General features: G+C 68.3%; 68 protein-coding genes, 2 tRNA genes and 1 other RNA gene (2 of these 71 cut by a window edge). 33 read left to right on the plus strand and 38 right to left on the minus strand.

What is annotated here, in order from left to right:
• The 6 genes in view from MAA8898_RS12785 to MAA8898_RS12805 are tightly spaced (at most 3 nt apart) and all read left to right on the plus strand, a layout consistent with a single transcriptional unit that may run on beyond the window.
• A protein-coding gene (locus MAA8898_RS12785; protein WP_094021411.1) for an NADH:ubiquinone reductase (Na(+)-transporting) subunit D crosses the window boundary here: on the plus strand, positions 1-284 show its 3' portion. The gene continues 391 nt to the left of window position 1, outside the view; the window shows 284 of its 675 coding nt (coding positions 392-675); its start codon lies off the left edge, out of view; the stop codon is at positions 282-284.
• Complete coding sequence (nqrE, locus tag MAA8898_RS12790) at positions 268-888, plus strand: NADH:ubiquinone reductase (Na(+)-transporting) subunit E (protein ID WP_281252872.1); 621 nt, start codon at positions 268-270, stop codon at positions 886-888. Before MAA8898_RS12785 ends, nqrE begins: the two co-directional genes overlap by 17 nt.
• A complete protein-coding gene (nqrF, locus tag MAA8898_RS12795) occupies positions 885-2,105 on the plus strand; it encodes an NADH:ubiquinone reductase (Na(+)-transporting) subunit F (protein ID WP_094021412.1) in 1,221 nt (406 codons plus the stop codon). Before nqrE ends, nqrF begins: the two co-directional genes overlap by 4 nt.
• A gap of 3 nt (positions 2,106-2,108) precedes the next feature.
• Positions 2,109-3,092, plus strand: coding sequence for an FAD:protein FMN transferase (locus tag MAA8898_RS12800; RefSeq protein ID WP_094021413.1), 984 nt, complete (start codon positions 2,109-2,111; stop codon positions 3,090-3,092).
• A 2-nt stretch (positions 3,093-3,094) separates the two neighbouring features.
• Complete coding sequence (locus tag MAA8898_RS26265) at positions 3,095-3,271, plus strand: hypothetical protein (protein ID WP_176445150.1); 177 nt, start codon at positions 3,095-3,097, stop codon at positions 3,269-3,271.
• Positions 3,258-3,653: a CBS domain-containing protein gene (locus MAA8898_RS12805; protein ID WP_094021414.1), complete on the plus strand. Its 396-nt coding sequence runs from the start codon at positions 3,258-3,260 to the stop codon at positions 3,651-3,653. The genes MAA8898_RS26265 and MAA8898_RS12805 overlap by 14 nt, the downstream gene beginning before the upstream one ends.
• A 9-nt stretch (positions 3,654-3,662) precedes the next feature.
• On the opposite strand, the gene MAA8898_RS12810 is transcribed toward MAA8898_RS12805, so the two are convergent.
• Positions 3,663-4,142 carry a GNAT family N-acetyltransferase gene (locus MAA8898_RS12810; protein WP_094021415.1) on the minus strand — a complete coding sequence of 160 codons (480 nt, stop codon included), beginning with the start codon at positions 4,140-4,142 and terminating at the stop codon, positions 3,663-3,665.
• An 89-nt stretch (positions 4,143-4,231) separates the two neighbouring features.
• Here MAA8898_RS12810 and MAA8898_RS12815 point away from each other — a divergent pair, with 89 nt between their 5' ends.
• Positions 4,232-4,438 (plus strand): DUF6324 family protein, encoded by a 207-nt coding sequence (locus tag MAA8898_RS12815; RefSeq protein WP_094021416.1) that lies wholly within the window; start codon positions 4,232-4,234, stop codon positions 4,436-4,438.
• Here MAA8898_RS12815 and MAA8898_RS12820 read toward each other — a convergent pair.
• Positions 4,435-4,902 (minus strand): MmcB family DNA repair protein, encoded by a 468-nt coding sequence (locus MAA8898_RS12820; protein WP_094021417.1) that lies wholly within the window; start codon positions 4,900-4,902, stop codon positions 4,435-4,437. The two genes, MAA8898_RS12815 and MAA8898_RS12820, sit on opposite strands and share 4 nt — an antisense overlap.
• Before the next feature lie 174 nt (positions 4,903-5,076).
• Here MAA8898_RS12820 and ssrS point away from each other — a divergent pair.
• Positions 5,077-5,232: non-coding RNA, 6S RNA (gene ssrS, locus MAA8898_RS27400), on the plus strand.
• A 55-nt stretch (positions 5,233-5,287) separates the two neighbouring features.
• On the opposite strand, the gene MAA8898_RS12825 is transcribed toward ssrS, so the two are convergent.
• The 7 genes from MAA8898_RS12825 to rlmB form a co-directional block, all read right to left on the minus strand.
• A complete protein-coding gene (locus tag MAA8898_RS12825) occupies positions 5,288-5,620 on the minus strand; it encodes a hypothetical protein (RefSeq protein ID WP_094021418.1) in 333 nt (110 codons plus the stop codon).
• 76 nt (positions 5,621-5,696) lie between these two features.
• Entirely contained in the window at positions 5,697-6,032 is a 336-nt protein-coding gene (locus MAA8898_RS12830; protein WP_094021419.1) for a hypothetical protein, read from the minus strand.
• A 146-nt stretch (positions 6,033-6,178) separates the two neighbouring features.
• Positions 6,179-6,619 carry a transcription antitermination factor NusB gene (gene nusB / locus MAA8898_RS12835; RefSeq protein WP_370738624.1) on the minus strand — a complete coding sequence of 147 codons (441 nt, stop codon included), beginning with the start codon at positions 6,617-6,619 and terminating at the stop codon, positions 6,179-6,181.
• 29 nt (positions 6,620-6,648) lie between these two features.
• The gene (locus MAA8898_RS12840; RefSeq protein ID WP_094021421.1) at positions 6,649-7,200 is read right to left on the minus strand and encodes a 6,7-dimethyl-8-ribityllumazine synthase; all 552 of its coding nucleotides are present in this window, start codon (positions 7,198-7,200) and stop codon (positions 6,649-6,651) included.
• On the minus strand, positions 7,200-8,327 hold the full coding sequence (ribB, locus tag MAA8898_RS12845; RefSeq protein ID WP_094021422.1) for a 3,4-dihydroxy-2-butanone-4-phosphate synthase: 1,128 nt from the start codon (positions 8,325-8,327) through the stop codon (positions 7,200-7,202). The genes MAA8898_RS12840 and ribB overlap by 1 nt, the downstream gene beginning before the upstream one ends.
• A gap of 88 nt (positions 8,328-8,415) precedes the next feature.
• A complete protein-coding gene (locus MAA8898_RS12850; protein WP_094021423.1) occupies positions 8,416-8,709 on the minus strand; it encodes a hypothetical protein in 294 nt (97 codons plus the stop codon).
• A gap of 209 nt (positions 8,710-8,918) precedes the next feature.
• Entirely contained in the window at positions 8,919-9,698 is a 780-nt protein-coding gene (gene rlmB / locus MAA8898_RS12855; protein ID WP_094021520.1) for a 23S rRNA (guanosine(2251)-2'-O)-methyltransferase RlmB, read from the minus strand.
• Between the two features lie 155 nt (positions 9,699-9,853).
• Between rlmB and MAA8898_RS26270 the strand changes: the two genes are divergently transcribed.
• The 4 genes from MAA8898_RS26270 to MAA8898_RS25800 all read left to right on the plus strand — a co-directional run bounded on the left by MAA8898_RS26270 (position 9,854) and on the right by MAA8898_RS25800 (position 10,988).
• Positions 9,854-9,937, plus strand: a tRNA-Tyr gene (locus MAA8898_RS26270).
• A 279-nt stretch (positions 9,938-10,216) separates the two neighbouring features.
• The gene (locus MAA8898_RS12860) at positions 10,217-10,546 is read left to right on the plus strand and encodes a hypothetical protein (RefSeq protein WP_141194844.1); all 330 of its coding nucleotides are present in this window, start codon (positions 10,217-10,219) and stop codon (positions 10,544-10,546) included.
• 44 nt (positions 10,547-10,590) lie between these two features.
• Positions 10,591-10,773: a hypothetical protein gene (locus MAA8898_RS12865; protein ID WP_094021425.1), complete on the plus strand. Its 183-nt coding sequence runs from the start codon at positions 10,591-10,593 to the stop codon at positions 10,771-10,773.
• Between the two features lie 11 nt (positions 10,774-10,784).
• Positions 10,785-10,988 (plus strand): hypothetical protein, encoded by a 204-nt coding sequence (locus MAA8898_RS25800; protein ID WP_141194845.1) that lies wholly within the window; start codon positions 10,785-10,787, stop codon positions 10,986-10,988.
• A gap of 89 nt (positions 10,989-11,077) precedes the next feature.
• On the opposite strand, the gene MAA8898_RS12870 is transcribed toward MAA8898_RS25800, so the two are convergent.
• From MAA8898_RS12870 to MAA8898_RS12880, 3 genes are read right to left on the minus strand one after another with little or no spacing between them, the layout of a single operon-like run.
• Positions 11,078-11,869, minus strand: a complete 792-nt coding sequence (locus tag MAA8898_RS12870; RefSeq protein WP_094021426.1) for a metal ABC transporter permease — start codon at positions 11,867-11,869, stop codon at positions 11,078-11,080.
• Positions 11,859-12,644 (minus strand): ATP-binding cassette domain-containing protein, encoded by a 786-nt coding sequence (locus MAA8898_RS12875; RefSeq protein WP_094021521.1) that lies wholly within the window; start codon positions 12,642-12,644, stop codon positions 11,859-11,861. The genes MAA8898_RS12870 and MAA8898_RS12875 overlap by 11 nt, the downstream gene beginning before the upstream one ends.
• The gene (locus MAA8898_RS12880) at positions 12,641-13,120 is read right to left on the minus strand and encodes a Fur family transcriptional regulator (RefSeq protein ID WP_094021427.1); all 480 of its coding nucleotides are present in this window, start codon (positions 13,118-13,120) and stop codon (positions 12,641-12,643) included. The genes MAA8898_RS12875 and MAA8898_RS12880 overlap by 4 nt, the downstream gene beginning before the upstream one ends.
• A gap of 121 nt (positions 13,121-13,241) precedes the next feature.
• Between MAA8898_RS12880 and MAA8898_RS12885 the strand changes: the two genes are divergently transcribed.
• Positions 13,242-14,171 carry a zinc ABC transporter substrate-binding protein gene (locus MAA8898_RS12885; protein ID WP_094021428.1) on the plus strand — a complete coding sequence of 310 codons (930 nt, stop codon included), beginning with the start codon at positions 13,242-13,244 and terminating at the stop codon, positions 14,169-14,171.
• Positions 14,172-14,175: 4 nt separating this feature from the next.
• On the opposite strand, the gene MAA8898_RS12890 is transcribed toward MAA8898_RS12885, so the two are convergent.
• The 14 genes from MAA8898_RS12890 to MAA8898_RS12955 all read right to left on the minus strand — a co-directional run bounded on the left by MAA8898_RS12890 (position 14,176) and on the right by MAA8898_RS12955 (position 23,210).
• Positions 14,176-14,952: a LamB/YcsF family protein gene (locus tag MAA8898_RS12890; RefSeq protein WP_094021429.1), complete on the minus strand. Its 777-nt coding sequence runs from the start codon at positions 14,950-14,952 to the stop codon at positions 14,176-14,178.
• A gap of 91 nt (positions 14,953-15,043) precedes the next feature.
• Entirely contained in the window at positions 15,044-15,226 is a 183-nt protein-coding gene (locus MAA8898_RS12895) for a DNA gyrase inhibitor YacG (protein ID WP_094021430.1), read from the minus strand.
• Positions 15,223-16,254: a ribonuclease E/G gene (locus MAA8898_RS12900; protein WP_094021431.1), complete on the minus strand. Its 1,032-nt coding sequence runs from the start codon at positions 16,252-16,254 to the stop codon at positions 15,223-15,225. The genes MAA8898_RS12895 and MAA8898_RS12900 overlap by 4 nt, the downstream gene beginning before the upstream one ends.
• The gene (locus tag MAA8898_RS12905) at positions 16,251-16,841 is read right to left on the minus strand and encodes a Maf family protein (protein WP_094021432.1); all 591 of its coding nucleotides are present in this window, start codon (positions 16,839-16,841) and stop codon (positions 16,251-16,253) included. The genes MAA8898_RS12900 and MAA8898_RS12905 overlap by 4 nt, the downstream gene beginning before the upstream one ends.
• A 244-nt stretch (positions 16,842-17,085) precedes the next feature.
• Entirely contained in the window at positions 17,086-17,304 is a 219-nt protein-coding gene (infA, locus tag MAA8898_RS12910) for a translation initiation factor IF-1 (RefSeq protein ID WP_005978431.1), read from the minus strand.
• A gap of 128 nt (positions 17,305-17,432) precedes the next feature.
• Positions 17,433-18,317 carry a carbon-nitrogen hydrolase family protein gene (locus MAA8898_RS12915; RefSeq protein WP_094021433.1) on the minus strand — a complete coding sequence of 295 codons (885 nt, stop codon included), beginning with the start codon at positions 18,315-18,317 and terminating at the stop codon, positions 17,433-17,435.
• 9 nt (positions 18,318-18,326) lie between these two features.
• The gene (locus MAA8898_RS12920; protein WP_094021434.1) at positions 18,327-18,908 is read right to left on the minus strand and encodes a GNAT family N-acetyltransferase; all 582 of its coding nucleotides are present in this window, start codon (positions 18,906-18,908) and stop codon (positions 18,327-18,329) included.
• Complete coding sequence (locus MAA8898_RS12925) at positions 18,908-19,309, minus strand: ketosteroid isomerase-related protein (RefSeq protein WP_094021522.1); 402 nt, start codon at positions 19,307-19,309, stop codon at positions 18,908-18,910. The genes MAA8898_RS12920 and MAA8898_RS12925 overlap by 1 nt, the downstream gene beginning before the upstream one ends.
• A gap of 37 nt (positions 19,310-19,346) precedes the next feature.
• Positions 19,347-19,790 carry an arsenate-mycothiol transferase ArsC gene (locus MAA8898_RS12930; protein WP_094021435.1) on the minus strand — a complete coding sequence of 148 codons (444 nt, stop codon included), beginning with the start codon at positions 19,788-19,790 and terminating at the stop codon, positions 19,347-19,349.
• Position 19,791: 1 nt separating this feature from the next.
• Positions 19,792-20,271: a UPF0262 family protein gene (locus MAA8898_RS12935; RefSeq protein WP_094021436.1), complete on the minus strand. Its 480-nt coding sequence runs from the start codon at positions 20,269-20,271 to the stop codon at positions 19,792-19,794.
• Positions 20,272-20,444: 173 nt separating this feature from the next.
• Positions 20,445-20,798, minus strand: coding sequence for an arsenate reductase (glutaredoxin) (gene arsC, locus MAA8898_RS12940; RefSeq protein WP_094021437.1), 354 nt, complete (start codon positions 20,796-20,798; stop codon positions 20,445-20,447).
• A gap of 9 nt (positions 20,799-20,807) precedes the next feature.
• On the minus strand, positions 20,808-22,109 hold the full coding sequence (gene hisD, locus MAA8898_RS12945; protein ID WP_094021438.1) for a histidinol dehydrogenase: 1,302 nt from the start codon (positions 22,107-22,109) through the stop codon (positions 20,808-20,810).
• A gap of 132 nt (positions 22,110-22,241) precedes the next feature.
• Positions 22,242-22,667, minus strand: a complete 426-nt coding sequence (locus MAA8898_RS12950) for a c-type cytochrome (RefSeq protein ID WP_245853403.1) — start codon at positions 22,665-22,667, stop codon at positions 22,242-22,244.
• 69 nt (positions 22,668-22,736) lie between these two features.
• A complete protein-coding gene (locus tag MAA8898_RS12955; RefSeq protein ID WP_094021439.1) occupies positions 22,737-23,210 on the minus strand; it encodes a c-type cytochrome in 474 nt (157 codons plus the stop codon).
• A 136-nt stretch (positions 23,211-23,346) separates the two neighbouring features.
• On the opposite strand from MAA8898_RS12955, the gene MAA8898_RS12960 reads away from it, so the two are divergent.
• Together MAA8898_RS12960 and MAA8898_RS12965 are read left to right on the plus strand one after the other, a co-directional pair.
• Positions 23,347-23,757: a PaaI family thioesterase gene (locus MAA8898_RS12960; RefSeq protein ID WP_094021440.1), complete on the plus strand. Its 411-nt coding sequence runs from the start codon at positions 23,347-23,349 to the stop codon at positions 23,755-23,757.
• 11 nt (positions 23,758-23,768) lie between these two features.
• Positions 23,769-24,203 (plus strand): DMT family transporter, encoded by a 435-nt coding sequence (locus MAA8898_RS12965; RefSeq protein ID WP_094021441.1) that lies wholly within the window; start codon positions 23,769-23,771, stop codon positions 24,201-24,203.
• A 48-nt stretch (positions 24,204-24,251) separates the two neighbouring features.
• Here the strand turns inward: MAA8898_RS12965 and MAA8898_RS12970 are convergent, their stop codons facing one another.
• The 3 genes from MAA8898_RS12970 to MAA8898_RS12980 form a co-directional block, all read right to left on the minus strand.
• On the minus strand, positions 24,252-25,235 hold the full coding sequence (locus MAA8898_RS12970; protein WP_094021442.1) for an Ldh family oxidoreductase: 984 nt from the start codon (positions 25,233-25,235) through the stop codon (positions 24,252-24,254).
• Positions 25,236-25,317: 82 nt separating this feature from the next.
• Positions 25,318-26,001, minus strand: coding sequence for an ABC transporter ATP-binding protein (locus MAA8898_RS12975; RefSeq protein ID WP_094021443.1), 684 nt, complete (start codon positions 25,999-26,001; stop codon positions 25,318-25,320).
• 114 nt (positions 26,002-26,115) lie between these two features.
• Positions 26,116-27,402 (minus strand): lipoprotein-releasing ABC transporter permease subunit, encoded by a 1,287-nt coding sequence (locus MAA8898_RS12980; RefSeq protein ID WP_094021444.1) that lies wholly within the window; start codon positions 27,400-27,402, stop codon positions 26,116-26,118.
• Between the two features lie 310 nt (positions 27,403-27,712).
• On the opposite strand from MAA8898_RS12980, the gene MAA8898_RS12985 reads away from it, so the two are divergent.
• Positions 27,713-28,831 (plus strand): pyridoxal phosphate-dependent aminotransferase, encoded by a 1,119-nt coding sequence (locus MAA8898_RS12985; RefSeq protein WP_094021445.1) that lies wholly within the window; start codon positions 27,713-27,715, stop codon positions 28,829-28,831.
• A 115-nt stretch (positions 28,832-28,946) separates the two neighbouring features.
• Positions 28,947-29,174, plus strand: coding sequence for a tumor necrosis factor receptor family protein (locus MAA8898_RS12990; RefSeq protein ID WP_094021446.1), 228 nt, complete (start codon positions 28,947-28,949; stop codon positions 29,172-29,174).
• Between the two features lie 9 nt (positions 29,175-29,183).
• Here the strand turns inward: MAA8898_RS12990 and MAA8898_RS12995 are convergent, their stop codons facing one another.
• The 3 genes from MAA8898_RS12995 to MAA8898_RS13005 form a co-directional block, all read right to left on the minus strand.
• Positions 29,184-30,740: a tryptophan halogenase family protein gene (locus MAA8898_RS12995; RefSeq protein ID WP_281252877.1), complete on the minus strand. Its 1,557-nt coding sequence runs from the start codon at positions 30,738-30,740 to the stop codon at positions 29,184-29,186.
• Between the two features lie 139 nt (positions 30,741-30,879).
• The gene (locus MAA8898_RS13000; protein WP_094021447.1) at positions 30,880-31,431 is read right to left on the minus strand and encodes a 2OG-Fe(II) oxygenase; all 552 of its coding nucleotides are present in this window, start codon (positions 31,429-31,431) and stop codon (positions 30,880-30,882) included.
• A gap of 119 nt (positions 31,432-31,550) precedes the next feature.
• Positions 31,551-32,759 (minus strand): LysR family transcriptional regulator, encoded by a 1,209-nt coding sequence (locus MAA8898_RS13005; RefSeq protein WP_245853404.1) that lies wholly within the window; start codon positions 32,757-32,759, stop codon positions 31,551-31,553.
• A 209-nt stretch (positions 32,760-32,968) separates the two neighbouring features.
• Between MAA8898_RS13005 and MAA8898_RS13010 the strand changes: the two genes are divergently transcribed.
• Genes MAA8898_RS13010 through MAA8898_RS13040 form a run of 7 tightly spaced genes read left to right on the plus strand, consistent with a single transcriptional unit; the run spans position 32,969 to position 39,176 of the window.
• On the plus strand, positions 32,969-33,517 hold the full coding sequence (locus tag MAA8898_RS13010) for a head-tail connector protein (RefSeq protein ID WP_094021449.1): 549 nt from the start codon (positions 32,969-32,971) through the stop codon (positions 33,515-33,517).
• Between the two features lie 56 nt (positions 33,518-33,573).
• Positions 33,574-34,218 (plus strand): helix-turn-helix domain-containing protein, encoded by a 645-nt coding sequence (locus MAA8898_RS13015; protein ID WP_176445151.1) that lies wholly within the window; start codon positions 33,574-33,576, stop codon positions 34,216-34,218.
• Positions 34,215-35,942 carry a terminase large subunit domain-containing protein gene (locus MAA8898_RS13020; protein ID WP_141194847.1) on the plus strand — a complete coding sequence of 576 codons (1,728 nt, stop codon included), beginning with the start codon at positions 34,215-34,217 and terminating at the stop codon, positions 35,940-35,942. Before MAA8898_RS13015 ends, MAA8898_RS13020 begins: the two co-directional genes overlap by 4 nt.
• 29 nt (positions 35,943-35,971) lie before the next feature.
• Complete coding sequence (locus MAA8898_RS13025) at positions 35,972-36,277, plus strand: HNH endonuclease (protein ID WP_245853405.1); 306 nt, start codon at positions 35,972-35,974, stop codon at positions 36,275-36,277.
• Complete coding sequence (locus MAA8898_RS13030; RefSeq protein ID WP_094021452.1) at positions 36,278-37,543, plus strand: phage major capsid protein; 1,266 nt, start codon at positions 36,278-36,280, stop codon at positions 37,541-37,543. It begins immediately after the preceding gene.
• Positions 37,543-38,103, plus strand: a complete 561-nt coding sequence (locus MAA8898_RS13035; protein ID WP_094021453.1) for an HK97 family phage prohead protease — start codon at positions 37,543-37,545, stop codon at positions 38,101-38,103. Before MAA8898_RS13030 ends, MAA8898_RS13035 begins: the two co-directional genes overlap by 1 nt.
• A 2-nt stretch (positions 38,104-38,105) precedes the next feature.
• The gene (locus MAA8898_RS13040) at positions 38,106-39,176 is read left to right on the plus strand and encodes a phage portal protein (RefSeq protein ID WP_094021525.1); all 1,071 of its coding nucleotides are present in this window, start codon (positions 38,106-38,108) and stop codon (positions 39,174-39,176) included.
• A gap of 119 nt (positions 39,177-39,295) precedes the next feature.
• On the opposite strand, the gene MAA8898_RS13045 is transcribed toward MAA8898_RS13040, so the two are convergent.
• Positions 39,296-39,496 (minus strand): helix-turn-helix domain-containing protein, encoded by a 201-nt coding sequence (locus MAA8898_RS13045; protein ID WP_094021454.1) that lies wholly within the window; start codon positions 39,494-39,496, stop codon positions 39,296-39,298.
• A gap of 107 nt (positions 39,497-39,603) precedes the next feature.
• On the opposite strand from MAA8898_RS13045, the gene MAA8898_RS13050 reads away from it, so the two are divergent.
• The 5 genes from MAA8898_RS13050 to MAA8898_RS13070 all read left to right on the plus strand — a co-directional run bounded on the left by MAA8898_RS13050 (position 39,604) and on the right by MAA8898_RS13070 (position 42,146).
• Positions 39,604-39,816 (plus strand): hypothetical protein, encoded by a 213-nt coding sequence (locus MAA8898_RS13050; protein ID WP_094021455.1) that lies wholly within the window; start codon positions 39,604-39,606, stop codon positions 39,814-39,816.
• Entirely contained in the window at positions 39,809-40,000 is a 192-nt protein-coding gene (locus MAA8898_RS13055) for a hypothetical protein (protein ID WP_141194848.1), read from the plus strand. Before MAA8898_RS13050 ends, MAA8898_RS13055 begins: the two co-directional genes overlap by 8 nt.
• A 97-nt stretch (positions 40,001-40,097) precedes the next feature.
• Positions 40,098-40,883 carry a hypothetical protein gene (locus MAA8898_RS13060; protein ID WP_141194849.1) on the plus strand — a complete coding sequence of 262 codons (786 nt, stop codon included), beginning with the start codon at positions 40,098-40,100 and terminating at the stop codon, positions 40,881-40,883.
• Positions 40,849-41,034, plus strand: coding sequence for a hypothetical protein (locus MAA8898_RS13065; RefSeq protein ID WP_094021458.1), 186 nt, complete (start codon positions 40,849-40,851; stop codon positions 41,032-41,034). The genes MAA8898_RS13060 and MAA8898_RS13065 overlap by 35 nt, the downstream gene beginning before the upstream one ends.
• Positions 41,031-42,146: a tyrosine-type recombinase/integrase gene (locus tag MAA8898_RS13070; protein WP_094021459.1), complete on the plus strand. Its 1,116-nt coding sequence runs from the start codon at positions 41,031-41,033 to the stop codon at positions 42,144-42,146. The genes MAA8898_RS13065 and MAA8898_RS13070 overlap by 4 nt, the downstream gene beginning before the upstream one ends.
• Before the next feature lie 5 nt (positions 42,147-42,151).
• Here MAA8898_RS13070 and MAA8898_RS13075 read toward each other — a convergent pair.
• Positions 42,152-42,228: transfer RNA gene (locus MAA8898_RS13075), tRNA-Arg, on the minus strand.
• A 152-nt stretch (positions 42,229-42,380) separates the two neighbouring features.
• On the opposite strand from MAA8898_RS13075, the gene MAA8898_RS13080 reads away from it, so the two are divergent.
• On the plus strand, positions 42,381-43,412 hold the full coding sequence (locus tag MAA8898_RS13080) for a LacI family DNA-binding transcriptional regulator (protein WP_094021460.1): 1,032 nt from the start codon (positions 42,381-42,383) through the stop codon (positions 43,410-43,412).
• Between the two features lie 36 nt (positions 43,413-43,448).
• Here the strand turns inward: MAA8898_RS13080 and MAA8898_RS13085 are convergent, their stop codons facing one another.
• The 3 genes from MAA8898_RS13085 to MAA8898_RS13095 form a co-directional block, all read right to left on the minus strand.
• Entirely contained in the window at positions 43,449-44,057 is a 609-nt protein-coding gene (locus MAA8898_RS13085; protein WP_094021461.1) for a (d)CMP kinase, read from the minus strand.
• A gap of 84 nt (positions 44,058-44,141) precedes the next feature.
• Positions 44,142-45,485 carry a 3-phosphoshikimate 1-carboxyvinyltransferase gene (gene aroA, locus MAA8898_RS13090; RefSeq protein WP_245853406.1) on the minus strand — a complete coding sequence of 448 codons (1,344 nt, stop codon included), beginning with the start codon at positions 45,483-45,485 and terminating at the stop codon, positions 44,142-44,144.
• A 77-nt stretch (positions 45,486-45,562) separates the two neighbouring features.
• Positions 45,563-46,762, minus strand: coding sequence for a pyridoxal-phosphate-dependent aminotransferase family protein (locus tag MAA8898_RS13095; RefSeq protein ID WP_094021462.1), 1,200 nt, complete (start codon positions 46,760-46,762; stop codon positions 45,563-45,565).
• Positions 46,763-46,901: 139 nt separating this feature from the next.
• Between MAA8898_RS13095 and MAA8898_RS13100 the strand changes: the two genes are divergently transcribed.
• Together MAA8898_RS13100 and MAA8898_RS13105 are read left to right on the plus strand one after the other, a co-directional pair.
• The gene (locus MAA8898_RS13100; RefSeq protein ID WP_094021463.1) at positions 46,902-47,615 is read left to right on the plus strand and encodes a tyrosine-protein phosphatase; all 714 of its coding nucleotides are present in this window, start codon (positions 46,902-46,904) and stop codon (positions 47,613-47,615) included.
• Between the two features lie 76 nt (positions 47,616-47,691).
• Positions 47,692-49,371 carry an ABC transporter ATP-binding protein gene (locus tag MAA8898_RS13105; RefSeq protein WP_094021527.1) on the plus strand — a complete coding sequence of 560 codons (1,680 nt, stop codon included), beginning with the start codon at positions 47,692-47,694 and terminating at the stop codon, positions 49,369-49,371.
• Positions 49,372-49,447: 76 nt separating this feature from the next.
• Here the strand turns inward: MAA8898_RS13105 and MAA8898_RS13110 are convergent, their stop codons facing one another.
• A complete protein-coding gene (locus tag MAA8898_RS13110) occupies positions 49,448-50,125 on the minus strand; it encodes a TIGR04283 family arsenosugar biosynthesis glycosyltransferase (RefSeq protein ID WP_094021528.1) in 678 nt (225 codons plus the stop codon).
• 59 nt (positions 50,126-50,184) lie between these two features.
• Here MAA8898_RS13110 and ygfZ point away from each other — a divergent pair, with 59 nt between their 5' ends.
• Positions 50,185-50,482: the start of a CAF17-like 4Fe-4S cluster assembly/insertion protein YgfZ gene (ygfZ, locus tag MAA8898_RS13115; protein WP_094021464.1), read on the plus strand. The gene runs 440 nt beyond the window's last position; the window shows 298 of its 738 coding nt (coding positions 1-298); the start codon lies at positions 50,185-50,187; the stop codon falls past the right edge of the window.

The raw sequence follows: 50,482 nt of genomic DNA on the forward strand, positions 1-50,482 counted from the left end.
CCGATGCGCTGGGCAACGGGCTGGGCTATTCGCTGGTGCTGGTCAGCATCGGCGCGGTGCGCGAGCTGTTCGGCAAGGGATCGCTGCTGGGCTGGCAGGTCTTGCCCACCGTGGACCAGGGCGGCTGGTTCACGCCGCTCAGCCTGATGCTGCTGGCGCCCAGCGCCTTTTTCCTGCTGGGCGGCGTCGTCTGGGCGGTGCGCAGCCTTGTCCCCGAACAGGCCGAAGCCCCCGAGGCCACCCCGCCCAAGCCCGAGGAGGTCCCGCGTGAACGCGTTCTCTGACCTCTCGGCGCTCTTCTTCGAGGCGATGTTCGTCGAGAACATGCCGCTGAGCTTTTTCCTCGGGCTCTGCACCTTTCTCGCGCTGTCGCGCCGGCCAGAGACGGCCGTGGGCCTGGGCATCGCGATGATCGGCGTCATGGGGCTGACCGTGCCGCTGAACCAGGTGCTCTACACTCTGCTGCTGGCCCCCGGCGCCTGGGCCTGGGCCGGGATGCCCGAGCTGGACCTGTCCTACCTCGCGCTCTTGGCCTTCATCGGCTTGATCGCCGCCTCGGTGCAGCTGCTGGAGATGCTGCTGGAGCGGTTCTTTCCGCAGGTCCATTCCGCCTTCGGCGTCTTCCTGCCGCTGCTGACGGTGCAATGCGCGATCCTTGGCGGCAGCCTGTTCATGGTCGAACGGCGCTATGACCTGGCCGAAAGCCTGGTCTTTGGGCTCGGCAGCGGGGCGGGTTTCGCGCTGGCCGTCATCCTGCTGGCGTCGATCCGGGCGCGGCTGGCCTATGCCGACCTGCCCGCCGGGCTGCGCGGCCTGGGCATCACCTTTATCCTGGCGGGCATGATGTCGCTGGGCTTTGCCTCCTTCGGGCAGATGGTGGCGCCATGACCGAAATCGCGATCGGATCCGTGGTCGTCATCGCGCTGCTCATGGCGCTGACCCTGCTGCTGCTGGCGGCGCGGCAACGGCTGGTGCCGCAGGGTACGGTGGACGTGACCGTGAACGGCGGCCGCCGGATCGACGCCCAGCGCGGCGAATCGCTGCTGTCGGTGCTGCACGGCGCCGGGATCGGCGTGCCGGCGGGCTGCGGCGGCAGCGGCACCTGCGGGCTGTGCCGCGTCACCGCCACCGGCCCCGGCGCGGGTCAGCCGCAATCCACCGAAAAGAGCATCCTCTCCCCGGCAGAGCGGCGCGACAACGTCCGCCTTGCCTGCCAGGTGATGCTGCGCGGGCCGGTCGAGGTCAGCCTGCCCACCGACCTGCTGTCGGTCGAGACGATGACCGGCACCGTCCTGTCGAATGACATGGTCGCCCCGCTGATCCGCGAGCTGGTGGTGGCGCTGCCGGACGGGCAGGACATGGGCTTTCGCGCCGGCGGCTTCATGCAGATCACCGCGCCCGCCTACACGCTGGACTTTGCCGGGATCGAGGTGCCGGACCGCTTTGCCGACACCTGGCGCGACGCGGGCTGGCGCACGCTGACCGCCCGCTCTGCCCAGCCCGTCACACGCGCCTATTCCATCGCCAGCCGGCCGCAGGACACCGGCCGCGCGGTGTTCAACATCCGCCTCGCCGTGCCCCCCCCGGGGCGCGAGGGCGAGATCCCCCCGGGCCTCGTGTCGTCGTACCTCTTCGGGCTGAAGCCGGGCGATCCCCTCGCCCTGTCCGGCCCCTACGGCGAGTTCCACGTCCAGCCGACGACGCGCGAGATGGTCTTTATCGGCGGCGGCGTCGGCATGGCGCCGCTGCGCGCGATGATCCATGAACAGGTGGGCCTCGGGACGACCCGACGCATGACCTATTTCTACGGCGCGCGCTCGGCCATCGACCTGTTCTACACCGACGAATTCGAGGCCATCGCCGCCGCGCACCCCAATTTCACCTTCATCCCCGCCCTGTCGGACCCCGCGCCGGGCGACCGCTGGACCGGGGCGACGGGCTTTATCCACGAAACCGTGCGCGCGGTGCTGTCGCGCCATCCCGCGCCGGAAGAGTGCGAATACTACCTCTGCGGCCCGCCGATGATGATCTCGGCGGTGATCTCCACGCTGGAACGCCTCGGCGTCGAGCGTCATTCGATCTTCAACGACGATTTCGGGACCTGAGCCATGACACATCCGCTGAAACGACGTGATTTCCTGCTGGCGGGCGGCGCTGCGGCGCTGCTGACCGGGCTGGCGCTGCGGCCCTCCGCGCCCGCTCTGGCGCGCGGCGCTGCCGCGACGGAGGTGCTCACCGGCCCCGCCTTCGGCACCACATGGACGGTGCGCCTGCCCACCGGCAAGGCCGCCCCTGTCCCCCGGATCGAGACGCTGCTGGCCGGGATCGACGCCCAGATGTCGCCCTGGCGCACCGACAGCCGGATCACCGCTCTGAACCGCGCAAAAGCCGGACGGCACCCGCTGTCCCCCGAACTGGCCCTGGTCACCGGCGCAGCCCTGCACCTCGCAGAGATGACCGGCGGCGCCTTCGACCCCACCGTCGGCCCGGCCGTGGCGCGCTGGGGCTTTGGCCCCATCGCCAAGGGCGCGCAAGGCTGGCACGGGCTGAGCGTCGACGGCGAAAGCCTGCACAAGGCCGAGGCCCCCCTGACGCTGGACCTCTGCGGCATCGCCAAGGGCCGCGCGCTGGACCTCATGGCCACCGCGCTGCTGGAGGCGGGCCAGACGGATTTCCTGACCGAACTCGGCGGCGAGCTGATCGCGCGCGGCGCCCATCCCTCGGGCCGTGCCTGGCGCGTGGGCGTCGAGGACCCGCGCCCGGGGACCGAAGGCCTTGCCGGCAGCATCAAGCTGGACCGCGCCGTCGCCACCTCGGGGATCAAGGCCAACGGCTACAGCCTTGGCGACCGCCGCTATTGCCACATCATCGACCCGGCGACGCAGACCCCGGTGCCGGGTACGCCGGCCTCGGTCTCGGTGCTGGCGTCAGACGCCATGACGGCCGACGGCTGGGCCACCGCCCTGATGGCCGCCGGGCCGGATGGCCCCGCGCTGGCCCGCGCACAGGGGATCGACGCGCTGTTCCTGTTCGACGACGCCCCCGGCCTGCGCGCCGTGACCACCGGCGCCGTCGACTACAGGCCCGCCTGACCATGGAACTGCCGATCGCCATCGCGCTTGTCTCGCTGGCCTTTGCCGGGCTGGCCGCCGGGCTGCTGCTGGGCCGCGCGCCGCCGCAGACCGCCTGCGAGGGGGCAAAGTGCTTGGGCCTCAGCTGCGCCACCTGCCCCAACCGCGCCGCAAGGGAGGCCCGCCATGGCCGAGGCTGACACCATCGCGCACGTGATGCGCACCACCTTCCTGCGCCTCACCCCCGATACGCCGATCCGCAAGGCGGTGGCCGACCTGATCGCCAGCGGCGCAACCGCCGCGCCCGTGGTCGATGACGGCGGGCAGCTGGCGGGCATCTTCACCCAAAAGGACTGTTTCGGCCCGGCGCTGCACTCGGCCTACTACCAGGCCTGGTCCGACACCGTCGCCCGCTACATGACACACAATGTCGAAACGCTGGACGCCGACACCAGCCTGATCGCCGCCGCCGAACGGTTTCACCAAACCTCCTACCGCGCCTACCCGGTGCTGCGCGACGGCCGGCTGGTCGGGATGCTCGACCGGGCCGACCTGCTGACCGCCTTTCTCGACCTCGGCTGAGGCCCCGGGCTACAGCGTCACCTCCCAGCCCTGCTCGACCACGTCGACACCAAAGCTGCGCTTCGGCTCGGACCGGACCAGCCACCACCCCGCCCGTTCATACAGCGCGCAGGCGGCGCGGTGGCTCTCATGCGTCCACAGCACCATCCGGCGATAGCCGCAGTCCCGGGCAAACCCCATGCAGGCCTGCAACATGCGTTTGCCCAGCCCCTTGCCCCGCGCCTCCGGCAGCAGGAAAAACAGCCGCAGCTTGGCGGTGTCCCCGTCCTGCCGCACGCAAAAGATGCTGCCCAGCCGCGCCTCCCCCTGCCAGGCGACAAAGCCGCGTTCGCAGGCCGGATCGTGCCCCGCCTCAAAGGCCTCGAGGATCTCGCGCACCAGCACGGCAAAGCTGGCGTCAAAGCCTTCGTCGCGGGCATACAGCCGCCCGTGCTGCGCCACCAGCCAGTCCACGTCACCGGGACCCAGCTCTTTCAGAACGATCTCCATGGACCGCAGAAAAGCGTCCCGCCGCTTGCAAAGCAAGGGTTTCGCGGCTAGGTGACAGGCCTTCACGGCAGCACGGGTGCGGCACGGCCATGGGCATCAACGAAGAACGCGACATCGAGGCGAACCTGCAGATCGGCCCGACCGATCAGGGCATGGTGCGGCTCTACATCTTTGCCGATGGCATGGAAATCCCGATGGACTTCGACCCTTCCGAGGCCGACGAGATCGCCGAGGAACTGCGCGCCGCCGCCGCCGCCGCGCGCAAGGCGAAACCGGCCAAGCCGGGCAAACGCTAAAGCGGCGCCTGAAGCACCGCGCCGACCCCCGGATCGCGCAGGCCCTGCAACCGCCGCGCAGCATGAAAGCCGAACTTGCGGATCAGCGTGTTGCGCCGCGCGGCGGGCAGCCTGTCCTCCGGCGCCATGCGCAGGATCTCGGCATCGTAGGCATCGGCGATGATCAACCCGGTGCCATCGGGCAGCAGGTCGGTGGGAAAGGTCTGGTCCACAGCCCAGAAATAGCGGTCACACCAGTCCAGGTAGCCCTGCCACTTGCCGTCGCCCCTGAAATCGGCGCGGCTCGACTTGCATTCGACAACCCAAAGCTCGCCCTTGGGCCCCAGCGCCATGACATCGACGCGCAGGCCCCGGTCGGGTACGAATTCCTCGACCACGGCAAAACCATGCCCCGCCAGGTGGCGGCACACCCCCCGGGCCAGCAACTGGCCCGGCATCAGGTCGGAAAGCGCACTCGGTTCCATGGCCGAAGTCTTGGACATTTCGTGAACAAAGGCAAGCCTCCCCTTGGGCCACGCGGATTGCCCGCCTCTCGGACGCGGGCCCACCGGCCGGGGAATGCCGCCACACCGGGACGTGCAGAGTATTTTACGCAGAGCCTTGTCACGGGGGCCCTGCCGCCTTACCTACCGGCTTGGCGGGTTCTGCCCTTCTCGTGAACGGGTACATTCCGGTGGCCTTAAGCAAATCCGAGGGAGTTGGCTCTGACGGGATCGTGGTCTCGTTACCCGGCGCCCACCTGTATTAACAGGTCCTCGGGAATGCACGACCCACACGGTTGGCGTGGTTCCCGCCACTTTCCCCCTCTTGCCGGAAGCTGGCTGGAGGGCGGGCCGCTGAGCCGCAGGCTCAGTCGGGGCGTCCGGAAGCACGCTTCCGTCCGATGATCGGCAGCCTGCCAAGCGCCTCGACGCGGACCGGCTCCGGCGGACCGCCGCGCGGCCCCTCCCGGTCGCCCTCGACATCCGCCAATCGCATCACCGAAATCGCGAACTGAACGCCGGCAAAGACCGCTGCGAAATGCACCCACAGCACGATCGCGGCCAGGACGCCGCCGCGCGTGTGGGTCACGAGATACCACAGGTTCGCCACGTCCAGCGCCAGCAACAACGCGACAAAAACGGTCGCGACACCGGCACCGATCAGGCTTTGAATCACAAACAGTCGGACAAGCCGTGGCATGCGCACCCCCTTTTCCTGACGGAAAGGATAAGACGCGCGGTCCTTGCGGCAAGGTGCGGTGAGGATGCTTCGCGCGTTATCGCCGGGTCAGCAGGCGGCGCGAGAGACCCGGGCGCGCCTGCGCCGTCACCTCGACACGGACCGGCACCTGCGGGCGCACCCGCTGCCGCGTTCCGCCCGAGGGCGGCGTGTCATCGGCCATGCGCATGATCGAGATGGCGAACTGCACCCCGGCAAAGACGATGCCGTTGAACACCCACAGCATCAGCACCGCGACAAACCCCATATCGCTGCCCGAGATCAGCCGCCACAGCCCCGCCACGTCGAACCACAGCAGCGCGCCGACGAACAGTGCCGACAGGCCGAAGCCGGCGATGACCTGGAGGATGTAGAGACGGATCAGCCTGGGCATGGGGCGACTCCTTCGCATTCCACGTTCAGAATACTAGATGGCGTGCAAAGGACAAGCGTCAAGAGGTTAACGGATCCTGACCGCGTGGTACAAAACGTGGATTTTCGCGTACAGGACGTACAAAACGTACAAATCCAAGGTCCGCGTCAGAACGCCTCGGGCCGCGCCTCGCGCGCCATGTGGTCCAGCACGGCGTTGACGAACCCCGCTTCCTTGCCCTCGGGGAAAAAGGCGGTGGTCACGTCCACGTATTCCTTGATCACCACCTTGGGCGGCGTGTCCAGCGCCACCAGCTCCGCCCCGGCGGCGCGGAACAGTGCCCGCAATGTCGGGTCGATGCGCGAGATCTGCCATTTCGCCACCAGCGCGCGGTCGGTCATCTGGTCGAGCTTGGCCTGCCAGTTCACCGCCTGTTCGATCAGCTTGACAAAGAAATCGACGTCGCCGTCGATCATCTCGGTGCCTTCCTCGATCTCGGCGCCGAAACGGTACTCCAGAAACTCGTGCTTGACCTTGTCGAGGCCCGCGTCCGACTGCTCCATCTGGAACAGCGCCTGCACGGCGTACAGCCGCGACGCGCTTTTCATCTTGCGTTTCTGATTGCCCGAAAGCTGGGTCATGCGATGTCAGGGCCCTTGCTGCCGCCTGCGATCCGGTATTCGTCGCCCATCGGCACGAATCCGACCCCCTTGCGGGCGCCGCCCCACTTACGTTCCAGCGCCAGCAGATGCAAGGCCGCCGCCGCAGCACCACCGCCCTTGTTCTGGCCCTTGGCCTCGGCGCGCACGCGGGCCTGTTCGTAGTTCTCCACCGTCAGGATGCCGTTGCCGATGCACAGCCCCTGAAGCCCCAGCAGCGTGATCCCGCGCGAACTGTCGTTGCAGACCGTGTCGTAATGCGTCGTCTCGCCCCGGATCACGCAGCCGAGCGCGACGTAGGCGTCATAGTTCGACAGCCGCTCGGCGATGCCGATGGCGGTGGGGATCTCCAGCGCGCCGGGCACCTGCACGACCTCGTGCCAGCCGCCGCAAGCCTCGACCTCGGCCACCGCGCCGGTGACCAGCTGGTCGGCGATGTCCTTGTAGTAGGGCGCGACGACGATCAGCACCTTGACCGGCTTGTCGAAGGTCGGGCGGTCGAGGACATGATGCGTTTCATTGGAGGCCATCAGCCAAGCTCCGATATCTTGCGGGTTCCGGTGATCTCGAGCCCGTAGGCTTCGAGGCCCACCACCTTGGGGGTGGGTGAATTGGTCAGCAGGATCAGCCTGGACAGACCCAGCGAGGACAGGATCTGCGCCCCCAGCCCGTATTGCCGCAGCGTCTTGGGCGAGGCGCCTTCGTGCGCGTCCAGTTTCATCGAGGTGTCGCGCAGCAGCACCACCACCCCGCGCCCCTCGTCGGCGACGGCCTGCATGGCGTGGTGGAACTCGTGCGCACGGCCGCGCGGGCCGGTGCCGATCACGTCCAGCATCGGGTCCAGCGCATGCATCCGCACCAGCACCGGCTCGGGCGTGGTGATGTCGCCCTTGGTCAGGACGATGTGTTCGTCGCCGTGGGTCTCGTCGGTGTAGATGCGCAGCTTCCACTCGCCGCCGAATTCCGAGGTGATCATCTCCTCGGTGCGGACCTTCACCAGATTGTCGTTGCGGCGGCGGTAGGCGATCAGGTCGCTGATGGTGCCGATCTTCAGCCCGTGACGCTGCGCAAACCCCACCAGTTCGGGCAGGCGGGCCATGGTGCCGTCGTCGTTCATGATCTCGCAGATCACGCCCGCCGGGTTCAGCCCCGCCAGCCGCGACACGTCCACCGCGGCCTCGGTGTGCCCGGCGCGAACCAGCACCCCGCCCTTGCGGGCGCGCAGCGGGAACACGTGGCCCGGCGTGGCGATGTCCGCCGCGCCCTTGGAGGCATCGATGGCCACCGCGATGGTGCGGGCCCGGTCAGCCGCCGAAATCCCTGTCGTCACGCCCTCGCGCGCCTCGATCGAGGTGGTAAAGGCGGTTTCGTGGCGCGACGAGTTGTTCGTCGACATCAGCGGCAGGCCCAGTTCGGCAATCCGTTCCGAGGTCATCGCAAGGCAGATCAACCCGCGCCCGTAGAGCGCCATGAAGTTGATCGCGTCCGGCGTTGCCCATTGCGCGGGAATCACCAGGTCGCCCTCGTTTTCGCGGTCCTCGTGGTCGACCAGGATGAACATCCGCCCGTTGCGGGCGTCGTCGATGATCTCCTCGACCGAGGAAATCGCGTCGGACCAGTCCTGCTCGACCTGTCCCGGGTTCTCGAATTCGGGCATGCCGGTTCCCTCCTGCCTGTCTCAGGCGGGATACTTGAGCGGCAACGCAAAGGCCAGACCAAAGCCGACGCGCGCAGGGCGCTTTGCGTCAGTCAAAGATGTCCTCGATCACGTCGAACGCCTCGTCGAAGATGCGCGACACAAGCGACTTGCGCCGCTTCGGTTTCTTCACCTTGCGCGGCTTGTCACGATACACCGGCGCGGGCCCATGCTGCCGATGCCCCGTCGGCGCGCGCTGCGCGGCGTCGGTTTTCAGCATCTTGAGGTCATGCAGCGGCGCGCCGCACGCGGAACAGGCCAGTTCATGCCGCTCGCGCCCCTTCAGGACGAGCGCGGCGCGGGTGCCGCAGTAGCAGCAGGTGGCGATCTTTGTTGTCGGCATGAGGGTTTAGATGGGGGCACGATCCCGCCCCGTCAAGCAAGGCAACCGCGACTCTGCGCCTCCGTCGCGCGCGCCCCGTCCTGACGCATTGCCGAGGAACGGTCATGGCCCCATATCCGCGATCTTGCGGGCCAGGGGTTGGGCTCCGGAACACGGCAACAGGACACAGGCTTGGCCCGTCGCCCTCAGGCAGCCCGCAGGCCGCGGTTTCAGCGCGGACGCGCGGCGTACAGCGCCACGGCGGCGGCGTTCGACACGTTGAGCGAGCCGAAACTGCCGGCGAAGTCGATCCGCACCAGCTGGTCGACCGTCTCCTTGGTCTTGGTGCGCAGGCCCGGCCCTTCGGCCCCCAGCACCAGCGCCACGGGCCGGTCGCGCCGCCCCTCCAGCGCCTCTTCGATGGTGACCTCGGCCTCGCCATCCAGCCCCAGCACGATGTAGCCCATGCCCTGCAGGGCGACGATGGTGTCGGCCAGGTTGCGTTCGCGCAGGTAGGGCTGGCGCTCCAGCGCACCCGAGGCGGTCTTGGCCAGCGCGCCGGTCTCGGGCGCGGCATGGTGGCGGGTGCCGATCACCGCCTGCGCGCCGAACACCTCGGCCGAGCGCAGGATGGCGCCCACATTATGCGGGTCGGTCACCCGGTCCAGCAGCACCAGCCGCAAGGCCCCCTCACCGCGCAGCGCCACGTCCTCGAGCTTTCCCCAGTCCAGCGGCTTGACCTCAAGTGCTGCTCCCTGGTGGACCGAGCCGGGGTCGATCGGCACGTCAAAGCGGCGCGGGTCCTGGATCTCGGGCGTCATGCCCGAGTCCGCCACCGCTTCGGCCAGCCGTTCGGCCGCATTGGGCGTCAGAACCAGCCGCAGCCTTTCGCGCCGGGGGTTCACCAGCGCGTCGCGCACCGCGTGAACGCCGAACAGCCAGACCGTTTCCGCCGCCGAAGCCCGGCGCGCCTGCTCCTTCTCGACCACCCACTTCGGTTTCTTCGCCATGTCCCGCATCCGCCCCGCAAAGCCCGCTCCAGAGAGCGCCCACTCATGCACGCCTGGGCGGCGATTTCCAAGGGATTTTCCTGTTGACGCCCCATGGGGCCGCATGTAATCAGCCCTCCACGTCCGGGGGCCGCTGGCCCGACAGGACGCCCGGTGGGCGACAGGCCGCAAGGTGTGGCAGGGGACTGTAACTCCCTCGAGGCGACTCACGCCTGGTTCGATTCCAGGGTCGCCCACCATCTCACCTTGATTGTCAAGGGAAAACGTAGAAACGCCGACGGTGGCTAAGAATTGCCTATCAGGGCAGTTCCCAAAATCAGCGCGCCGAACAGCCACGAAGACGTGACTGCATTCGCACCCGGTAGGGCGATGCGACCAAGCTTTCACGCGTCCGACGGCTTCGCGGCTTGTGCATGATTAAGCTTCGGAGTAATTCCATCCCTAGATACACGGCAAGGTAGACGGAACTTGCTTCGGTAAACGTTAATGCCCGCGCTAGCCAAGTCGGAGTTTGGGACATGAAATTTGTGGTGCGAAGCAAATCCAGCGGAAGTGAATACAATGTGCGAGTCTATTCAACCGAAGACGGCCCCGTGATTACATGCGACTGTTCGGCGGGTGAGAACGGCCAATACTGCAAGCATCGGTTCGCGCTTATTTCTGGCGACGAAAGCGAAGTGGTGGAAGCCGGCGCACCAGTTAGTGAGATTGTCAAGCTTGTTGCCGGTAGCCGCATAGAAGCGGCCATTAACGCAATGCACAAGCAAGACGCCGTCGTGAAGAAAGCACAGGCTGAATTGAAGGCTATCAAGAAGACTGTAGCAAACGTGATGCTTGGTCGCATCTAAAGGCGTTTCGGACAAGCACTTTCTACAGACCAGGAGTTCGGAGTATGGCCGAAGACATGCACGACAACCGGCCGGGCTATTTCTACGTTGTCACGCAGCCCGGCAACGATTGGGAAGTTTGGATGTGGACGGGCCACAAATGGTATGAGCCGGGAGAAGCCGACGCCAAGGACGCGCCGTATTGGTCCCATAGGGTTCCGCATGCGCCACACCCCGACGACACATAGGAGTTTGCAGCATGGGCTACGTTTCTACGACCACCGACTATGTTGACCTCGACGGCGACTACGGCACCGTTGAAGGTGTTGAAGTCGCTTGCACAAAGTGCGGGCATTCCGAAGAAAGCTTCGGGATCGACGAACCGTCCTTGAAACGCTGTGCCAACTTATTGCGGGACAACTGCCCACGCGGCGAAAGCAACTATTACGATGTGAACCCTTAATTTAAGGATCCTCGGCTGCGTCGTTGCTGGCTTCGAAGGGATTTAATCCGCTGGCCACCCCACACCTATTCCGTCTCAAGTCAGCGAACTCAAGCGGACCGGCGTCCCGCGAACAAAGAAGACAGAGCAAACAGCGCCGCCGCCGCGCAAACGATGCTGGGGCCGGCGGGGGTGTCGAAACTCCAGGCCGCCCAGAGACCGCCCAGCGCCGACAGCACGCCCAGCGCCGAAGCCCCGGCCAGCATCCCCTCGGGCGTGCGTGACATCGGCCGCGCGGCTGCCGCCGGGACGATCAGCAGCGCCCCGATCAACAGCGCGCCGACCACCTTGAGCGCAACCGCCACCACCAGCGCCAGCGCCAGCATCAGGATCAGACGCTCGCGGTCCGGGTCGATGCCCGAGGCCACCGCCAGGTCGGGCGAGACGGTGGCGATCAGCAAGTCCTGCCAGCGCCAGAAGATCAGCCCCGCCACCGCCAGTCCACCGCCCCAGATGACCGCGAGGTCGGTGACACTGACGGCCAGGATGTCGCCAAACAGATAGGCTTCGAGGTCCAGCCGCGGCCCCTGCACAAAGCTCGCCGCGACGATGCCCAGCGCCAGCGCCGAATGCGCCGCGACGCCCAGCACCATGTCCGCCGCCATGCCCCGCCCCGACAGCCGCGCGACGCCAAAGGCGGTGACCAGCGCCACCACCAGCGTCCCGGCAAAGACCGGCACCGACAGCGCCAGCGCCAGCGCGACCCCCAGCACCGCCGCATGGGCGGTGGCATCGCTGAAATAGGCCATCCTGCGCCAGATCACGAAGACGCCCAGCGGCGCCGCGGCAAGGGCGGCCCCAACCGCGGCCAGCACCGCGCGGACCAGGAAATCATCCAGCATGGGGCGGCTCCGCAGGGGCATGCACATGGGCATGGTCGTGGCTGTGATTGTGGTCGTGGCGATGGGTGTGTTCGTGCCGGTAGAGCGCCAGCGCCCCCTGCGTGCCGGTGCCGAACAAGGCGCGGTATTCCTCGGCCTGGGCCACCACCTCGGGCAGACCTTCGCAGCAGACATGACCGTTGAGGCAGATCACCCGGTCGCTTGCGCTCATGACGACGTGCAACTCGTGGCTGACCATCAGCACGGCGCATCCCAGCCGGTCGCGCAGGTGTTCGAGCCGCAGGTAAAAGCTCGCCTGCCCCGGTTGGTCCAGTCCGGTCGTCGGCTCGTCCAGGATCAGCAGTTGCGGCTGGGCCAGCAGCGCGCGGGCCAGCAGCACGCGCTGGAACTGCCCGCCCGACAGCGCCGCCATCTGCCGGCCACCCAGATCCCCGGCGCCCGCCTCGTCCAGCGCGGCAGCGATCTCGGCCGCCGGCACACGCTGCGGCAGCGACATGAAGCGCGCCGCCGTCATCGGCAGGCTGGGGTCGATCTTCAGCCCCTGCGGGACATAGCCCAGCCGCAGGTCGGGCTGACGCGTCACGCGGCCCCGCACCGGCTTCAACGCGCCGATCAGCGCCCGGAGCAGGGTCGACTTGCCCGAGCCGTTGGGCCCCACCACGGTCACGATCTCACGCGGGCGGATGGCGAAATCGACGTCGCGCAGCACCTCGGCGGCGCCCTGCCGGACCGCCATGCCGCGCGCCTCGATCAGCGGGGCGACCTGGCCCCTCATGCCGCCTGCCCCGCGCAGGCGGGGCACAGGCCCTCGGCCTCGATCGCCACGCGTTCGACCTCGAACCCCAGTTCGGCGGCGGCCTCGCGCAGCACCTGGCTGGCACGTCGCCCCGGCGTCTCGGCCACGGCCGAGCAGGCGCGGCAGATCAGGAAACAGGGCGCGTGCCGCTCACCGGGTGCGGCGCAGGCAACAAAGGCATTCAGCCGCTCGATCCGGTGCGCAAAGCCGTTCGCCACCAGGAAGTCGAGCGCGCGGTAGGCCACCGGCGGCTGGGACCCCAGCCCCTCGGTCCGCAGCCGGTCCAGCACCTCGTAAGCACCCCAAGCGCGGTGTTCGGACAGCAGGATCTCCAGCACGCGGCGACGCACGGGGGTCAGCTGCAACCCCCGGTCGGCGCAGGCGCTTTCGACCGTGCGCAGCGAGCTGGCAACACAGCTGCGGTGGTCGTGGTGTTCAAAGCTCTTGCTGTCCAAGGCACCGGTCTCCTGCGTTTCGGGGTTGATATGATATAACGTTCCGCCCTACAAGGTGGCGAGCGTTATGATATAACATACACACGTCCTGTACCACGACCATCGCCAAGCCCGAGGCCCCATGCTGCGCACCCTGCTCCTGACCGCCTGTTTCGCCCTGCCCGTTGCCGCCCGCGCCGAGGTGCCGAAGGTCGTGACCGACATCGGCCCGGTGGAAAGCCTGACCGCCCTGGTGATGCAGGGACTGGGCACGCCCGAGCGCCTGCTGCCGCCCGGCGCCTCGCCGCACGAAATGGCGCTGCGGCCCAGCCAGGCACGGCTGCTGTCCGAGGCGGACCTGGTGATCTGGGTCGGGCCGGACCTGACGCCGCAACTGGCCCGGCAGATCGAAGCCCTGGCGCCCGAGGCCCGGTCATTGCCGCTGGCCAAGGTTGCGGGCACGCACCTTCTGCCCGCACGGGAGGCCGGGCTCTTTGCCCATGACCACGGCGACGAGGACCATGGTCACGACGATCACGCCCATGATGACGGTCATGCCGCCCATGATTCGCATCCCTGGCTGGACCCGGACAACGCGCTGGTCTGGCTGGGTGCCATTGCATCAGCGCTGGCCGAGGCCGACCCCGACAACGCCGCCGCCTACAACGCCAATGCCGCGCAGGGCGCAGCCGAGATCGCGACCGCACGGGCCGAGGCGGGCGCCCTCCTGGCCCCGCTCGCCGATGTGCCGCTGGGTGTCGGGCACGACGCCTTACAGTATTTCGAACGCAGCTTCGGGCTGACCGTGCTGGGCGCGGTGTCTGACAGCGACTCGGCCACGCCGGGGCCTGCCCGGCTGGCGGCCCTGCGCGACACCTATGCCGCGACGCCGCCCGCCTGCCTGCTGACGGAGCCGGGCACCGACCCGCGCCTGCTGGGCGCGGTGGCGGACGCGGGCATCCCGGTCGTGGAGCTGGACTCGCTCGGCGCGGGTTTGCCGCAGGGGCCCGGCCTCTACCCTGCGCTGCTCCGCGACCTCGCGGCGCGAATCGCGGAGTGTGCGGGGCGCTAACGCGTCAGGCCGCGCCGCGCCGCCCGTCGAAGGTGCGCACGGCGATCCCCGCCGCCTCCAGCGCGCTGCGCACCGCGCGCGCCATCGGCAGGGCGGTTGCGCCGTCGCCATGCAGGCAGATGGTGTCGATCGCCGCCGGGATCGGCTCGCCCTGTTCCGGCAGGATTGCGCCCGCCTGCACCATCCTGACGATGCGCGGCGCGGCGGTGGCCGGGTTATGCAGCACCGCGCCGGGCAGCTTGCGGTCCACCAGCGTGGCATCGGCATTGTACGCCCGGTCGGCAAAGATCTCGCCCGCCCAGCGGCAGCCCAGCCGTTCCACCACGCGCTGTTGCGCCGTCGCGGCCAGCACCATGACGATGATCTCGGGGGCGATTTCCAGCGCTGCGCCGTAGCAGGCCTCGGCCATGGCCTCATCCTCCGATGCCATGTTGGACAAGGCGCCGTGCAGCTTGAGGTGCCGCACCTCGGCCCCCGTGGCCCGCGCCATGCCCAGCGCCGCGCCCAGCTGGTACTGCACCATGTGGCGCAGGCTTTTCTCCGGCAGGTGCATCCGCCGGCGGCCAAAGCCCTGAAGGTCGGGAAAGCCGGGATGCGCGCCGATGCCGACGCCGCGCGCGCTGGCGGTCGCCATGGTGTCAGCCATCACATCCCAGTCACCGGCGTGAAAGCCGCAGGCCACGTTGGCCGAGGTGATCACCTCCAGCAGCGCCGCGTCCTGCCCCATCACCCAAGGGCCAAAGCTTTCGCCCATGTCGGCGTTCAGATCGACGGTTGTCATGGCAGGCCTCCCTATGCCGGATCGCTGATCGTCCCGCAAAGCAGCACGCGCCGCGCGGCTTGTCCACCGCTTCCGGGCGATGCCTGACCGGTCAGTGCGGCTTGCGCTCTTCGTCCACCACGGCCTGTGCGGCCTTTTCCATGTCCTCTGGATCGTCCGAGGGGATGGCGTAGCTGCCGCCCAGCCATTTCGCCAGGTCGACGTCTGCGCAGCGGCGCGAACAGAACGGGCGGTACTTCGGATCGGTCTCGCGCGAACAGATTGGGCAGCTCATAGCAGGTCCTTCAGCGCCACCCGGTCCCGCTTGCGCTGCAATTCCAGCAGGCCCAGCGTCGTCCAGCCGGCGACGACTGTCTCGGTCTTGTCGGTCTTGAGCGCGGCCTTCAGGACGGTTTCCAGTTGGCGGCGGTCCTTTTTCACCACCGGCGCGGGGTCGATGACGACTTGGCCACCCAGGCCCCGCAGCCGCAACTGGCGCGGCAGGTCACGGAAGGCGGCGATGTTCGCCTTCAGCCCTGCGGCGGGCGAGGTGTCGCCGCCGGTGTTCACATCCACCGCCACCAGCGCGGTGGTCGGCTCGATCACCATGCTGGCACCGGCGGGCAAGGGCACCTTGGGCAGGCGCAGCGCCTCGACCCGTTCACCGATGCCGTGCCGCTCAAAGCCGCCGGGCTCGTCATCCACATCGGCGGGCCCGATCCATTCGCGCCAGGCCAGCGCGTGCGGTCCGTCGCCCTCGACCAGCAGTTCCGGCCCGCCGGTCACATCCGCCAGCACCGTCTGCGCCAGCGTGACCATGGCGAGGATATCGTCGCGGATCGCGTCCGCCTCGTCCAGCGAGGCCCCGGAGCGCAGGATCAACCCGGCCTCGGCGGGCAGCGGCGACTCTGCCACCGCCTCGTGCGCGATTTCCAGCAGGGCGTCGCGCAGGTCGTCGTCGCGGATCTGGCGCGAGACGTTGATCCCCGGCGCCCCCGGCGTGACGATGGCATAGCGCGACTTGAACAGCAGGCGCGTGGTGACCGGCAGCGCCTTGCCCGGCTCGGCATAGCCGGTGACCTGCACCAGCAGCGCCTCGCCCGGGCTCAACCCCTTGACCTGGCGCAGGAAGGCCGGGCCATCGGGCGTCTTGAGGAACATGCCGCCCTGCCCCTTCATCGGGCGTTCGGCCACGGCGCGGTAGATGGAGCCGGGGCGCGGCAGGTCGCTGTCGATCAGCAGGTCATCCAGCTGACCGTCGATCAGCCGGGCCGCGGCCTCACGCTCGCCCCAAGTGTCCAGAATGATCGTCGTGCCCTTCATGAGTGCGCCTTGTAGATGGGATATCCCGCCGCTTGAAGCAGATTCGCCGTCTCCGCCAGCGGCAGGCCGACGACAGAGGTAAAGGAGCCGCCGATCCACGGGATGAACGCCCCGGCCATGCCCTGGATGCCGTAGCCCCCCGCCTTGCCGCGCCAGTCGCCGCTGGCGAGATAGGCGTTCAGCTCGACGTTGGACAGCTGTTTCATGAGCACCTGCGTGACCACGTCGCGTTCCCACAGCCGTTCACCGCGCCGCACCGCGACCGCCGTGATCACCCGGTGCCGCCGTCCCGACAGGAGGGTCAGGAAATGCGCGGCTTCCTTTTCGTCCTGCGGCTTGCCCAGGATGCGGCGGCCCAGCGCGACGGTGGTGTCGGCCGACAGCACGATCTCGTCGGCGTCAGCTGGAATCGCCAGCGCCTTTTCGCGCGCCAACCGCACGCAGTAGGGGCGTGGCAACTCGCCCTTATGCGGGTCTTCGTCGATGTCCGGCGGGCGGATGTCGTCGGCGACGACGCCCAGTTGCGCCAGCAACTCGCGCCGGCGCGGGCTGCCGGAGCCAAGGATCAGGCGGGGACGGTCTGTCATGGGGATCGGATCTCACTGCTGGGCGCGCAGAGTGCACACCAGACCAGGCGCCCGGACGCAATGGCAAAACGACGAAAGCGGCGTCAGACCCCCGCCATGTTGCCCTGCCCTGTTCCGGGATGCCCGATCCGCCGAAGTCTGCATGGCCGCGGCATCCGACATGGGCCGCACCACACCGCGTGGGTTCTCACGTTTCCGGCGGAAACATGGGCCCAACCGTCGCCTTCGCCGGCGCGAAAACGACTTACTTGAAACGGTAGTTGATCCGGCCCTTGGTCAGATCGTAGGGGGTCATTTCCACCTGAACCTTGTCGCCTGCAAGAACCCGGATGCGGTTCTTGCGCATCTTGCCTGCCGTGTGCGCGATGATCTCATGGCCGTTTTCAAGCTCGACCCGGAACGTCGCGTTCGGCAGGAGTTCCTTCACGACACCGGGGAATTCGAGCGTATCTTCCTTGGCCATGGTCTCTCCTGAATCGAAAACCGCGCTCCTGGCGCGGCGCGCGGTAATATGAGCCGTAAACGGCGAATTTTCAAGTCACAACTTGTCGCGCCAGCGCCATCGGCCCTGCGCGGTGCCTATCCCAGCGCTCAGCGCAAGGCAACAGTCTCCGGCGCACCGTCCCGGCCCTGCTGGTCATCCCAATGCAGGCGGTTGAGCACGACACCGTCGCGGCGGACCTCTGCGATGGTCTCGATATCGACCTCGGCATAGGTCCAGCCGGGGAGGTTCAGCGCGCCTTCGGCAAAGACGCCCGTCGCCGGAAAGCCGACATCCGGCGGGCCAAAGACCGCGCCGCGCCCGACGCTGACGTCGATCGCCGGACTCCAGTCCGCCGTGCCCACCAGCGAGGACATGACCGCCACGCACTGCGCCTCGAGCGCGCGGGCCGCCGTGCCGATGCGCACCCGCGAATGCCCGGTCAGCGCCTCCGTCACCGACGGCACCAAGAGGATATCCACGTCGCGCAAGGCCCTGCCCAGCAGGGGGAATTCCGAATCGTAGCAGATCAGCACGCCGATCCGGCCCAAGGCCGTGTCGAACACCCGCAAGGGGCCGCCCGCCACCACGCCCCAGGTCTCGCGTTCAAAGCGGGTCATGATCTGCTTGTCCTGCACGCCCATCGCCCCCGAGGGCGCAAAAAGCCGCGCGCGGTTCACCGGGCGCGGCCCGATCTGCGGATCAAAGGTCGGGGCGGAGGCGGCGAGGATATGCACGCCAAAGCGCCGCGCCAGCGCCGCGTGCAGCGCATCGGCCTGCGGCACGAGGTCCGAAACCGCCTTCAGGCTGGCCTCGAGGTCACCGGCCACCTCGCGCCCGGCGAGCGTCGCCAGCTCCATCGCGCCGTACTCGGGGAACACCAGCAGCTGCGCCCCCGCGCCAGCTGCCTCGCTCACCCAGCGGGTGATCTTGTCCTCGTAATCCTGCCAGCTGTCTAGGAAATCCGCCGGGTAAGACGCCGTTGCGATCTTCATCTCATGCCCTCACAATGCTTTGATCCAGAATTGCAGCGGCTTGGTTGTCTGCTGCTCCTGGTCGATGTCCTTCCAGCGGAACTCCGCCACAACGCCCGGCAGAGGCGCATAGCCCCGCTTGCGCCAGAACGGGTCGAGCGGCGCGTAGTCCGCCGGCCGAAGCGGATGATCGGCAAGCCGCACAACCCCGCAGAAACAGACGTGTTTCCGCCCCAGCGCCCGCGCATGCGCCTCGCGCAGGTCAAAGAAGCGGTGGCCAATCCCGTGACCGCGATACTCGGGCAGCAGCACCGACTCGGCGCAGTAGAACACCTCGGCCAGGTCGTAGCCCGCCCCGTCGAACGCCCCGGCGAAATCCTCGGCATGGTCCTCCAGCGGCGTCCCGGTCGCCGCCCCCACCAGCCGCTCGCCGTCAAAGGCCCCCACCAGCACCGCCGCCGCGCTGTCACGGTAGGTCTGGAGATACCTGCGCTCATAGGTGAAGTCGCCGTCGTAGAGGTAGGGAAAGGCACGGAAAACCGCGATCCGCAGCCGCGCCACATCGTCCAGCGCCGCCTCCAGCGCGGCGCCGGTCAGCACCTCCACCCGCATCAGGAAACCTGCCGAATCCAGTCCGCGAGGTTGTAATAGGTCACCACCCGCGTGATCCTGCCGTCCTTCAGGGAAAAGAATGACCCCGCCGGCAGCACGTAGGTCTGCCCATGGGCCTCGGGCAGGCCCGGATCGGTCGCCAGGTAGGTGCCGTTGACCATGAATTCCGCCGCCGCCCGCGTGCCGTCTTCGCTGGCAAAGATCACCATGTCGGTCAGCTCTTCGCGGTAGCAGCGGCTCATGTGCTGGCAGAACGCCTCGAACAGGGCCTTGCCCTCGCGCACCTTGCCCTCGTTCACATGATGCGCCACGTCGTCGGACAGACAGTCCAGAATCCCGGCCACATCGCCAGCATTGAAGGCCGCGAAATACCGCGCCACAACGTTCCTTGCCTCAGACATCATCCCTCCCCGGCTTCTTCTCTCTGAAAATACTCGATCACCCCGACCATGCGTCGCGCAACCGCTTGACCAATTGGTCGCGCGTCTGGCGAAAGGCGTTCAGCTTCTGCTCGCGCGTCTCGCCGATGCCGGTCGGGTCCATGATCGGCCAGTAATCCACCGTCAGGTGGTAGAAGCGCGTCAGTTCCAGCGCGCGGCGCTGCGAGGCCGGTGACAGCGTCACCACAAGGTCAAAGCCCGACAGCGCCTCGCCCATGCGCTCCAGGTCCTCGAAGCTGCGCGAGCGGTGGCGCTCCAATTGCACGCCGATCTCCTTGCAGACGGCGATGGCGAAACCGTCGATCTCTAGGTCGTTCATCACGCCGACCGACTGCACGTAGGCCTCGGTGCCGTATAGCTTTTTCATGATGCCCTCGGCCATGGGCGAGCGTACCGCGTTGTGATCGCAGGCAAACAGCACCGACTGCGGCAGTTGCCCCACCTCAGCCCCCGAAATGCAGCACGCAGACCAGGGTGAACAGGCGCCGCGCCGTCGCGTCGTCCAGGTCCACCTTGCCCTCCAGCCGCTCTTGCAGGATGCGCGCGCCTTCGTTGTGGATGCCGCGCCGGGCCATGTCGATCGTCTCGATCTGGCTGGGCGGCAGCGTCTTGACCGCGTCGAAGTAGGATTTGCAGATCTGAAAGTAGTCCTTGACCACCTGCCGAAAGGGCGACAGCGACAGGTGGAACTCGGCCGCCTTCTCGTGGCTTTCGGTGGTGACGTCAAAGACCAACCGCTTGTCGCGGATCGACAGGCCCACGTGGTAGGGGCCCGGTGGCACCGGGCGATCCTCCCGCGCGGGCAGGACAAAGGAGTTTTCCTCCATCAGGTCGAACATGGCGACACGGCGCTCCTGTTCGATTTCCGGTGTGGGCGGCGGCAGGTTGGCGTCGTCCAGTTCGATGTGCGCGATGCGGGTCATGTACGGCATCCTGAATGTTCGCCTTGGATTAACGCGGGTGGGCCTGCGGGGCAATGGCACCAATGGGCGCATTGGGTCGGGGACGCGGGGTCGGCGTTCGCGGCCATGGCACCACCCGGGGACACGCGCAGCGCGCCTGAGTTGAACAGGTCTCGGATCGCACACGCCGCCGGTCAATCCGGCAGCAGGTCTCGCACCCGTTCGGGCGGCCGGCACAGCCTGACCTCCTTGGGCGAACAGACGATCGGCCGCTCGACCAGTTCGGGGTGCGCCACCATGGCGCCGAGGATCGCCTCCTCGGACACGCCGTCATCCAGCAGGCCCAGCGCGGCGGCCTGCCCTTTCGCGGTGCGCAGCGCCTCGCGCGCGGAGAGGCCCGCAACCGCGAACAGCGCCTGAAGCTGCGGTTTCGTCCAGCCGGTCTTGAGGTAGGGCACCACCACCGGTTCCACCTTCGCCGCGCGGATCACCTCCAGCGCGGCGCGGGATTTCGAACAGTTGGGGTTGTGAAAGATGACGATGGTCATGTCGCCCTCTCAGCGGTTCAGCTTGTCGAGCCGCGCGGTCACGCTCAGCCCGTGCGCCTCGAGGCTTTCGGAGCGCGCCAGCACCTCGGCCGCCGGGCCGATGGCGCGCAGCGCCTCGGGTGTCATCCGCGCCAGCGTCGTGCGCTTGAGGAAATCCATCACGCTCAGACCGGACGAGAACCGCGCCGAGCGGGCCGTCGGCAACACGTGGTTCGGCCCGCCGACATAGTCGCCGATGGCCTCGGGCGTCCATTGGCCGAGGAAGATCGCCCCGGCATGGATGCATTTCGCGGCCAGCGCCTCGGGGTCCGAGACGCACAGTTCCAGGTGCTCGGGCGCGATCCGGTTCGACAGCGCCGCCGCCTCGTCGAGGTCGCGCACCGTGATCACCGCGCCGAAATCGCGCCACGAGACGCTCGCGATGGCGCGCCGTTCCAGCGTCTCAAGCCGCTTGTCGACGGCCGCCGCCACGGCGCGGCCATAGTCGGCATCGGTGCAGATCAGCAACGCCTGCGCGTTCTCGTCGTGTTCCGCCTGGCTCATCAGGTCCAGCGCGATCCAGTCCGGATCGGTCTCGCCGTCGGCGATCACCAGGATTTCGGACGGCCCGGCGATCATGTCGATCCCGACCTTGCCAAAGACCCGCCGCTTGGCCGCCGCGACAAAGGCGTTGCCCGGCCCGGTGATCTTGTCCACCGGTGCAATGCTCTCGGTGCCGTAGGCCAGCGCGGCGATCGCCTGCGCGCCGCCGATGCGATAGATCTCGTCCACCCCGGCGATGCGCGCGGCCAGAAGGACCAGCGGGTTGACCACGCCGCCCGGTGTCGGCACGCAGATCGCCAGCCGTGCGACCCCGGCAACCTTGGCCGGGATGGCGTTCATCAGCACCGAGGACGGGTAGGAGGCCAGCCCGCCGGGCACGTAGAGCCCCGCCGCCGAAACCGCGCCCCAGCGCCAGCCCAGCGTGGCCCCGTCCGGGTCCGTCCATTCGGCATCCTGCGGCATCTGGCGGACATGGTAGGCGCGGATGCGCTCGGCGGCGATCTCCAGCGCCTGCCGCTCCGCATCCGGGACCTGCGCGCAGTGCGCCGCGATCTCGTCCTCGGTGAACCGCAGGCCCTCGGCGGTCAGCTGCAGGCGGTCGAATTTCGCGGTCAGCTCCAGCACGGCGGCATCGCCACGGGTCCGCACATCGGCGATGATCCCGGCAACGACCGCGTCCACATCAGGGCTGTCTTCGCGCTTGGCGCACAGCAGCGCCGTGAAGGCGGCGTCAAAGGCATCGTCGCGGGTGTCGAGAAATTGGGGCATGAGCCTCTCCCTTCGCTGGCCGCTCCCTTAGCGTGCGGCGCGCGAAGGCTCAAGCGGCCGGGGACGGTGGGCGGGGCGATGTCGCGGCCCGTGCAGGGCCGAGACGAGCGCCGCGCCCGTCCAGACCTGCGCTCAGCGGCTGGCCTGGATCGACTCGAGGTATTCCGCCAGCGCCACCAGCTTGCGCGGCGTCGGCGTCTGCTTGCCGTCGCCGCTGTCATAGGGCACCAGGTCGCCTTCCAGCAGCGCCCCGAATTCCGGCATCCCAGGCCCGGCCAGGTCCGACCGCGCATAGCCGTCGATGATCGACATCATCTTGGCGCGCGGAAAGCTGTTGCCGTGCCGCACCTTGATCAGCGTCAGGTCCTTGGGCGCCGTCTTCATCGCCCGCGCCATCGGCCCGTTGCCCTTGGCGTTCTCGCCGTGGCAGACCGCACAGTTCGCCATGAACAGCGCCCGCCCGTCCTGCGGCCCGGGCATCGTCTCGGCCTTTTGGGTGGTCTCGAGGCATCCCGACACTGCCAGCGCCGCGACCAGCCCCATCCCGATCTTCCACATCACAGTTTTCCCGCTCCTGCCTCTGTTTCGCGCTTTCTGCGCTGAAATCCACCCGGCGGCAAGCCGCCCTCAGCCGTCCGAGACCCCGTCCGCCTGAAGGCTCTCGACATAGGTGACCACGTCCAGCAGCCCCTTGGGCGTCATGATGATCTCCCCCTTGGGCGAGCGCCACTCGACCACCGGGCCGGACAGCTGTCGCTCGAACTCGGGCATTGATCCGCGGTGGAACTTGCCGGGGTAGCCATGCACGGTCTCCAGCACCAGCTCGGCCGGAAAGACCCCTCCATGGGCAAGGGTCAGGGCGGTCAGGTCGGGCACCGCGATCGGCAGGTCGCCCGCCGCGATGCCGTCGCCCTGCCCGCTGGCCCCGTGGCAGTGCGCGCAGTTGTCGGCGTAGGCCCGTGCTCCGGGATGCTCCGCCTCCTCGACCGCCGGCCGCAACGGGTTGAACCAGGCCCGGCTGGCATCCTCCTGCTTGGCCCAGAAGGGCGCGCAGGCGGTCGCCGTCACCAGCGCCGCCAGGGCCAAGGTTGTCCTGATCATGTCCTGCTCCTTTCCTTGTCTTGCCTTTCCGTCCGCGCGGGGCGGCCTGTCGCCCCCGGGTCCCGCTCCCGCCTGGAAGGGGTGACAGCCGCCTGCGCCGCAGTCATAGTCGCGCCGAACACTGGAAAGGCCCCTCATGCTTGATCCTGCCACCGCACAGCGCCTGTTGAAAGAGAATTTCGCCCCCTGGGTGCTGGCATTGCATCCGCAGGTGACCGCCATCGGCCCCGAGGCCGCCGTTCTGGAGATCCCGGTGCGCCCCGAGATCGCCCGTGTCGGCGGCATCGTCTGCGGCCAGGCGCTGGCCACGCTGGCAGACACCTCGATGGTCCTTGCCTGCGCCGGGCGGCTGGGCGTCTTCACCCCCGTCGCCACCACGAACCTCGAAACCCGCTTCCTGAGCGTGGCCAAAGGCTCGGCGGTGCGCTGCACCGCGCGGGTGATCAAGGCCGGGCGGGCGCTGATCTTTGCCGAGGCCGAGCTGATCCGCCTGCCCGATGCCGCGCCGGTGGCGGCGGCCTCGGCCACCTTTTTCCTGCCGTCATGAAAGGGCCGGGGATGTCCCATTTCGCGCTGGTGATGCTGCTGTCGGGCGTGGGCATCCCGATCCTCGCCGCGCTGAACGCGGCGCTGGGGGTGCGGCTGGCCTCGCCCGTGGCGGCGACGGTGGTGCTGTTCTGCGTCGCCCTGCTGTCGGTGACGACGGTCTGGCTGGTCACCGGGGCGCGCGGCATGGCGGGGCTGGTCGAGGCGCCGAAACACCTGTTGCTGGGCGGCACGCTGGTGGCCTTCTACGTGTTGTCGGTGACCTTCATCGCGCCCAGGTTCGGCGTCGGCAACGCGGTGTTCTTCGTCCTGCTGGGGCAATTGATCAGCGCGGCGGCGATCGACCACTTCGGGCTGTTCGGCGCGCGCATCTCGCCGCTGAGCCTGACCCGGGCGACCGGCATCGCCGTCATGGCGCTGGGGGTCTGGATCACCCAGCGCGCATAGATCCGAAAACCGGCGCGAGGCCCCGGACCAGGTCCGGGGCGGGTCTCCTCAGTCCGGTCCGCCCGCCAGGTCGCGCAGTTGCTGCCACAGGGCCTCGGGCACCTCGGCACTGGCGGAGGGCACCTTGCGCTGCCCCGGCATCCGCGCGCCCTCATCCTCGGTCACGATCCGGGCCAGTTGCGCAAGACGATCGTAGAAATCGCCCTGCCCCGGGTCGATCAACAGGAAATACTGGCCCAGATCGTGCGGCTTGCCCTCGGGCGCCTTCAGCGGCGTGACCTCGCGGCTGAGGATGCCGCCACCCAGGCAGGCGGCCAGGATCTCGGCCATCAGGCCAAAGCCCCAGCCCTTGTACCCCCCGGCGCTGGTCAGCGATCCGGCCAGCGCGGCCTCCGGGTCCGTCGTCGGAAGGCCCTCGGCGTCCACGGCCCAGCCTTCGGGGATGCGCTCTCCAGCGGCCTTGGCCATGGTGATCCGGCCCAGCGCCACGGTGGTCGTGCTCTGGTCGAACAGCATCGCCACCCCGCCCCGCCCGTCCGGCACGGCAAAGGAGATCGGGTTGGTGCCGATGACCCGCGTCTTGCCGCCCGGGGCCGCGACGATGGGCGAGGCATTGGTCAGCCCCAGCCCAAGCACACCGCCGCGCGCGATCTGATCAGTGAAATAGCCCAGCGCGGTGCAGGTGTGGGCATGGTGCAGGGCCAGGCTGGTCACCCCGGTCTCGCGCGCCGCCTCCAGCGCCTGCGGCAGGGCGGCGGCAAAGGCGGGCTGGGCAAAACCATGGCCGGCATCGACGCGGATCTCGGAGGCGCGGGGACGCTCGATGCTGGGCACCGCGCGGCCATCGACACGTCCGCTGCGCAGCTGCTGGCAGTAGCTTTCGAGGTAGTAGAGCCCGCAGATCCGGTTGCCGCGCGCCTCGGCCCAGGTGATGGCGCGGGCCATTTCGGCGGCGATGGGCGCGTCGGCACCATGGGCCGCCAGCGCGGCTTCGGACAGACGGTGAATTTCGGTGACGGGGATCGTGGGCATGGCGTGTCCTTCCGGGTTTGCACCAGCCTAGGACGGCTTCGCGCAGAGGGAAACCGGTTTGAATATGCCGCCCGCCGTGCCGCTACACCTCTGCCAGCATCCCGGTGTCCAGCCGCACCCGGCGGTCCATCTGCTCGGCCAGTTGCAGGTTGTGCGTGGCGATCAGCGCCGAAAGCCCGGTCTCCCGCACCAAGGTCATGAGCGCGCCAAAGACCCGATCCGAGGTGGTCGGATCGAGGTTGCCGGTCGGCTCGTCCGCCAGCAGCAGGCGCGGCCCGTTGGCCATGGCGCGGCAGAAGGCGACGCGCTGCTGTTCGCCCCCCGACAGCGCGGCGGGCCGATGGTCGGCACGGTCGGCGATGCCGACGCTGTCCAGCAGATTCCGCGCCCGCGCATCGGCCTCGCCCCGCGCTGTGCCGTTGGCCAGCTGCGGCAGCACGATGTTCTCCAGCGCGGTGAACTCTGGCAACAGATGGTGGAACTGGTAGACAAAACCCACGTCGGCGCGGCGTACGGCGGTGCGGCGGCGGTCGGACAAACCCTGCATCGCCACACCGCCGATCTCGACCGCGCCGGCATCCGGCGTGTCGAGCAGGCCGGCGATGTGCAGCAGGGTCGACTTGCCCGCGCCGGAGGGCGCGACCAGCGCCACCACTTCGCCGCGCGCGACGGTCAGGTCAATGCCGCGCAACACGCGGACCTCGCCGGGCAGGCCCTGTTTGTAGGTCTTCTCGATGCCGGTCAGGCGCAGGATCGTTTCCGTCATGTCCGACCTTTCGACTGGGGCGCATCGCCGGCCAAGGGCGCGGGGAAACGGGCTTGCAAGCCCGTTGCAAGGGCCTTGCAAGGCCCTTGGCCCGCCCGGCAGTCCCGTCCCGCGTCATTCATAACGCAGCGCCTCGACCGGGTTCATCCGCGCGGCGCGGCGGGCCGGGAAGATGGTCACGACAAAGCTGAGCCCGAGCGAGAGCGAGACCGCCGAAAGCACGTCCTTCAGGTGCAGTTCGGCGGGCAGCGCGTAGATGCCGCGGATCGACGGATCCCAGACCCCGCCACCGGAGAGGTAGTTCACCGTGGCAAAGATCGGGTCGATGTAGATGGCGAAAAGGCAGCCCAGGATCACCCCGGCGATGGTGCCCAGGATCCCTGTGAAGGCGCCGCAGATGAAGAACACGCGCATCACCGCGCCTTCGGTCAGGCCCATTGTGCGCAGGATGCCGATGTCGCGGCCCTTGTTCTTGACCAGCATGATCAGCCCCGAGACGATGTTCATGGTCGCAATCAGCACCAGCACCGACAGGATGACGAACATCACGTTGTCCTCCACGTCGAGCGCCCTGAGAAAGCCGCCCGAGGCATCCTGCCAGGTCCAGATGATCGCGCCGGGTCCTGCCGCCTGGCCGATCTCCAGCGCGAAATCCTCGACCTGTTCCGGGTCTTTGACGGTGATCTCCAACTCGTCCGCAGCCCCTTCGCGGTTGAAGTAGAGCTGCGCTTCGTCGAGGGGCATGTAGACCCGCGTGCGATCGATATCATAGCGCCCGGCGGTGAAGATATAGGTGACCTCGTAGCCCTTGACCCGCGGCGAGACGCCAAAGGCGGTCTTGACCCCGTTGGGCGAGATCAGCTTGACCTCATCACCCAACCCCACACCGAGGATCTGTGCCACCCCCGAGCCGATGGCGATGCCATCGCCAAAGCGCGCCAGGTCGCCATGCCCGGTCTCCGGGTCGGCGATACGGGGGATGGCGGCCAGATCCGCGGCGGCGATGCCGAAGACCTCGACCCCGGCATTCTGACCATCGGCCGTCGCCATCACCTGGCCCTTGACCAGCGGCGCGACGCGAGTGACGCCGGGCACGGCGCGCACCCGTTCGGCCATGGCGGCATGGTCCGGCAGGGTACGGGTCACGGCGCCGTTCTCGTCCACGCGCTGGACATGGTAGACGGTGACATGGGCATTGGCGCCGAGGATGGTGTCGACGAACTCCGCCCGAAAGCCCGAGCGTACCGCGAGCGTCGCGATCAAGGCAAAGACCGCCAGGGTGATGCCCAGGAGCGAAATCCAGGTCATGACGGACACGCCGCCCTCGGCCCGCTTGGCGCGCAGATAGCGCCAGGCGATCAGCCATTCGAAGGCGGCGAAGGGGGGCGGTTGGCGCGTCATGGCTCTCTTGTCCTGCTCGGGCGGGAAACTGGCCTGTCGGCGCGACAGGGTCAAGCGGTGCCGGGGGCCGATGGCGGATCCGCGCGCGGGGCGGTGGCGGGGGTATGGGTATTTTCGCAGAGAAGAAGCCGCGAGGTGTCCCATGTCCGACTGGTCTTGCCCGGTGGAGGCGCCGATCCGCAGGGCCGAAGCGGTCGCCAAGGCCTGGTGGCGCGGCCGGGCGACCTGGAATTGCGCGCCAAGATCGCCCGCGACACAGGGGTGCAAAATCCCGCGTTGACGGCGCGCGGCGCGCCCGCATAGTGGCGCCATGACCGGACCCCGCTATACCGACCTCGTCGCCTCCCTGCCCGCCAGCGTGCCCTTCGTGGGCCCCGAAGTGCAGGAGCGCGCCCGCAACGCCCCGTTCCGCGCCCGCCTTGGCGCCAACGAGAACGTCTTCGGGCCCTCGCCCTTTGCCATCGCCGCGATGCAGGACGAGGCGGCGGAGGCGTGGAAATACGCCGACCCCTCCCACCTGGACCTGAAGTCGGCGCTGGCCGGACGGCTGGATTGCCGGATCGACAACATCCTGCTGGGCGAGGGGATCGACGGGCTGCTGGGTTACCTGGTGCGGCTGCTGGTGGCGCAGGGGGATGCGGTGGTGACTTCGGATGGGGCCTATCCGACCTTCAACTACCACGTCACCGGCTTTGGCGGGCAGTTGCACAAGGTGCCCTACAAAGGCGACCACGAGGACCTGGGCGCGCTGATCGACAAGGCGCGCGAGGTGGACGCCAAGGTCGTCTACCTGGCCAACCCGGACAATCCGATGGGCAGCTGGCACGGCGCGCGCGCCATCGAGGCCGCGCTGGATGACTTGCCGGACGGCTGCATCCTGGCGCTGGACGAGGCATACGTGGAATTCGCCCCCGAGGGCACCGCGCCGCGGATCGACCCGGAGGACCCGCGCGTGGTCCGCTTTCGCACCTTTTCCAAGGCTTACGGGCTGGCGGGGATGCGGGTGGGCTACGCCATCGCGGCGGCGGACACGATCCGCGCCTTCGACAGGATCCGCAACCATTTCGCCATGTCGCGGCTGGGCCTGGCCGGGGCGCTGGCCGCGCTGGAGGACGAAACCTGGCTGGAGGAGGTGCTGCGGCTGGTCGCGGCCTCGCGCGACGAGATCGGGCGCATCGCCGCCGCCAACGGGCTGACCGCCCTGCCCTCGGCCACCAATTTCGTCGCGGTGGACTGTGGCAGCGACGGGGCCTTTGCCCGGCGGGTGCTGGAGGGGCTGGCGCGCGAAGGTGTCTTTGTGCGGATGCCGTTCGTCGCGCCGCAGGACCGCTGCATCCGGATCAGCGCGGGCCGTCCCGAGGACATGGCGATCCTGTCCGAGGCGCTGCCGGTGGCGCTGGCCATCGCCCGACAGGCGCGCGTGGACTGAGCGGCGTGGGACCGGATTCATCAAATCTTCGGGGTTTCGGGAGATCCTGACCTGACAGGCGGGCAATGTGCGCTATTCTGTCGCATATTGTTCCCCTGCAAGCAGGAGTCCCGCGATGGCCAACCATCCCCCGCAACCGGTCCAGGACTACACCACTGCCAACCTGATCCTGATCTTTGTCAACCTTCTGTGGATCTTCCTTGCGCTGTGGTCGGCCTGGGGTCTTGGCCCGGTGCTGATCCTTGGCGCGTTCCTGAACCACGGGGTCACCCGGATCGAAGCCGCCCGCCGCGCCCATGAACGGCGGTTCGAACGGTTCGGCGGACCGTCCAGCCACGCCTGACGGGCGGGCCTAGAACAGCGCAGACTCCGCGCTGGCCATCGCCTCCACGGTGCCCAGCTGCGCCGAGGCGGGCGGCGCCCCGCGCAATTCGCCACGCAGGGCCAGCAGCGTGCGCCGGTGGTCCGCCTTGTAGGCCACCACGGCCCTGTTGCGCACTGCCGATTGCTTGAGGAACGCCTTCCACGCGGTTTCGGGCAGCGCATGGGCACGGTTCAGGCGCCCGGCCCCGTAGCCCGTGTCATACACCCGTTTTCCCAGCAGCACAGCGGTAAACACCTGGTGCGAGAAGAGATGCGCATGCGGCACGTCCCGCTGGGTCGGCAGCTGGTACTGCCAGAGGTCCAGCAGATGCTCCAGCCGGTCGGAAATCTTCAGCTCGCCGCGGGCGTCGATCCAGTAGGGCGAATCGCTGCGGTTGTTCAGCCGGTAATGCAGGCAGATGAAATCCCGCACTTCGTTGAACAGGTCGTCCGAGAGCTTGTTGTAGGCGGCGCGCGTCGCGTCCTCGTAGTCCTGGCTGGGAAAGCAGTCCAGCAGCCAGCGCAGCCCCAGGTCGATCATGTGGATCGCGGTGGATTCCAGCGGCTCGATGAACCCGCCCGAGAGCCCCAGCGCGATGCAGTTGCCGACCCAGGCGCGGCGCGATCGGCCGATCCGCATGGGGATCACCCGCGGCTCCGACCCCGGTGGGGCGGCGTCACCAAGATGCGCGAGGAATTCGCGCGCGGCCTCTTCGTCGGTGCGATGCGCCGAGGAAAACACGTAGCCGGTGCCGATCCGGTTGAACAACGGCACGGCCCAGCTCCATCCGGCCCCCAGGGCGGTGGATTGGGTCGCGGCGCGGATCTTCGACGGGTCGGGATGCGGGGTCTGCAACGCCAGCGCCCGGTCGTTGCCGAGGTGATCGGAATAGCTGTCGAACGGCTCGCCCAGCGCCTGCTGGATGATCCTGCCGCGGAACCCTGTGCAGTCGATCACCAGCTGGACCGGGTGCCGCCCCTTCGCGCGCAGATGCAGCGCGGCGACCAGCCCCCGGTCGTCCAGTTCCACATCATCGACGTCGTCGAGGATATGCTCGACCCCGCGCGCGGTGCCCGTCTCGCACAGCAGGTCGGCGAACTGCACTGCGTCCAGGTGGTAGGCATAGCCCGCGCGCGGCATCGGATCGTCCGCCGGCCCGCCAAATGAGAAGGGACACTTGTACGCCTCGAACAGCTCCGGCATCGGCGAAAAGGAGGTGACATAATCCCGCCGGCCTGCGCCGTAGGCCTGGAAGTAGTGCCCCGCCTCGATGCCGTCGATCCGCGGCGCCGTGGCAAAGGGGTTCATGTAGCGGATAGGGCGGCCCTTGCGGTCGACGTTCCAGTCATTGAACATCACCCCCATCTTCAACGACGCGTTGCAGCGCCGCATGAAGTCCTGGTCGTCGAGGCCCATCTCGCGCAGCGTGACCGGCATCTGCGGCACCGTCTCCTCGCCCACGCCCACGGTGGGGACGTTGGGCGATTCGATCAGCGTGATCTTGATGCGTGCGGCGATCTTGCTGCGCAGGAAGGTGGCCGCCAGTCAGCCCGCCGTGCCGCCGCCCACGATGGTGATGGATGTGACCGGCTCTCCCATGTCGCACCCTCCCTCACGTCTTGATGTAAGGGAGGCCTACGCGCGTGAGCCCGATTGGCAACCCGCGGGTTCGGTCAGCGCGGGATCAGGTGAAGGCGGGACCATGTACCCAGGTCGTCAGCGAAAAGCGCCGGCCCCGCGTCACCGGTGTGACCCGGTGCAGCACGAAGCTGGGAAACAGCGTGGCGCTGCCGCGCGCCCGCCCCACCGCATCGACCTGCCCGTTGCCGTTCAGGTCCAGCGCGCCGCCGGCGTAGTCGGCCGGCTCGCTGAGTTGCGCGACCAGCGTCAGCTTGCGCTTGGCCGCGAAGGTGCCCGCGCCGATGTCCGTGTGCCAGTCGAAGTGGCTGCCCTCCTCCGCCTCATAGCAGGCCACCTGCGCCCGCTCGGCGAATTCGGTCAGGGCAAAGCCGAAATGCGCGCGGTTCGCCGCCAACACCGTGTCGACGACGCGGCGGAACACCCAGCCGGCCTCGCCCTCCTCGTCCAGCCAGGCGATGCGCGCGACGCGGATGCTTTCGTTCTGCTGCCCGCGCACCAGGCCGGCTTCGGCAAAGTCATGCGCCCGGGCAAGGCGGACTATCTGGTCGCATTCGGCGGCCGAGAACATGGCGTCGCAGGCATAGGGGGTGATCATGGCGGGCTCCGGTGTCCTGAGGTCGCGGCCTTGTGCCAACACGTGGAACGATGCGCCGATCCAGCGCCGACACGCCGGGCAGAAAACGACATCCGTTCAGGGCAAATCGCCTACTTCCGTCATGCCGGGCGGACGGCGCGGGCCGCGGCCCGGATACAGTCCAGCATCAGGCCCTGCGCGCGGGTCGGCATCCAGTCGCTGCGGCAGGTCAGGCCGATGGGCCGCGCGGGCCAGTCGATCCCCGTATCCAGCCGCACCAGCAGGCCGTTGCGCACCTCGGCCTCGGCCTGCTGGGCAGAGATGCAGCCCAAAAGGTCGCTGCGCATCAGCACCTCGCGCATCAGCAGGATCGACCCGCAGTCAAGAATGCTGTCGGGCGGCGGCACCGCGTGGGTGGGGAACAGCGCGTCGAACTGCGCGCGGGACGGGGTGCCGGGACGCGGCACAGCCCAGGGATGGCGCGCCAGCACCTCGAGCGGGATGGCGCGCGCGCCGGCCAGCGGGTGCCCGGGCCGCGCCAGAACCGACAGCGTGTCCTCGAACAAGGGTTCCTGCGTGATGTCCGGCACCGGCAAGGTGTCGCGCAGGGCGCCCAGGATCAGGTCGATGGCGCCGCGCCGCAGCCCCGTCAGCATGTCGGCATAGGGGCCGTCGATCACCGTGACCCGCTGCCGGGGCCGCAGGGCGCGGAACCGCGCCAGCGCCTCGGGCAGCACGACCGAACGCGACAGCGGCAGCGCACCGATGACGATGCGGCCGACCTCGCGGCCTTCGTCCTCGGCCAGGTCCGCCTCGACCTGCTCGATCTCGGAGAACGCCAGCTGTGCGGCCTGTGCCAGGCTGCGGCAGGCCCGCGTCGGCACCGACCCCTGCGAGGTCCGTTCGAACAGCGGCCGCCCGGCCGCCTGCTCCAGCTGGCTGATGGCGCGGTGCACCGTCGGTTGTGCCAGCCCCAGCGCGCGCGCCGCCAGGGTATGGTTCTGTGCCTCGGTCATCGCGATCAGCGCCTGCACCTGCGCGGCGCTGGCGGTGACCGCCAGCCTGGGCGACACTTCGGCCAGCGCCGCGTCGAGCCGGTCCATCGCGCGGCGGAGGCGCACCTCGAACAGCCGCCCTCTCCGGGTCGGGAAAAAACCGTTGCGCCTGCGTTCGAACAGGTCGCCGCCGGCTTCGCGCTCGAGCTTGGCCAAGGCCTGCGTGACCGCCGGCTGCGTCACCCGGCACCGCTCGGCCGCCAGCGTCGGCGAGCGCAGGTCCACCACGGCAAGGAACACGCGGAAATGCCTGAAATTGCGCGAGATCATCTGGGTTCCGGCATCGGTGGCCACGACGGGCGACAGGGGTCGGTATAGCCCCGTCTTATGGCCGCGAAAAGCGCGGATGTCGGCTGGGGAGAGGTGACATGGCGACCCCGGCAGGACGGCAATAAAACCTGTGAAGCAAGAGGGTTAGAGCGCCCAACCGTCGAAACTACCGCCATTGAAATCCTTGGCGAATATGGGCTTTTGCCCAACCGGAAACAGACGGGGCTGGCAGCATGAAGACGCTCATCAGCCGCACACCCGTCAGCTCCGCCGCCCCCTTCGACTTCGATGCGGTCAAGCTGCACCTGCGCGTGGACTTTGACGATGACGACACGTTGATACAAGACATGGCCTGGACGGCTGCGGCAGAGCTGGAACAGTTTGCCCAGCTTGCCCTGCTGACCCAGACCGTGCGCGTGGTGGTCTTCGACCCCGGCACCGATCTGGACTGGCGCTTGCCTGTCGGTCCCGTGGCCGATGACGCGGCCGTGACCATCGCGGCGGACGGCGCGTCCTTCACGGACTTCACGCTGGTCGGCGGTACGCGCGCCATGATCCGCTTGGGCGACAGCTTCCTGACGCTTCTGCCTGACCGCCTGACGATTGAATACCCGGCAGGCTTTGGGGATGCCGCGACCGACATACCCCGCGATCTGGCGCAAGCGATCATGGATCAGACAGCGCTGCACTACGACAGCAGGGGCCCGACCGACTTCAAGAGCCTGACGACCTCGCCGCACCTTGCGCGCATCGCAGCGCGCTACCGTGGGGTGCAGGGATGAGTGGCAAATGGCGACAGGAATGGGCGGCGGCCGTGCGAACGGCCCGTGATCTGTCCATGACAGCGAAGATGCTGGCGCAGGTTCTTGCCCTGGACTTTGCCAATCGTGACACTGGTCAGTGCAACCCTTCGCGGCAGACTCTGGCGGACCACATGGGCGTGTCAGAGGCCACCGTCAAGCGCGCTCTGGCCGACCTGATCAGCGCCGGATGGCTTGGCAAGACGGGCGTCACAGCACGCAAGCGAACCGCCAGCTATGCTTTCCTCAGCCCCGGTAAAGTGGTCGCGTTTGGTCAACGACCGCAGGATAACGCGGGTCACAAACGACCCGCGACCGCACCGGGAACGCGGGTCAAATCTGCACCGAACGCGGGTCATATCTGCACCGCGCCATATAGAGGCAGGAACCAAGTAAAGAACCAGAGCGCGTGCCCGACCGCATCTGAGCAAGACTGCCCCGTTCGGCAGGTGTTCGAGATCGCCCCCGGATCGCATCGGCACGTTGCCTGGGACGGTTGGCTGGCGGCTCACGGCTGGCCGGTGCTGGCCGAGCTTGGCGACCGGGTCAGGCAGAGAAAGTGCGCGGGATGGCTGATGCCGTCCGCCATGCCCCCGGATGACGCTGACAGCATCGGACAGCAAGTCGCTGTTCGTTTCCTGACCTGGGCAACGACCCCGCAACCGAAGGCGGCGCGGGCATGACCGAGGTGGCGAAGCAGACCGGGAAGGCACCCCGCGCGTGGAGGGCGGCCGATGGCTCGAAACTCCCGCCGAAGCCCGAGCGCGCGCCTGTCATCGCGGCCGCGCATCAGCCCGACCTCTTTGCATCTGGTCCCAATGCCGCAACTTTGTTGCGAGGGGGTAACCGTCACCCTGAGTTGGGAATTTTCGCGCCCGGTGGGGAGCTGGAATCTGCGGCCCCGGCCGAGAAAGCTATGCGCTGGATGCAAGGCTTGTGCATCCCGGAAGGTCCGAACGCGGGCCAGCCGGTGACGCTGGCCCCGTTCCAGCGGCGTTTCATCGAAGGCGCCCTTGCCCCTGACACCGCCGCCGCCGTTCTCAGCATCGGGCGCGGCAATGGCAAGTCCGCGATCACGGCCGGGCTGGGCCTGGGTGGGCTGCTGGGCATCTGGGACCGCCAGCCGCGCCGCGAGATCATCGCCGCCGCCAGGACGCGGGACCAAGGCCGGATCATCTGGGACTTCGTGGCAGGCTACTGCCAGTCGCTTCCCCTCGAGGTGCAACGGCACCTGATCTTTCGCCGCGCGCCGCGCCTGGAGATCGAATATACCGGCGATGGCGGCGGGCATGTGCTGCGCGTGGTGGCGGCGGACGGCAAGTCCGCCCTGGGCGGCGCGCCGACCATCGTCATCCTGGACGAGCGCGGGCACTGGGCGCTGGATCGCGGCGACGAGTTGGAACACGCGCTGTTGTCCGGTCTGGGCAAACGCGGCGGCCGCGCCTTCCTGATCAGCACGTCCGCCAGCGACGACACCCACCCTTTCAGCCGCTGGATCGACGATCCGGCCCCCGGAACCTACGTGCAGGAACACCGGCCGGCCCCCGGTCTGCCGGCGGATGACCGGGACTCGCTTCTCATCGCCAATCCGGGCGCGCCGCACGGCATCGGCGGGAGCCTGGAATGGCTCGAGGCACAGGCACAGCGGGCGATTGCGCGCGGCGGCTCGAGCCTGTCCACCTTCCGCCTCTACAACCGCAACGAACGGATCAGCGGCGAGTCGCGGGACCTGCTGATCACCCTGGACGAATGGCTGGCCTGCGAAGTCTCCGAGCTTCCGCCGCGCGAGGGCGGCGTGGTGATCGGGATCGACCTGGGCGGCTCTGCCAGCATGACCGCCGCCGCCTTCTACTGGCCCGCGACCGGACGGCTCGAGGCCCTGGGCACCTTCCCCAGCTCCCCCAGCCTGCTGGACCGTGGGCAGGCCGATGGCGTGGCCGGGCGCTATGTCGAGATGCAGGAGCGCGGCGAACTGACCACGCTGGGCGACAAGACCGTTCCCGTGGCCCCGTGGCTGGTCGAGGTGCTGCGCCACGTCGAGGGCCAAGGGGTTACCTGCATTATTGCCGACCGCTACAAGCAAGCGGAGCTGGGTGAAGCGATCACGCGGGCGGGCATTCGGGCACCCGTGGTTTGGCGCAGCACAGTGTGGAAAGAGTCAAACGAGGACTGCGAGCGTTTTCGCCGCGCCGCCTTCGACGGACTGGTGAAAGCCAAGCCCTCGCTGCTGCTGCGCTCTGCCTTCGCGGATGCGGTCTGCATTCGCGATGCCTCGAACAATATCAAACTGGCCAAGGCCCGATCCACCGGTTGCATTGACGCTGTACAGGCATCGGTGATCGCCGTTGCCCAGGGCGCGCGGATCGCCGCGCAGCCGGTGCGCAAGGCGAGAATGCTATGGGCCTGAGGAAGGAACACCAGAGGTTCAGCCGCAAGGTGACCCGCACCAAGCGGTGGAAGGTGCTGCGCGCGGAGATCCTCGAGCGTGATGGCTACCGCTGCCGGGACTGCGGCTGTCGCGGGCGGCTCGAGGTGGATCACGTCAAGCCGGTCAGGACGCACCCGGACCTGTCCTACGACCCCTCGAACCTGCAAGCCCTTTGCCCGTCCTGCCACACGCGCAAGACGCGCATCGAATGCGGCCACCCGCCGCCACGAGAAGACCGCCAGGACTGGCAACACGCTGTCGAGGCCCTGGAACAAGACGGCAGAAAAAAAACTGAAAGCACAAAGGAGCTTTAGATGCTTGACTCAGTACGAATTTCTCGGAGGCAATCCGAGATCAGACAGTCTCTGGCAGAGCTGGCAGGCAAGGACAGCCCGTCCGACGACGAGCTGCGCGGCATGGACACGCTTGACCGCGAATACCGCGCCAACGAGACCCGGTATCGCGCCGCCCTCATCGCAGAGGACGAAGAACGCCGCGAGGCCGGGGCCGACCTCGAGACCCGTTCCGCCCAGGAATGGGCCGACCTGATGGCCGGTTTCGAGCTGCGGCAGGTGGCGCTGGCCCTGGACGAAGGACGCCAGCTCACCGGCAGGACGGCCGAAGTCGTGACCGAGTTGCGCGAGCGCGGCGGCTTCCGTGGTATCCCGGTGCCGTGGCAGGCGCTGGAAATCCGCGCGGGCGAGACGGTGGCCAGCGGCACCCCGAACCCGATGCAGACGCGGCCGATCATCGACCGGCTGTTTCCCGACAGTGTGGCGGCTCGCATGGGCGCGCAGATGATCAGCATCGACGCGGGCGCGGTGGAATGGCCGGTGACGACCTCGGCCGTCACGGCGGGCTGGGCAGATGGCGAGACCGCGAACGTGGCCGGGCCGACGACCTATGCCACGACCGACCGCGCAATGTCGCCTGACCACAACCTCGGCATCCAAATGCGGATCACGCGCAAGGCCCTCAAACAGTCCGGCGCGGCGCTGGAACAGGCGGTGCGGCGCGACATGAGCGGGGCCATGGGTGCGGCGATGGATCAGGCGGCCTTTCTCGGCACCGGGGCCAATGGCCAGCCGCTGGGCGTGATCACCGGCGCGGCGACCTATGGCATCACGTCCACGGCAGTCGCCGCATCGGTGAGCTGGTCAGCCTATCGCGCGGCCGTCGCGCGCTTCATGACCGCGAATGCCGCAACCGGCCCGAAGTCGGTCAAGGCGCTGATCCGGCCGGAGGTCTGGGACTACCTCGATGGCCTCATGGTGGGCGATGGCGGTTTCAAATTCGAGTACGACCGGCTGGCCGAGAACCTTGGCGAAGTCGTCATGACCTCGAACGCTCTTGCGGCCCCGACCTCGGGAACCCCGGACGTAACGCAATCGCTGCTGACGACCGCCGCAGGCGGTGTCGCCCCGATCTTCATCGGCGCGTGGGGTGCTGTGGATGTGATCCGCGACCCCTACAGCGATGCACAATCGGGTGGGCTGCGGATCACCGCGCTTGCCACGATGGACGTGACCGTTGCGCGTCCGTCCCAGCTTGAACTGCTGACCGGGCTGGAGCTGGGCTGATGCTGTTCGGCGGCGTGGCAGGCGGCGCGCTGGAGCTGCGCCGCCTCAGTGGTGGAGGCGCGCGCCTGCGCGGGCGCTTCCCCTACAACGACCCGGCCGAACTGGCCCCCGGCCGAGTCGAGGTGATCGCACCGCGGGCCTTCGCCGCGGCGCTTTCGTCGGATGCCAACATCTACCTGCTGTCCGGGCACGACTTCGACAAGCCGCTGGCCAGCCGGGCGGCGGGCACGCTGACGCTGACCGACAGCGACGAGGCGCTGACCTTCGACGCCACCATATCGGACGCCACGTCCTGGGCGCGCGACTTCCTCGCCGCCCACGACGCCGGGCTGATCCGGGGCCTGTCCCCCGGCTTTCGCGTGCCCGGCAATGGCGACCGGATCGACCGGGAGGGCAAGACGCTGCGCCGCACGGTGTTTGCGGCCGAGCTGGTCGAGCTGTCCGCCGTGACGAGGCCCGCCTACGACCGCGCCCAGGTCGAGGCCCGCAAATGGCGGGAGCGCGCCCCGGACTTCAACCGCATGATGATGCACATCAACGATCACTACAGGTGGAGGTGACGATGCTGGGATGGCTCAAGAGCAAGCTGCGCCCGATCGAGGCCCGCGCCAGCGGATCGAGCTACACCGCCCAGGTGATCGCCGCGCGGGACAGCTACATCAGCGGGCGGCGCGGCGTGGCCGAGCTGACAGCGACGGTGCAGAGCTGCATCAGCCTATGGGAAGGCGGTTTTGCCATGGCGGACGTGGAGGGCACCGACCTCTTGCCCCGCCAGATCATGGCCCTGATTGCGCGGGCGCTGGCCCTGACCGGCGAAGCTGTCTTCCTGATCACCGACCGGGGCCTTGTCCCGGCGACCGATTGGGACGTGGCGACGCGGGACGGCACGCCGCGCGCCTACCGGCTGTCCCTGCCAGATGCAGGCGGCGGGCGCATGGTGACCGCACTGGCGCAGGAGGTGCTGCACCTGCGGATCGGCGCGGATCACACAACGCCCTGGATCGGCACGGCGCCCTTGCGGCGGAGCAGCCTGACCGGCGCCATGCTGCACGCGGTGGAATCGGCCCTGTCCGAGACCTTCGAGAATGCCCCGCTTGGCAGTCTCATCGCGCATCTGCCCGACACCGGGGCGGATGACATGGCCACCCTGCGCGCGGCCTTTCGTGGGCGGCGTGGCTCCACCCTGGTCATGGAGGGCGTGGCCCAGGCGACGGCGGCGGGCATGAACCCGACCATCGGGCAGAAGCCGGATCAGCTCTCCCCGGACCTCAGCCGCAGCATGACGGCCGAGACGCTGGCAGCGGCGCGCGAGGGCATCCTGATGGCCTATGGCGTCCTGCCGTCGCTGGCCAACCGCGCCGCAACCGGCCCGGCTGTCCGCGAGGCGCAGCGCCAGCTTGCCACCTGGACCCTGCAACCGATGGCCGAGCTGCTGGCGGACGAGGCCAGCGCCAAGCTGGGGACCGGGGTGCAGATCGACACGCTGAGGCCCCTGCAAGCCTTCGACGTTGGCGGCCGTGCCAGGGCGCTGTCCACGATCATCGGAACCATGGCCGAGGCAAAGGCGGCCGGGCTTGCGCCCGGTGATCTGGCGGCCGCGCTGCACCTGGTGGACTGGATAGCGTCGGAATAGGGCGGGTGCCCCTGGGTTTCCTTGATCGCCCAACGCATCCCGGCTCAGTCGGAGAGTCCCGTCAGCAACCCCGACAGCGCGCGGCCTATCTCTCAGGTGTTCTCAAGGCGCGGCGCGCATCACTTCCGCAGGCGGACCCCCGGCCCGCCGCCGTTCTCCGGGATGAACTCGACTCCCGCTTCCTCGAGGGCGGCGCGGATCGCCGCGACGGTAGAGTCGCGCAGCTCTTCGCCTCTCTCAAACCGGGTTACTGTTGTCGGAGACACGCCCGCCGCTGCGGCAACGTTCCGCACACCAAGCCCAAGCGCCGCCCGCGCCATGCGAGATTGCGCCGGTGAAAGTGTCACCGTGTGACATTTTTCTTGACCCACTGTCTACGTCCTGTAATTGTCACCCTGTAACAATACCACAACAGGAGACCCTGACAATGCCCAATGACCCCGCCTGCGGGATCGATCCTGCCATGCCTTCCGAAACCGTCTATGAACACCTGCTGCGCATCACCCATCTGACAGTCGCGGCTTCGATGCTCACGGACAATTTTCCGCCCTTGGGCGAGCGCGGTGCGCCGCCGATCATGCACCTTCTGGACATGGCCTGCGCCGAACTGGACGCCTTGGCGAAGCGTGTGAGTGACTGACATGCAGGACCACGACACTGCCGACAAGGCCCGCCAGATCGCCGCCCTTGCGCGCTTTGGGGGATTCATCGCCCTGGATGATCTGGGCTACCCGGTCCAGCTCATCGACTTCCTGTCGCACTTCGAGGTGATCGAGCGGCTGGCGCGCGAAATCGTGACCGAGCTGGATGGCCTGGAAAGCTAGTCGAGCATGATCGCTGCGGCTATGCGACGGGCACAATTGACAATGAACCTTTTGTGTGAGTAATCTTGCCGCAAGGTTCGAGAAGCAAGCATGGCAGATGGCCCGTCCCAAACACGACGACCCAACGCGGATGGTAGCAAGCGAAGTGATCCACGCCACTGGCCTGGACAAGCGAGCGTTGCAGCACATCCGCGACCGGCGGGCGGGACCATTTGAGGATCAAGAGGCTATGAGACTGGCAGCCGAAGGATTTTACAGCGAAGACGCACTGGCCGAGCTTGCCGTCTCCGGCGCTGCTCACAACGCGGGGTTTCCGCTGTTGCAAGCCGTCGCCGTCTCGAGGGCGCGGTTTGCACAAACCCCGGATCACAGGCCCGCGCTGTTTGCCATGCTTCATCAATTCGACGCGGGCAAACGCTTTCGTCCTGGTCCGGCCGAGCTGCGCCATTGGCTGAACGTCTCCGAGCTGCTGCACAATGCAACCGGCGGCTATGTCGGCGGCACACATGCGCCTGAGGACTCGATACTCTGGATTGCAGAAGGCCGGTATGTGCTCGAGGGCAAGCACAAGCCGCGCCTGCGGCCCCTCTACCCACCGGGCGCAGACACGGACCTTCCTGAACCCGTCTGTCGGATCATCGACATGAAAGACGCCAAAGCGACCATTGCACCTTGGTTCGAAGACTACCCCGACGATGCCAGCGCCTTTGCTGCCTATCAGGAGGCCCTGAGGCGCGCTGTCGCCGTGGTCCGCGTCAACATATCGCTGGCGATCCGCAACGCCTTCGACCGCGTTCACGAACTGCGCCGCACCAAGGGCGGCCCGTTCTTCCCTGAGGGGGGCAGTGATGGCCCGCCGCAAGACCCCTTTCCGCCAGGATGACGTCAAGCGCGCCGTCAAGGGTGTGCTCTCAGCAGGACTTTCCGTCGCCAAGGTGGAAATCGACCCGGACGGAAAAATGGTTCTTACCTGCGGCGAAGGCGCGGCCGACGACGCCGCCACCGAGATCGACCGCGCGCTGGAGATCCGATGACCAAGCGGCGCAACCCTTTCCCCGGCGTGGGCAACACCCCGCACGTCGACCGGCACGGCAAGAAACGCTGGCGCCTGCGCCGCACCGTGAACGGGCGCAAGGTGGACACCTACCTGCCCGGGCCCTACGGCTCTGCACAATTCCGCGCCGCCTATGAGGCCGCTATCAGCGGGACCGCAGAGCGGGAGATTCAGGCCGCACCTGGCACCTTCGACCATGTGATAGAACATATGCTGCGCAGCGCTAAATGGCGCGATCTGCGCGAGACGACGCGCGGTCCGAAGCGCGGCCGACTCGACTGGATACGTGAACGCATCGGCCGGTTTCGCCTGAGTGACCTGCAACCCCGGCACGTGGCGGCGCTGATGGACAAGAAGGGCGGTCCCCATGCCGCGAACCGGCTGCACAAGGAGCTGGTCGAAATCTACGCCCATGCCGCCGCTCACTTTGCGTTGAAGGGCACGCCGCCGACGGCGGCGGTTGACCGGCGGCGGATCAGAAGTGACGGCTTCCACACCTGGACTGTCGAACAAGTCGAGCAATTCCGGGCGCATCACGCATCTGGTACCATGCCGCGTCTCGCCTTCGAGCTTGCCCTTGGCACGGGAGCGGCGCGCCAGGACGTGGCCCGCATGGGTGCGGCCAACCTGCGCGGCGGTGCAATCGTCTACAGCCGAGGCAAGACAGGCGGCCACGTCGAGCTGCCCCTTGCCCTGCTGCCAGAGCTGGCCCGCGAACTGGCCCTGCATCCGGCAAAGCGTCCCGTCTTCATCACGCGCCAGGACGGCGCTCCCTTCTCTGTCGCTGGGTTTGGCAACGCGTTCCGTGACTGGATCGCGGCGGCGGGCCTTCCAAGCGAATGCAGTCTGCACGGCTTGCGCAAGCATGGGGCGACCCGGCTGGCCGAGCGCCGCGCGACCGAGTTTCAAATCATGGCGTTTCTGGGCCACGAAAGCCCGAACGAGGCCCGCCGATATGTCGCCAAGGCGAACCGCGCCACGATGGTCGCGGATGCCCTGCGGCTGCTACCCACGAACGAAAGTTTGCCCAACCTGTCTGTCCGGTTGGGCAAAGACACGTCTCAACCTCTTAAAAATAAAGGGGAAATCTGATGACATGGCGACCCCGGCAGGACTCGAACCTGCAACCTGCCCCTTAGGAGGGGGCTGCTCTATCCAGTTGAGCCACGAGGTCGTGACCCCGTGTTTAGCGGCTCTGTCTGCCCCTGTCACGCCCCAGAATCCCACCGCGCAGCCCGCCCTGCGCACCTCTCTTGCGCGGGACGCGCGGCGGCTCTTGAACACGGTCCTGATTGCGGTAACGTGGTGACATCTCACGAAAAGGATATGACCTTGGCCGCCGACGATCCCCGCCCCCTCACCCTTCGCGACGTCTCCGAGGCGTCCGGCGTGTCCGAGATGACCGTCAGCCGTGTCCTGCGCAACCGCGGCGATGTCAGCCAGGCGACGCGGGAAAAGGTGCTGGAGGCCGCCAAGACGCTGGGCTACGTGCCCAACAAGATCGCCGGGGCGCTGGCCTCCAGCCGGGTGAACCTGGTGGCCGTGATCATCCCCAGCTTGCGCAACATGGTCTTTCCCGAGGTGCTGTCAGGCGTCTCTGCCGTGCTCGAGGAGACCGAGCTGCAACCGGTGGTCGGCGTCACCGACTACCTGCCGGAAAAGGAAGAGCGCGTGCTCTACGAGATGCTGTCCTGGCGGCCCTCCGGCGTGATCATCGCCGGTCTGGAACACACCGATGCGTCGCGCGCCATGCTCAAGGCCTCCGGCATCCCGGTGGTCGAGATCATGGATACGGACGGCACGCCGATCGACTGCGCCGTGGGCATCAGCCACCGCCGCGCCGGGCGCGAGATGGCGCGGGCGATCCTCAAGCAGGGGTATCGGCGGATCGGCTTCATGGGCACCAAGATGCCGCTCGACCATCGCGCGCGCAAACGCTTCGAAGGCTTCACCGAGGCGCTGGCCAAGGAAGGCATCGAGGTCATCGACCAGGAGTTCTATTCCGGCGGCTCGGCACTGGCCAAGGGGCGCGAAATGACCAAAGCCATGCTTGAACGCGAACCGGAACTCGATTTCCTCTATTATTCCAACGACATGATCGCGGCCGGCGGGCTGTTCGAACTGCTGGCGCAGGGCATCGACATCCCCGGCCAGATCGGGCTTGCCGGGTTCAACGGGGTCGAGCTGCTGGATGGGCTGCCGCGCCGCCTGGCGACGATGGATGCCTGCCGCGCCGAGATCGGCCGCAAGGCCGCCGAGATCATCGCCAGCCGGGTCGACAACCCCGCCGTCCCGGTCGAGAAGATCGTCGAACTGACGCCCAAGATCGACTACGGCGACACGCTGAAACGGCGCTGAAATCGTCCCGAGCCTGCCCCGGGACCCCGTGGCCTGTCAGGCCCCTGCCCGTTTCACGATGGCGATGGCCTCGGCCACGGCGGCTTCGATGTCCATCTTGGAGGTGTCCAGCGTGATCGCGTCCGGCGCGGGCTTCAGCGGCGCATCGGCGCGGTTCATGTCGCGGGCATCCCGCGCCAGCACGTCGGCCAGCACCTCTTCCTGCGTCACGTCATGACCCGCCGCCACCAGCTCGCGCCAGCGCCGCGCCGCGCGCACCTCGGGGCCGGCGATGACAAACAGCTTGGCCTCGGCGTCGGGGCAGATCACCGTGCCGATGTCGCGCCCGTCCAGCACCGCCCCGCCCGAGCGGCGGGCAAAGGCGCGCTGCACGTCGATCAGCGCAGCCCGCACCTCGGGCAGCGCCGCCACCTTGGAGGCGGCCTGCGCCACCTCGGGGCCGCGCAGCGCGGCGGCGTCCAGCCCCCGCAGGTCCAGCCCTTGTGCGGCTTGCAGCGGCGGCACACCATCCAGCATCTTGAGCCCCACGGCGCGGTACAGCAGCCCGGTGTCGAGATGGGCAAAGCCGAAATGCGCCGCCAGTTGCCGCGCGATGGTGCCCTTGCCGCTGGCCGCCGGGCCGTCGATGGCGATGGTAAAGCTCATGCCGCGCACTCCGTGTCTGCCCTGTCCGAGGCCTAGCAACTGCGCCGCGCGGTGAAAACCCCCGGACCCCTGCCGGCCCTGCCGTCAGCCGCGCGTGATCTGAGCGCCCAGCGCGCCCATCAGCCCTTCGAAGATCGGAAACGAGGTGGCGATGGGCGATCCGTCGTCCACCGTCATCGGCGCTTGCGTCGCCAGCCCCAGCACGAGAAAGGACATGGCAATGCGGTGGTCGATGTGCGTCGCGGCGGTCACGCCGCCGGGCACGTTGCCGTGGCCCAGCCCGTGTACCGTCCACCAGTCCTCGCCATCTTCGACGGTCACACCCGCCGCGCGCAGGCCTGTGGCCATCGCCTCGATCCGGTCGCTTTCCTTGACCCGCAGTTCCTTGACGCCGGGCATGTGGGTGCGCCCCTCGGCAAAGGCGGCGACCACCGACAGCACCGGATATTCGTCGATCATGCTGGCGGCGCGTTCGGCCGGGACCTCGATGCCCTTCAGATCGGGTGAGAAGCGCGCGCGCAGGTCGGCCACCGGCTCGCCCCCCTCTTCGCGCATGTTTTCAAACGTCAGGTCCGCGCCCATCTCCTGCAAGGTAAAGAACAGCCCGGCGCGGGTCGGGTTCAGGCCGATGTTGGGCACCAGCACGTCCGAACCTTCGACGATCAGCGCGGCGCAGACCGGGAAGGCCGCCGAGGACGGGTCGCGCGGCACGATGATGGTCTGCGGCTTCAGCTCGGGCCGGCCTTGAAGAGTGATGATGCGGCCCTCGTCGGTGACTTCGGTCGAGATGGTCGCGCCAAAGCCCGCCAGCATGCGTTCGGAATGGTCGCGGGTCGCCTCGCGCTCGATCACCACGGTCTCTCCCGGCGCGTTCAGCCCGGCCAGCAGCACGGCGGATTTCACCTGCGCCGAGGGCACCGGGACGGTGTAGCGCACCGGGCGGGGATCGGCCGCGCCGATGATGGTCATCGGCAGCCGCCCGCCGGACCGCCCGTAGGCGCGCGCCCCGAACAGCGCCAGCGGGTCGGTCACGCGGGCCATGGGACGCTTGTTCAGGCTGGCGTCGCCGGTAAAGGTCGCGGTGATCGGCGATGTGGCCATGGCGCCCATGATCAGCCGCACGCCGGTGCCGGAGTTGCCGCAGTCGATGACACTGCCCGGCTCGGCAAAGCCGCCGACGCCGACGCCGTGGACGTGCCAGGTGTCGCCGGTCTTTTCGACCTGCGCCCCGAACGCGCGCATCGCCTTGGCGGTGTCCAGCACGTCCTGCCCTTCGAGCAGGCCGGTCACCCTGGTTTCACCCACCGACAGCGCGCCCAGGATCAGCGAGCGGTGCGAGATCGACTTGTCGCCGGGCACATGCGCCTCGCCCGTCAGCGGGCGGGAGGCGCGGGAGGTCATCGGGATGGCGGCGCCGTGGGCGGACATGGGCGGTCTCCTGCTGGGTGTCGGCGCCTGATAGCAAGCGGGTGGGGTGAGGTAAATCGGCGTTCTGCGCGTGGGCGTCAGTCGGGGCGGGCCAGGTCGGCCACGGCCGCCGCCAGGCCGCCCGCGCCGTGCGGGATCTCCAGCGCGGTCAGCCCCGCCTCGACCACGCCGATCAGGCCCAGGATGCCGTGCGCGTTGACGTGCCCCATGTGGCCAAAGCGGAAGTAGCCCGCGCCGGTCGGGTCCAGCGGATCGTTGACCCGCAGCCCGACCCCCAGCGTCACGCCGGCCTCATCGCGGCACCATTCCCGCAGCCGATCCCCCAGCGGCGCGCCCACCTGCGCCGCCGTCACCGCGTGCGAACGGTGCGCGGGGTCCGCGACGTTCAGGCGGAACGGGCCTTCGCTGGCCCAACAGTCCGCCGCCGTCCACAGTGCGCGGGCCAGCCGCGCGTGGCGTTGCCAGACCGCCGCCATCCCTTCGTCGTGGATCATGTCCAGCGCCGCCCTCAGCCCGTACAGATGATGCGTGGGCGCGGTGCCGCCGAAGTAGTGCGAGAACATGCCCGGCTCGGCCCGCGGCGCCCAGTCCCAGTAGCACGACACGCGCGACATGGCTCGCCGCACCGCCTTGGCCCGGTCGTTGAAAAACACGAATCCCATGCCCGGCGGCACCATCAGCCCTTTTTGCGAGCCGGTGATCATCACGTCAACGCCCCAGGCGTCCATCTCGAACACGTCGCAACCCAGCGAGGCGATGCAGTCCGCCATCAACAGCGCCGGGTGCCCGACCTCGTCCAGCACGCGGCGCAGCGCCGCCACGTCCGACCGGACCGAGGACGAGGTATCGACATGCACCGCCAGCACCGCCTTGATGCGCTGGCCCTTGTCGGCCAGCAGGGCGGCGCGCAGGCGCTCGGGGTCCATCGGGGTCTTGCGGCCATGTTCGATGATCTCGACCTCGGCGCCGATGCCGCGCGCCATCTCGGCCCAGCCGTGGCCAAAGGCGCCGGTGGTCGGCACCAGCACCTTTTCTCCGGGCGCCACACAGTTGACCAGCGCCGCTTCCCAGACGCCGTGACCGTTGGCGATGTACATTGCCACGTGCCCCGAGGTGCGCGCCACGGCACGCAGGTCGGGGATCAGGCTGGCCACCATGTCGTGCAATTCACCGGCGTAGATGTCCGGTGCGGGGCGGTGCATCGCCTGCAACACCCGGTCAGGCATCATCGAAGGCCCCGGCAGGGCCATGTAGGGACGACCGGCGGAGAGCGGCATGGGGGATTCCTTTTCCAGCAGTGCCGCCGAGGTTTAGCGGGCCGCGCCCCGCCGTCAATATGCCCGCTCGCTGGACAGGCCGGGCATTGCCGCGTAAACCGCCCGCCGGAACCCCAAGGACCGCAAGGACCGCGCGCGGATGCTGGCACGACTCTGGAGAACACTCGACAAGGCCGAGCGCCGGCTACGGCGGTCGTTCGGCAAGGACATCTCCACGCCCTCGGCGCGGCGCTGGTCGATGCTGCATTACCACCTGTTCGACCATGCCTTTCTGCGCGTGCTCTGGACGAATTTCTACCAGATCGCCCCCGGCGTCTACCGCTCGAACCAGCCCGACCACCGGCGGCTGGAACGGTACAAGGCGATGGGCATCCGCACCATCGTCAACCTGCGCGGCGAGGACCGCTTTGCCCATTACCTGCTGGAACAGGAAAGCTGCGAGGCCCTTGGCCTGACCCTGGTCGACGCCAAGCTCTGGGCGCGTGAGGCCGCGCCGCGCAGCCGCATCATCGGCGTGATCGACGCCCTGCGCGCGGCCGAAAAGCCGCTGGTGTTCCACTGCAAGTCAGGCGCGGACCGGGCCGGCTTTGTCGCGGCGCTCTACCTGCTGGTCTTCGAGGGGGCGGACATCGCCGAGGCCAAGAGGCAGCTGGGGCTCAAGTACATCCACCTCGACTTTACCAAGACCGGGGTGCAGGATTACGTGCTGCGGGTCTATGAGGCGCGGCTGCAACTGGGCGAGATCGGGTTCGAGCCGTGGATTCGGACCGAGTACAAGGCCAGGGTGATCCAGGACGGCTGGGACAAGCGGCGCCCCGAGATCGACACGGCGCGGGAGATGATGCGTGGCTGAGACCACCGGCGCGCCGCCGCCTAGGCGCCTGTTCCTCTGGCTCTGGCGGCGCTACCTCAAGCGGTACGCCGGGCCGATGGCCGTGGCCATGGTCTTCATGGCGCTCGAAGGCAGCATGTTCGGCCTGCTCAGCTACATGATGAAGCCGATGTTCGACGAGGTCTTTGTCGGCGGCAACGCCGATGCGCTGGTCTGGGTCGGGTTGGCGGTGCTGGGCATCTTCACCATGCGGGCGGTCGCCAGCATCGTCCAGAAGGTGCTGCTGACCCGGGTCTCGCAGATGTCGATGGGCGATATCCGGCAGGACATGCTGCAGCACCTGATGACGCTGGATCCCGGCTTTCACCACCAGTACGGCCCCGGCTACGTGATCCAGCGTATCGAAGGCGACGTGAACTCCATCTCCAAGGTCTGGAGCACGCTGATCACCGGCGCCGGTCGCGACGTGGTGGCGCTGATTTCGCTGTTCGGCGTGGCGCTGGCGATTGACTGGCGCTGGACGCTGGTCGCGCTGATGGGCGCGCCGCTGCTGGTCGGGCCCTCGGTGCTGCTGCAACGCTTCGTCCGTGGCAACGCGCGGACGGTGCGGGACATTTCCGCGAAACTGTCGATCCGGCTGAACGAGGTCTTTCACGGCATCACCGCAGTCAAGCTGAACCGGCTCGAAGGCTGGATGGCCAGGAAGTACCGCAGCCTGACCCAGGCCCGCATCAAGGCCGAGACACGGTCAGCCGCCGGTCAGGCCTCGCTGCCCGGGCTGATCGACCTGATGTCGGGCATCGGCTTTGTCGGTGTGCTGTGGTTCGGCGGCGGAGAGATCCTGTCGGGCGAAAAGACGGTGGGCGATTTCATGGCCTTCTTCACCGCCATCGGCCTTGCCTTCGAGCCGCTGCGCCGGCTGGGCGCGGTCACCGGCGTGTGGCAGGTGGCGGCGGCCTCGATCGAGCGGATCATCGAGCTGTTGCAGACCCAGCCCGACTTGCGCGACCCGGCGCAGCCTGTGCCCCCGCCGCAGGGCGTGCCCGGTGTGCGGCTGGAGGCGGTCGACCTGCGCTATGGCGAGGCGCCGGTTCTGCACGGTCTCAGCTTTGAGGCGGAGGCGGGCAAGACCACGGCGCTGGTCGGGGCCTCGGGCGCGGGCAAGTCCACGGTGTTCAACCTGCTGACCCGCATGGCCGACCCGCAGGCGGGCCGCGTCGAGATCGGCGGCGTGGCGGTGTCGGCGATGCGGCTGGCGGAGCTGCGCAAGATGATCTCGGTCGTCAGCCAGGACGCGCTGCTGTTCGACGAGAGCCTGCGCGACAACATCGTGCTGGACCGCGAGGTGTCGGACGAGGCCCTGGCGGCGGCGCTGGAGGCGGCGCATGTGACCGACTTCCTGCCGAGGCTGGACGAGGGGCTGGAGACCAAGGTCGGGCCGCGCGGCTCGCGCCTGTCGGGAGGGCAGCGGCAACGGGTGGCGATCGCCCGGGCGCTGCTGCGCGACACGCCGATCCTGCTGCTGGACGAGGCGACCAGCGCGCTGGACGCCGCCAGCGAGGCGGTGGTGCAGGCCGCGTTGGAAAAGCTGTCAGAGGGGCGCACCACGCTGGTGATCGCACACCGGCTGTCGACGGTGCGCAACGCCGACAAGATCGTGGTGATGGAGGCCGGGCGGGTGGTCGAGGAAGGCACGCACGAGGCGCTTCTGGCGCGCGGCGGCGCCTATGCCGACCTTTACCGCCTGCAGTTCGACTCGGTCGACGCCGGGGCCTGAGCGCGGCGCCCGGTGGTGGCCGGGCTTTCGGGTATTTTCACAGAGAAGAAACCGCGAGGCGCGCCTTTTTCCGGCGTCAGCGCCGGTAGCTGCGGGCGAGCGTTTCCGGGTCCGCCCCGGCCCAGTAGCGGGTCAGCGTCCAGAGGTTGCGCGCGCCGCGCCTGAGCCAGCCTTGTCTTTGGTATTTTCCGGCCGAGGTGACCGCGGTGGCGGGCAGACCGTGCAAGCGGCGGCGCAGGCGACGGGCCAGGGCCACGTCCTCCATCAGCGGCAGGTCCGGGTAGCCTCCAGCCGCATCCAGCGTCGCGCGGTCGATCAGCAGGCCCTGGTCGCCGTAGGGCAGCCGGAACAGCCGCGCGCGCAGGTTGGCCCAGCCTCCCACGATCCGGGGTGCCATCCCCTTTACGTCGAAGACCAGTCGAAAGTGCCAGGCGCCGGGCTGCGTCAGGCCGGCCAAGACCGCATCGGTCCAGCCGGGGGCCAGCCGGGTGTCTGCGTGCAGGATCAGAAGCCAGGCGCCCTCGGCCTCGGCAATGCCCCGCCGGATCTGCCCACCACGCGACGCGGGGCCGGTAACGAGGCGCGCACCGGCGGCCTCGGCGATGGCGCGGGTGGCGTCCTGAGAGCCGCCGTCGCTGACCACCAGCTCGCGGATCAGCCCGGCCTGCAACCCCTCGCCCAGCGCGCCCAGGCAGGCGGGCAGGTGGTCGGCCGCGTTCAGCGTGGGGATGATGACGGAGATTGGCGCGCGCATGACCTGTTCACCCTTGATCACCTCGCCTATATGCCGCTGCAACGGGAAAGGAAAAGCGAATGTCGGACGACAAGCGGACAGTCCTGCGGGTCAGCGGCCCCCAGGCGACGGAGTTTCTCCAGGGGCTGGTGACGAATGACGTGGTCCGCCTGAAGGACGGGCTGGTCTATGCCGCCTTGCTGACCCCGCAGGGGAAATACATGGCGGATTTCTTCCTCGTGCCCGATGGCGATGACGTGCTGGTCGATCTGCCCGAGGCGCTGGGGGATTCGGTAGCGCAGCGGCTGGCCATGTACAAGCTGCGCGCGCCGGTGACGATCTCACCGACCGAGATCGTCGTGACGCGCGGCACCGGGC

Source organism: Antarctobacter aquimaris (assembly GCF_900184945.1).
GTDB classification, from domain to species: domain Bacteria; phylum Pseudomonadota; class Alphaproteobacteria; order Rhodobacterales; family Rhodobacteraceae; genus Maliponia; species Maliponia aquimaris.

Excerpts from the sequence above, each read along its gene's own strand:
- MAA8898_RS12865 (WP_094021425.1), top strand. The coding sequence starts at position 10,591 with ATGGCCGAAGACATGCACGACAACCGGCCGGGCTATTTCTACGTTGTC.
- MAA8898_RS26265 (WP_176445150.1), top strand. The coding sequence starts at position 3,095 with ATGGAACTGCCGATCGCCATCGCGCTTGTCTCGCTGGCCTTTGCCGGG.
- aroA (WP_245853406.1), bottom strand. The coding sequence starts at position 45,485 with ATGTCCGCCCACGGCGCCGCCATCCCGATGACCTCCCGCGCCTCCCGC.
- MAA8898_RS12970 (WP_094021442.1), bottom strand. The coding sequence starts at position 25,235 with ATGCCCACGATCCCCGTCACCGAAATTCACCGTCTGTCCGAAGCCGCG.
- MAA8898_RS12895 (WP_094021430.1), bottom strand. The coding sequence starts at position 15,226 with ATGAGCTGCCCAATCTGTTCGCGCGAGACCGATCCGAAGTACCGCCCG.
- MAA8898_RS13110 (WP_094021528.1), bottom strand. The coding sequence starts at position 50,125 with ATGCGCGCGCCAATCTCCGTCATCATCCCCACGCTGAACGCGGCCGAC.
- MAA8898_RS12960 (WP_094021440.1), top strand. The coding sequence starts at position 23,347 with ATGCTTGATCCTGCCACCGCACAGCGCCTGTTGAAAGAGAATTTCGCC.
- MAA8898_RS13100 (WP_094021463.1), top strand. The coding sequence starts at position 46,902 with ATGCTGGCACGACTCTGGAGAACACTCGACAAGGCCGAGCGCCGGCTA.
- MAA8898_RS12805 (WP_094021414.1), top strand. The coding sequence starts at position 3,258 with ATGGCCGAGGCTGACACCATCGCGCACGTGATGCGCACCACCTTCCTG.
- nqrF (WP_094021412.1), top strand. The coding sequence starts at position 885 with ATGACCGAAATCGCGATCGGATCCGTGGTCGTCATCGCGCTGCTCATG.
- MAA8898_RS12900 (WP_094021431.1), bottom strand. The coding sequence starts at position 16,254 with ATGAAGGGCACGACGATCATTCTGGACACTTGGGGCGAGCGTGAGGCC.
- MAA8898_RS13020 (WP_141194847.1), top strand. The coding sequence starts at position 34,215 with ATGACCGAGGTGGCGAAGCAGACCGGGAAGGCACCCCGCGCGTGGAGG.
- MAA8898_RS12875 (WP_094021521.1), bottom strand. The coding sequence starts at position 12,644 with ATGAGGGGCCAGGTCGCCCCGCTGATCGAGGCGCGCGGCATGGCGGTC.
- MAA8898_RS12920 (WP_094021434.1), bottom strand. The coding sequence starts at position 18,908 with ATGCGGGTGGAGGTGCTGACCGGCGCCGCGCTGGAGGCGGCGCTGGAC.
- MAA8898_RS12860 (WP_141194844.1), top strand. The coding sequence starts at position 10,217 with ATGAAATTTGTGGTGCGAAGCAAATCCAGCGGAAGTGAATACAATGTG.
- MAA8898_RS12830 (WP_094021419.1), bottom strand. The coding sequence starts at position 6,032 with ATGCCCAGGCTGATCCGTCTCTACATCCTCCAGGTCATCGCCGGCTTC.
- MAA8898_RS13060 (WP_141194849.1), top strand. The coding sequence starts at position 40,098 with ATGGCCCGTCCCAAACACGACGACCCAACGCGGATGGTAGCAAGCGAA.
- MAA8898_RS13000 (WP_094021447.1), bottom strand. The coding sequence starts at position 31,431 with ATGATCACCCCCTATGCCTGCGACGCCATGTTCTCGGCCGCCGAATGC.
- MAA8898_RS13045 (WP_094021454.1), bottom strand. The coding sequence starts at position 39,496 with ATGGCGCGGGCGGCGCTTGGGCTTGGTGTGCGGAACGTTGCCGCAGCG.
- MAA8898_RS12810 (WP_094021415.1), bottom strand. The coding sequence starts at position 4,142 with ATGGAGATCGTTCTGAAAGAGCTGGGTCCCGGTGACGTGGACTGGCTG.
- MAA8898_RS13015 (WP_176445151.1), top strand. The coding sequence starts at position 33,574 with ATGACAGCGAAGATGCTGGCGCAGGTTCTTGCCCTGGACTTTGCCAAT.
- MAA8898_RS12990 (WP_094021446.1), top strand. The coding sequence starts at position 28,947 with ATGGCCAACCATCCCCCGCAACCGGTCCAGGACTACACCACTGCCAAC.
- MAA8898_RS12955 (WP_094021439.1), bottom strand. The coding sequence starts at position 23,210 with ATGATCAGGACAACCTTGGCCCTGGCGGCGCTGGTGACGGCGACCGCC.
- MAA8898_RS12890 (WP_094021429.1), bottom strand. The coding sequence starts at position 14,952 with ATGACAACCGTCGATCTGAACGCCGACATGGGCGAAAGCTTTGGCCCT.
- MAA8898_RS13010 (WP_094021449.1), top strand. The coding sequence starts at position 32,969 with ATGAAGACGCTCATCAGCCGCACACCCGTCAGCTCCGCCGCCCCCTTC.
- MAA8898_RS25800 (WP_141194845.1), top strand. The coding sequence starts at position 10,785 with ATGGGCTACGTTTCTACGACCACCGACTATGTTGACCTCGACGGCGAC.
- MAA8898_RS13085 (WP_094021461.1), bottom strand. The coding sequence starts at position 44,057 with ATGAGCTTTACCATCGCCATCGACGGCCCGGCGGCCAGCGGCAAGGGC.
- infA (WP_005978431.1), bottom strand. The coding sequence starts at position 17,304 with ATGGCCAAGGAAGATACGCTCGAATTCCCCGGTGTCGTGAAGGAACTC.
- arsC (WP_094021437.1), bottom strand. The coding sequence starts at position 20,798 with ATGACCATCGTCATCTTTCACAACCCCAACTGTTCGAAATCCCGCGCC.
- MAA8898_RS13030 (WP_094021452.1), top strand. The coding sequence starts at position 36,278 with ATGCTTGACTCAGTACGAATTTCTCGGAGGCAATCCGAGATCAGACAG.
- MAA8898_RS12905 (WP_094021432.1), bottom strand. The coding sequence starts at position 16,841 with ATGACAGACCGTCCCCGCCTGATCCTTGGCTCCGGCAGCCCGCGCCGG.
- MAA8898_RS12825 (WP_094021418.1), bottom strand. The coding sequence starts at position 5,620 with ATGCCACGGCTTGTCCGACTGTTTGTGATTCAAAGCCTGATCGGTGCC.
- MAA8898_RS12885 (WP_094021428.1), top strand. The coding sequence starts at position 13,242 with ATGCTGCGCACCCTGCTCCTGACCGCCTGTTTCGCCCTGCCCGTTGCC.
- MAA8898_RS12965 (WP_094021441.1), top strand. The coding sequence starts at position 23,769 with ATGTCCCATTTCGCGCTGGTGATGCTGCTGTCGGGCGTGGGCATCCCG.
- MAA8898_RS12925 (WP_094021522.1), bottom strand. The coding sequence starts at position 19,309 with ATGTCTGAGGCAAGGAACGTTGTGGCGCGGTATTTCGCGGCCTTCAAT.
- MAA8898_RS12935 (WP_094021436.1), bottom strand. The coding sequence starts at position 20,271 with ATGACCCGCATCGCGCACATCGAACTGGACGACGCCAACCTGCCGCCG.
- MAA8898_RS12950 (WP_245853403.1), bottom strand. The coding sequence starts at position 22,667 with ATGTGGAAGATCGGGATGGGGCTGGTCGCGGCGCTGGCAGTGTCGGGA.
- MAA8898_RS12820 (WP_094021417.1), bottom strand. The coding sequence starts at position 4,902 with ATGGAACCGAGTGCGCTTTCCGACCTGATGCCGGGCCAGTTGCTGGCC.
- MAA8898_RS13040 (WP_094021525.1), top strand. The coding sequence starts at position 38,106 with ATGCTGGGATGGCTCAAGAGCAAGCTGCGCCCGATCGAGGCCCGCGCC.
- hisD (WP_094021438.1), bottom strand. The coding sequence starts at position 22,109 with ATGCCCCAATTTCTCGACACCCGCGACGATGCCTTTGACGCCGCCTTC.
- MAA8898_RS13035 (WP_094021453.1), top strand. The coding sequence starts at position 37,543 with ATGCTGTTCGGCGGCGTGGCAGGCGGCGCGCTGGAGCTGCGCCGCCTC.
- MAA8898_RS12800 (WP_094021413.1), top strand. The coding sequence starts at position 2,109 with ATGACACATCCGCTGAAACGACGTGATTTCCTGCTGGCGGGCGGCGCT.
- MAA8898_RS12980 (WP_094021444.1), bottom strand. The coding sequence starts at position 27,402 with ATGACGCGCCAACCGCCCCCCTTCGCCGCCTTCGAATGGCTGATCGCC.
- MAA8898_RS12870 (WP_094021426.1), bottom strand. The coding sequence starts at position 11,869 with ATGCTGGATGATTTCCTGGTCCGCGCGGTGCTGGCCGCGGTTGGGGCC.
- ribB (WP_094021422.1), bottom strand. The coding sequence starts at position 8,327 with ATGCCCGAATTCGAGAACCCGGGACAGGTCGAGCAGGACTGGTCCGAC.
- MAA8898_RS12840 (WP_094021421.1), bottom strand. The coding sequence starts at position 7,200 with ATGGCCTCCAATGAAACGCATCATGTCCTCGACCGCCCGACCTTCGAC.
- MAA8898_RS13050 (WP_094021455.1), top strand. The coding sequence starts at position 39,604 with ATGCCCAATGACCCCGCCTGCGGGATCGATCCTGCCATGCCTTCCGAA.
- MAA8898_RS12850 (WP_094021423.1), bottom strand. The coding sequence starts at position 8,709 with ATGCCGACAACAAAGATCGCCACCTGCTGCTACTGCGGCACCCGCGCC.
- MAA8898_RS13080 (WP_094021460.1), top strand. The coding sequence starts at position 42,381 with ATGACCTTGGCCGCCGACGATCCCCGCCCCCTCACCCTTCGCGACGTC.
- MAA8898_RS13070 (WP_094021459.1), top strand. The coding sequence starts at position 41,031 with ATGACCAAGCGGCGCAACCCTTTCCCCGGCGTGGGCAACACCCCGCAC.
- MAA8898_RS12985 (WP_094021445.1), top strand. The coding sequence starts at position 27,713 with ATGACCGGACCCCGCTATACCGACCTCGTCGCCTCCCTGCCCGCCAGC.
- MAA8898_RS13065 (WP_094021458.1), top strand. The coding sequence starts at position 40,849 with ATGGCCCGCCGCAAGACCCCTTTCCGCCAGGATGACGTCAAGCGCGCC.
- nusB (WP_370738624.1), bottom strand. The coding sequence starts at position 6,619 with ATGAAAAGCGCGTCGCGGCTGTACGCCGTGCAGGCGCTGTTCCAGATG.
- MAA8898_RS12815 (WP_094021416.1), top strand. The coding sequence starts at position 4,232 with ATGGGCATCAACGAAGAACGCGACATCGAGGCGAACCTGCAGATCGGC.
- MAA8898_RS12975 (WP_094021443.1), bottom strand. The coding sequence starts at position 26,001 with ATGACGGAAACGATCCTGCGCCTGACCGGCATCGAGAAGACCTACAAA.
- rlmB (WP_094021520.1), bottom strand. The coding sequence starts at position 9,698 with ATGGCGAAGAAACCGAAGTGGGTGGTCGAGAAGGAGCAGGCGCGCCGG.
- MAA8898_RS13095 (WP_094021462.1), bottom strand. The coding sequence starts at position 46,762 with ATGCCGCTCTCCGCCGGTCGTCCCTACATGGCCCTGCCGGGGCCTTCG.
- MAA8898_RS12915 (WP_094021433.1), bottom strand. The coding sequence starts at position 18,317 with ATGAAGATCGCAACGGCGTCTTACCCGGCGGATTTCCTAGACAGCTGG.
- MAA8898_RS13105 (WP_094021527.1), top strand. The coding sequence starts at position 47,692 with ATGGCCGTGGCCATGGTCTTCATGGCGCTCGAAGGCAGCATGTTCGGC.